A 46915-nucleotide genomic window follows, 5' to 3' on the forward strand; every position below is an offset into this window, starting at 1 on the left:
CATCCCATTCAGACGAAAAAGATACACGGGCATTTTTTTGCTCCATGCCTGCCGTTGGCGAGTCTGCAAAGGTATTTTTTGTTGAGTATTGGTAGTCTTGATAGTTAACAGCAACACGTAATGCACTAGAGTCAGTTAATTGCTGATTCCACACGCCATCGAGGCTCGTGCCATTGTTATTGGCTACTCCTAAGCTCAATGATCCATAGCTATCAAGCTCAGGCCGGTTTGAGCGAATAAGGATAGCACCACCCGTTGAATTACGACCAAATAAAGTCCCTTGTGGGCCGCGTAAAATTTCGAGTTGCTCAATATCATACAAATTCACAATTTGGTTATTGGCGGAGCCAACAGCCACACTATCAAGATACATGGCAACAGGTGACGTATTTGCGGTGTTGTAGTCAAGAAGACCCACCCCACGAATACTTACTGCGGGGGGTGTCCCCTCTGCGGCGTTTTGCGTTATTTTTACATTAGGTGAGAATAAACCAATCTCAGTTGAATCTTTAATATGTTGATTATTGAGTAATTGTCCTTTCACTTGGCTCACCGCCACGCTTACGTCTTCAATTGCTTGAGGACGCTTTTGTGCGTATACACTAATGACTTCCATGTCTTTTCTAGTCTCTGCAGCCTGCGCAACAGCGCTTGCAATGACACAGAGTACCAAGCTTGAACAAGATAGTGTCTTCAGCTTTGGATCAATAAGAAAAGGACGCTTCATTCGCATTTTGACCTTAAAAGAGGGAAACCTGTTAAATTCTTGTAATTTCCAGCTTAGTATAGACCAAAACAAAGATTAAAGTCGCATACAAATAACAAAGACTAGTTATTTGTAATCAACACCATAATTGCCATCAGCATGATCATTCTTTTTCAAACGCATGTTCACCGCTAATCGTTTTGGGTAGACCGCAAATAGAACGTGCCGTTTGCATACCAGCCATTACAGCAGCTTCAACACAGCCCGCATTAACTCCGGTTTTTATCCAATCGCCAGTGATCCGTAAATTGATAAACTGACTACCATCAGTTGCAAGGCGGTATTTACTCGAATCAACCACAGATAACACATAGCGCTCACTGGGGTCTATATTAACGCGCCAGTACTGCTGTTCTGATACTGGTAAAATACTGTGAGGATCACTATAAAAAACCTGCCAATCAAATTTGTTATCAACATACGCATCAGGCCAAAGTGCCTGCATATCTGAACTAAACAAATTATGCATGTTGCGTTTGACTTCTGCCTTCATTTGCTCTGGAAACTGATGTGCAGTTGCAGGAGGGTAACTATCACAACTAAATGCACTACAAAAATAAGCAATATTTTTTGGGCCACTGTCGCTTGGCCAATCTTCTTTATCGACTAAATTACCCATCGCAGCCCAGGTATCAAACGGCTCAACAAAACCACTTAAAATAGGCCCCTCATTGCTTGGCACTGTGTCTTTAAAACCCAGTTGCTGGTTAGTTTTATTCAACCAGACTTGGCAAGCTTGCGTAGCCACACTTTGAACTTTTGTTGCTTGCTGAGAGAGCGCATAATCAACAGCGAGTAATTCAGGGGCTACATGCTCAAGTGAAGCAACCGACACACCTAAAATAAGCGTATCAAAGTCGATACCATGACGAAGAGTGATAGATGGCAGTGCTGTATTAAAATGCTCTTGATAAACTTCTGGCCAGTTACTCCAAAAAGACTCAAGGTTTATTTGATACTCTTGCAGAAGGTGTGCTTGTTCAGAATTAATTTGTGCGTAAATTGGCTCACTAGGCCAACAAGGTAATTGTTTAACATCAATTAACGGCGCATAGTCTTCATTTTTTAGGCTCACTTGCTGACAAAGCTCTATTTCACTTACCAGCGGCTCACCTTGGTCAGTTTGCCCAGCAGATAAGTTAGTTAACTGATGGAAGAACTTAAACTTAACGCCACGCTGTTTTAATAATTCATAAATTGGCGCGAAAATAACATCGCCCATACCCGCTTGCATTTTCCACATTACACCGCCTTTGTAGCAAAGGCCAATACGTAACATAGCAAGCGCAGCCACACCGGCTTCAACATTCGGCTTATTAAAATCACCATTTGGATAAGCAAACACTAAATCATAAAAACCGCGTATCGGTGCTGAATTCACACTATAAGTTTTATTCGCTCCATTTTTTTCAAGCCACTGACGAAAATCGTAGCAATTAATGACACCAAAGCCATCTCGGTAGACTTTATCTTTTATCAGCCCTGTGAGCATAGCAATGGCTAAGTCAGCGCAGATATAAAGTCGTCTTAGTTCTGCGTTTTCATCCAGTAAGTCAATTATCTGCTCTTTGAACCAACGCTTTATCTTGCGAACGATATACCAAATAACGAGGCGATCAGCTTGTTTACTTGTGTGGGTTGTTTGCTGCGAAGTAAACTGCAATAAGTGCGTCAGTAATGAGCGAGGGCTTGATACTACTTCTGCCGCTCCCGCCTCAATATCATCGATAAATTGCCTTGCCCCACCAAGCTGGGTATCAATATCCGTTTTGATCTCTTGGTACATATACTTAAGTAAAGACTGATCTCGTGATTTTTTGGTCACCAATTTTGTTTTAGCTTGGTGCTGCTGACACACTAGCTCAATGCCTTCTGTCCATTTTTTGAGCCATGCTAATGTCATGGTGATAAAATCCCACACCGAAATATCAAGGCTGCCATCAGCAGGATTTCCAGCAACAGTTGGAAAATCAATAGGCCAAGTTTGCCATTCGTTATCAATGAATTCTTGCAAAGCAATAAAACTATGCGGTTTGAATGCCTGCTGCCAGGTTGCCAGCGAATAACTAGCAGGTCGGTTGAGTGAGTTATATACTCCTTCAAGGGTACGAAAACTATTTACATAAGCACCAAACCACACATGTAAACCATGCTCTTCAATACGCTGACCAAAATGGCTATTACGACCACTTGCGCCCTTGCCTCCTAAGCGCCAGCCCTGTTGATACACGGTTATTTCACGATGTTGCTGCCAGTCTGACTGCTCTGTCAGATAAACTGCTGCGGTCATTGCTGCTACACCGCCACCGACAATAGTAATTTTTTCTTTTTGCATGGTTATCCTTTACTCTGGTAAAACTTGAGTTGCGCCAAGTTGGTCAAAATCCATATTGACGTAAAACGGTAAGTGAACAGATTGTTTGCCAAATGCTATGCCGAACATGTCATTAAGCGGAAAACTCGCCAGAGATTTAACATTAAGCTTAAAATCATTATGTAAAAGTGTTAACTGATGGACTTTTTTGATTACAGACGGTGAATGAACCACGCTCTGATAAACTGCTTTATCACCCTCTCCATCGGGAAATTGCTTAAACAAAATTTGATCCATCTGGGGATGAATGAACCCCTCTAACAATTGTTTTAGCAGTGCTAAGTCAATACCTTTAACTTGAGGGTCAAATAAATCAGTAACGCGTTTTGAAAATCGTGAAACGTTGTCGAGCAAATTTTCAGAGATGCTCGCGTCCGTTTGCTCAATAGTTAGCAACTCATGCATTGCTAATTTAGAATCAGGTTTAAACACATCAAAGCATTCAAGGGATATAGCAAACCGACCAGCGTCATCTAACGCAGATGGCATTTGATATTCACATAAATATTTATTGTAACCCCACGCCTCTCTGCCATTAATTAAAGCATAAATGTTATTTACGCTGATAAACGCCGGATACCAATAGAGGTGATTAATATCTCCCTTGACCATTTTTGCTACGGGAAGCCAAATAATGATATCCGTTTCTTGCATCCACCCATGCTCTGAAAAGGGAGGTGTTAAAGAGGAGATTTTTTCTATGTCAGTAAAGGTGAGCAAGCAACTGCTACCTAATACATTAAAAGAGACTGAATCTGTAGCCAGTAAATTCAATGTGGTATCAACATAAGCCTGCATCTTTTGCTCACATGCTGAAACAAAAAAACCATACATTTGCGCATTCGTCATGCGACAGGGAGGTTTAGCAACAGGGTTCGATAAAAAGTGGCTGTAATTTGAATGGTCCGTCATAGTTATTACTTATAATATTGTTTAGTAATAACTATAGACTAGTCTTTATGCATTAGTCACGAGTTGTTCGCAATCATGGCTGAGCAAAAGTTGTTTTGTAAAATACTGAAAAGCGCGTTGATTAAAGTTATCTGATAAAGGGTTCATAAACCCATGGTCATGTTGTGTAATATCACATTGAACACCTGCTTTGGCTTTTAAAGCAGACACCACCGGAGCAAGCTCAAAATGCGTTTCTTTTTTAGGAAAAATAAACCTAAATGGAATAGACGCTTCAAGCTCAAGGTGATTTCTCACTTGTGATGGGTAAAAAGCAATAACCCGTTTTATCGCTGTATTTTTCAACTCTGCTTGAGCACGCCAAACAGCTGTTGCTCCAGCACTAAACGCGATAATTGTTGTAGGCTCACGCAGGGATGACATTTTCAGATGCACTTTTTCGAGATAACCGTCATGGCCACAATGAGTCAGAAAGTGTTGATATTGAAACTGTTCATTAATAGGAAGTTGAATTTGACCCGAATATGGATCACATAGGCACGTTTTGCCACGAAGCTGCTGAGCAAGCTGGGTTAAATGCGCAGTTTTCCCAAAAATATCCGTTACTAACAGGTAATTCATGGTCATACCTATTTATTGTTGTTTTTGTGCCAATTCACACTACACTTGTTTCGAAAAAATATCCAGAAATTAATTGCTGTGTTTAAAAAATAAACCTTGCACTATGAAAAATCTTAACGTAATCTAGTCCTCTGGTTTTAAAAAACCTCGCGGTTAACCCCTTACCTTGATCCAGTAATTCCCGCATATTCGTATAATCACTTGCAACCCGAGTTGCTAAATGACATTTAGATGAATTTATAAATCATCACTAAACTGTCACAAACTTAGTCAACACTGTATGCAAGACAACAAATGTCGGTCTGTATTTTTTAATGCCTTTTAAAGCTCTACAGACACAGACAAAAAGAAAGAGTGAGTTTTATTATGTCATATAAATACAATGGATCTTTGATCCAAATCGCACATCCAGTGCAATCAATTTCGGTTAACAAACAGCGTGTAATCTTTAGTGACACGCAGGGCTTGAAAAATGCCATTTTCCAAAAGGCGAGTGATGCCCGTCAATTTGTTAAGTGGTTAAAAGCCAACTAAAACCAACCGATTAACGCCAGCTACAATGCTGGCGTTATAGTCTACATACCTACTATCACAAACCTAAATCCCTGCTAAACTTAGATTTAACAATACTTAATTATAGGTAGTAACAATGCGTCGTTTCTGGTTGCTTTTGTTATTTTTTTGCAGTGCTGTTTCACAGGCAACTGAACAACCAAAAGTCATTGAGTGGATCATGGTTGATTTTGCTCCCTACTACATCATGAATGACAAGTATGAAGGTACAGGGCGAGATGAGAGCGTAATCAAACTGCTTGAACAAGCGATGCCTGATTACACTTTTAAGCGCTCCCTGTTTCCTGCAAGTCGCGCAGTGCATGAGCTATCAAATCCATATAATAATTACTGTATGCTATCTTTGTACCAAAGTGAGCATCGCCGTCAGCATATTGTTTTTTCTAAACATACATCAACAGTTGGGTTATCCCCTTCTATAGCAATTAGAAAAGAGTTAGTGGACACTCTAGATCTGAACACAGCAAAGCATGTTTCATTAAAAACATTACTTGCAGATAAGCACCTTGCTCTTGGAGTGTCTATGAGTCGCTCATTTGGCAAAGACATAGATAATGTTATAAACACCAGCCATGATGCCAATATTATCTCAAGACCCGGTCGTGACACTTTAGCAAGTTTGACATACATGCTTAATAAGAAACGAATTGATATATTGCTTGGCTACCCCAGCGAGCACTACTATTTAGCTCGTTCAATGGGATTTGAAGATGAGCTCACACAATTGACACTGTCAGAGGCGCCCGATTTAAGCCTTGGTTATATTGGCTGTACGAATAACGAACAAGGTAGTGAGCACATAAAAGAGTTAGATATTACGCTTGAAAAAATAGCCCATACTCAGGCTTTTCACGATGTGATGATAAGGTGGCTACCCGATAATTTGCAGCCTATTTTGGAAAAGAGATTAATTAAAAGAAATGAAAGTGCCGCCCATTAAGCGGCACTGATTTAAACTGTTGTTACTTACGAATACCTTCAATAAATAAACCAATATCAACATGTGTTGATGCTGGGCCAAGGTTGTAGTCGATACCATAGTCAGCTAGTTTTAGGCTAGTTTCGCCTTCAAAACCAACGCGGTAACCACCCCAAGGATCTTTACCTTCACCAATTTTATCAATTTCAAAAGTAATGGTTTTAGTAACACCATTTAAGGTAAATTCACCAGTAACATCCGCTTCATCACCGTCTTCATCAAATTTAATTGATGTACTTTTAAATGTTGCAGTTGGGTATTTATCAACATTTAAGAAGTCTTTACCACGTAAGTGCTTATCACGCTCGGCATGATTTGAGTCGATGCTTTTAGTATCAATCGTTACATTGATTTTAGAAGCATTAGGAGCTTTATCGTCATAGCTAAAATCACCTGAGAAGGTGTTAAAGCGACCATGTAACCAGCTGTAACCTAGGTGCTTAATTTTAAAAGTAACAAATGCGTGCGCACCATCTGTATCAATAACGTAGTCAGCTGCATTTGCGTTAGCTGTTGAGAAAAGTGCAGCACTTAGTGCTGTGCCTAATAGTAATTTTTTCATATTAATCATCCTTCAATGGTTTGATCATTCTAATTAAGGTTTTATCTTTATCGATAAAATGATGTTTTAGTGCCCCTAAAGCATGTAAAACAACCACAGCTATTAGCCCATACGCGGCATAAAAGTGAATTTTACCTGCAATATCTTCTTGGTTCGCGACCGACTCGGGTAATGCCGGTACAGCAAATAAATTAAATACTTCAATTGCACGGCCATCAGCCGTAGAGATTAAATAGCCCGATGTCACAATAACGATTAGAGCTAAATAAATCAGTTTATGTACTGAGTGAGCAACATGATTCATTGCCTTTGAGCTACCAGCAACAGGCTCAGGTTGAGTACCTAACAAGCGCCAACCAAAACGAAACAACAATAATGCCGCTAAGGTAATCCCCACGCTTTTATGTAAATCCAAAGAGCCTTTGTACCATGCGTCATAATAGGTTAACTCAACCATATACACGCCCAAGCCAAACAAACCAAACACCCCAAGAGCCATTAACCAGTGCACTAAGATGGCGACCCAGCCATAACTTGACTTTGAATTCTTTAACATACTCATTTCCTATGAGAATTACGAAACTAAGTACAGCTTAGCTTAGGATTTATATAATTAAAATAGCGTAAAACGAACAGCTTCTGTGCGTATATGCACACTTCAGGGTAAAGAGGAAAGTTAAAAGGCAAAGGTCATATAACTTTTAACTTTGAGTAGCTTAAGAAAATTAAGTTTTATATTTTACTTGCTGTTATTTCAATCCTGTACACTTCAACCCCCTCAGTACCAACCTCAATCGTTGCAGGTTCGTTAAGGTTTACCATTAACTTAGGTTCGTGAAATTTATTGTAAGAGCCATTTTCAAATTTATAGAGTGCTGATGTTAGTGTCACAATTTGCTCGTTCAACGTAGGGGTTACATCAAATTTAAGAATATCATCTGCAGTGACTGTTTCAGTTTTGTCTTCTTCAGTTTTAACAACGTGCGTTTTTACAAGTTGATTATTCAAATAAAGGTTAAGGTCTAATTGCAAACTTTCTGCAGCTGAGGCACCAAATGCAGCGAGAGATAACAGTACCATTCCTAACTTTTTCATTATATTTTCCTTAATAGTAGGCTTACCCCAAAATGGGAAAAACCAACTTATCAGCTACTGAGTCTTGGTGCAATTGTTTAACACTTTGTAAGTTAAGTGATTTATTAGGATACAAAGCACACTTTAGTGATTATCTTGATTGGTGATGACCTACTTGCCATGAAGAAGGCACAGATTTTGAAACTTAAATCTAACCACTTAAAGCTTTAAACAGAAAAATTTTAGCTTCCAGCTATTCGCTTTCTTCCACTAAACCAACATATATCTGGCTATTGGCATCTACCTGAAAGCAGCTGATCAGGTTTTCTTTCACCAGTTCTAACATCGCGATAAAGCTTACTACAACACCACTTCTGCCCTCTTCTACCGTAAAAAGAGTACTAAAAGGCAACTGTGATTGTGCTTCTGAGAGTTTATCTAAAATTAAGCTCATGCGCTCACGGGTCGATAAGGCTTCTGCGGTAATATGATGGTGTTCAAATGTTTTGGCTCGGGCCATAACGTCGCTTAGTGCAACTAACAAGTCTTTCATGTCAACGTCAGGTAACAGTAACTCACGCTCACCAAATTCTGGCACCATTGCTTCGGCTACAAAGATATCGCGGCCTTCGCGAGGAATTTCGTCAAGATTTTCGGCAGCTTTTTTAAATTGTTCGTATTCCTGTAAACGTCTTACAAGCTCAGCTCGTGGGTCTTCTTCCTCTTCAAGCTCTTCATGTTTTGGTAGCAATAATCTTGATTTAATTTGTGCTAATAAAGCTGCCATGACAAGGTATTCACCAGCCAGTTCAAGCTGAAACTCGCTCATCATTTCAACATAACTAACGTATTGCTCTGTAATACTAAAAATAGAGAGCTCTAGTACATCGAGTTTATGTTTTTTGATTAAATACAAAAGTAAATCGAGAGGACCTTCAAAGGTTTCTAAAATGATCTCTAATGCATCGGGTGGAATGTATAAATCTTCAGGTTTATCGACCACCGCTTTGCCATGCAAAAAAGCCAGTGGCAGCTTTTGCTGTACTGGCTCTTGTAAATTATCTGGCGCGTCAAGCTCTGGGCTAGTCAATGAAGTCTCTACTCAAATGGTTTAGTATCACCACAACCCACACGTAAGATTTCGATATCATCATCCGACAAGTCAATTACTGTGGTTGCCTGTTCAGGAAGATAACCACCATGAATAATTAAATCAACTTGCTTTTCAATGCGATCGCGAATTTCATCAGGATCAGCCTCGGTATATTGCTCACCCGGTAAAATTAAAGAACACGACATTAAAGGCTCACCTAACTCAGCCAATAAAGCACAAGTGATCGGATGTTCTATAACACGAATACCAATGGTTTTTTTCTTCTCGTTCAATAAACGCTTTGGTACTTCTTTAGTGCCTTTGAAGATAAAAGTATAAGGCCCTGGAGTGTTATTTTTAATTAATCTGAATAACTGATTATCGACGCGAGCATAGGTTGATAGCTCCGATAAGTCGCGACATACCAAAGTAAAGTTATGATGTTTTTCAACACCACGGATACGCTCAATGCGCTCTTTTGCTTGCTTATTACCAATACTACAACCAATTGCGTAGCCTGAATCGGTTGGATAAACAATCACACCACCTTGTTTAATTATATCAACCGCTTGGCTGATCAAACGTGGTTGCGGATTATCTGGATGAATATGAAAAAACTGACTCATTATACGCTCCTATTGCCCTTCCCATGCTTGCCAAACCCCTTGGCAATCTTTTGGTAAGTATAAATTTTTACCCAGCTCTAACCAACTTGTCGGAAAATGAAAATCTGAGCCTTGCGATGCAAGTAACCCGTATTCACGACTCAATTCACCTAAAAACTGGCGCTCACTCGGCGCTTGCTGTGGTTGTGCCACTTCCATAGCATCGCCACCCGCGTCTTTAAATTCAATAATTAACTTACGCAGCCACTTGTTCGACATTTGATAACGCCCAGGATGTGCAAGTACAGCAACTCCACCAGCTTGATGAATAGCAGCAATTGCTGTTTGCATATCGCACCAACTACTTGGCACATAGCCTGTTTTTCCTCGCCCTAAGTATTTTTTAAATACGCCTGGGAAGTTTTTAGCTACACCACGCTCAATCAGTGCACGGGCAAAATGCGCGCGTGTGATTTGTGCGTTTTCAGCAAATGTTTTTGCTTGGTCGTAAATGCCTTCAAAACCATTTTTAGCAAGGCGGCGACCAATCTCGGTTGCTCGCTCTTCACGTTTGGCTTGTTGCGCTTGTAATAATGACAACAGTGAGTCATTTTCATCATCAACATTTAAGCCAACAATATGAATTTCGAAGCTTTCCCATTTTGTTGATACTTCAACACCAGCAATTAATTTAAGCGGTAAATTATCATCAGCTATGACTTGGCGAGCTGGTTTTATGGCACTTAACGTGTCGTGATCGGTAATTGCAAACACATCTATGTTTTTCTCAACCGCGCGGTGTAACAATTGCTCGACTGATAGCTGACCATCAGAGTATGTGGTGTGGCTATGTAAATCGTATTTTATCAAAGGGAAAGACTGCTTTACGTAAGTTCTTGAATCAATGATGTGAGTATAACAAAAATTTACTGCGAGGGCGTGATTATCTTTTTATGTTAGACATATAGCTGTGTGTACTAGTCACATAAATGGGCAATTACGATAGGTAAATACACAACACGTATTAATATGTAAATTAATGCTTGACAGTATCGGCTCAGGTACGCTTTACTGTATGCACTTTCAGACACGTTAAATAAGAAACAACAATGAACAAAACAATTCAAATCACAATTTGGTGGTGGCACTCGTAACAAGCGGGTGACGAATTGTCGTGTCTAACGATTTCTAAACCCGCTCATGTAGCGGGTTTTTTTATATCTAAATTTTAAGGTTTTATAATGAATTACATAGCAACTCTTACACATCATTGGTGGTGGCGCCTGGCTTAGCGGGACGGTAAGGGTCTATCTAATTTATAGGCATCTTTATACGAACCCCGCCAAGCATCGCTTTGCGGGGTTTTGTTTTTTAAAGAGTTTTTGGGAATGAGGGAGAATGAGGTTTGATTTTTAGTCATATAACAACGACACCGGGTGAAGTAACCAGTATCACTCAAGTGCGCGATTACATAAGTAGCCCACTTGCGTTATACAGTTTACTCGATAAGCCTAATTCACTGCTGTTAGAGTCTGCTGAAATTGATTCTAAAGACAGTGTAAAAAGTCTAATTTTGGTTGACTCAGCGCTACGTATTGTTTGCCAAGGCAAACAGGTCACACTCACTGCACAGTCAAATAACGGCAAACAATTACTGCCTTATTTACAAACTCATGTGCAAAACTGCTCTGCAGAGCTTGTAGAAGACACATTAACCTTAACCTACAACGAGATTGCCAGCGATATTGATGAAGCCAGTAAACTAGTTGCAGATAACGCATTTAGTGCACTACGCAGCTGCATAAATAGTATTAAAAGCACCACAGACAATCCGTTTTCTGTGTTTTTAGGTGGTGTGTTTGCCTACGATATGGTTGCTAATTTCGAAACTCTTTCTGATGTGCCTGACGGCGAAAATAGCTGCCCTGATTATGTTTTCTACCTCGCCGAAACGTTAGTTGTCATCGACCATCAAGCAAAAACAACCGAGCTAATTGGCAATGTGTTTAACGGCCCACAAGTTCATGCTAATTGTTTTGAGGTTGGTCAACAGTTAGAGCGTTTAAATGCCGTATGTGACAATGCACAAAGCTATCAAGGGCAAAAGCAAGCAGGCTCAAACCCAATTTCTGTTGATGTTAGCGACGAGCAATACTGCGAACATGTCATCAAGTTGAAAAAGAACATCGTTGATGGCGATATTTTCCAAGTTGTTCCGTCACGTACTTTTTCTCTCGCCTGCCCTGACTCACTTCATGCTTACAGCCAATTAAAACTACAAAACCCAAGCCCATATATGTTTTATATGCGCGATGAAGAATTTGTGTTATTTGGCGCATCGCCCGAGTCAGCCCTCAAATATTGCCCAGAGAGTAAACAAGTTGAGGTATACCCTATTGCCGGCACTCGCCCTCGAGGCAAGTTTGCTAACGGGCAAATTAATCCAGACCTAGACAGCCGCATTGAGCTTGAACTTCGCAACGACCAAAAAGAGCGTGCTGAGCACCTTATGCTAGTTGATTTAGCGCGAAATGATGTTGCCCGTATTAGCGTACCAGGCACACGTCACGCGAAAGAATTATTAAAAGTAGACCGCTATTCACAAGTGATGCACTTAGTTTCACGTGTTGTTGGCACTTTAAAGCCTGAACTCGATGCGCTGCATGCCTACCAAGCCTGTATGAACATGGGCACCTTGGTGGGCGCGCCTAAAGTTCGCGCCGCTGAATTAGTTCGTCAAACCGAACAAAAACGCCGCGGCAGCTATGGTGGTGCTGTGGGTTATTTAACAGGTGATGGTGCCATGGATAGCTGTATTGTGATTCGCTCTGCCTTTGTTAAAAACGGCACAGCCTATGTGCAAGCAGGTGCAGGTGTGGTGTTTGATTCAGATCCACAATCAGAAGCCAATGAAACCCGTGCTAAAGCACAAGCTGTGATCACTGCGATTCAATCGACTTACGAGGCACAATAATGACGACAACATCAGCCTATAAAATCTACTTTTTAGATAACTTTGATTCATTTAGTTATAACTTAGTCGATGAACTTTCTATGTTAGGGTGCCAGTTAGTGGTATACCGTAATAACATCAGTGCACAAAGCATCTTCGACAAAATGTGCCAAGAGACAGTGCCTGTATTATTAGTGCTTTCACCTGGTCCTGGCGCGCCATCTGATGCGGGTTGTTTAATGGAGCTCATTGAACTGTGTAAAGGCCGCTTCCCGATGCTGGGTATCTGTTTAGGACAGCAAGCTCTAACACAAAGCTACGGCGGGGTTATTGGTCATGCCGGCGAAACTGTGCATGGCAAGTCATCAATTATTACGTTGACTGAGCACCCAGTATTCGCAGGTATGGGCGATAAAATGCCAGTTGCTCGTTATCATTCATTAATGGCAACTAAAGTCCCTGATGATGTTGAAGTAATTGCTTGTTATGAAAATATTCCAATGGCAATTTACCATCAACAAGATAATGCCCTTGGCTATCAGTTTCATCCTGAGTCAATTTTAACGCCAAATGGCGCATTGCTATTACAGCAAAGCATTGAATTTTTAACCGCACGCGTGCAGTAGAGGAATAACATGGAAGCAACAACTCAAACCCAGTTAAACCAATTATTAGCAAAGCAAGATTTATCGTTTTCGCAAGCAACTGCATTGTTTGATGCCATCATGAATGGCCAGCTTAATGATATTGAATTAACTGCTGCACTTATCGCCCTAAAACTAAAAGGCGAAACAAGTGATGAAATCGCCGGTGCGGCAGCATCAATGCGCGCCAATGCAGTGCCATTTAAAACCAGCAAAACCTTGCTTGCAGATAGCTGTGGTACCGGTGGCGATGGCTCAAACACCATTAATATTAGTACCACTGCTGCTATTGTAGCCGCCGCTGCGGGCATCAACATGGTCAAGCATGGTAATCGCAGTGTATCGAGTAATTCTGGCTCAGCGGATTTACTAAAAGCCTTGGGTATCAATATCGATATGAGCCCTGAGCAAGCGGCCTATTGTTTAGAAAATACGGGGTTTGCATTTTTATTTGCACCGCATTATCACAGTGGTGTACGCCATGCGATGGGCGTGCGAACAGCCCTTAAAAGCCGCACAATTTTTAATATTTTAGGGCCGCTGGCAAACCCTGCAGCCCCTGAGGTGCAATTGCTTGGTGTTTATGACCCTTCGCTGTGTTTACCAATGGCCGAAACCTTAAAAACCCTTGGCACAAAACGCGCCATGGTGGTTCACGGTGCAGGCACTGACGAAATTGCCTTGCACGGGACAACCAAAGTGGTTGAGCTAAATAACGGTGAACTGAGCGAATACACGCTAACAGCGAGCGATTTTGGTCTTGCAAACTATTCACTTGAACAACTTGCAGGCCAAGGGCCAGAATATAACGCAAAAGCAAGCTTAGCGATTTTACAAGGTCAAGGTGAGATGGCGCATAACGCAGCCATTATAGCCAACGTTGCCGCCCTTCTTTATTTAACCGATAAAGCAAGTGATTTAAAAGCAGCCGCAGATCAAGTAAGCGAATTATTAGCATCAGGTAAAGCGATGGACACATTGAACGCAATTATTGAGGTAAGTCATGGCTAACGTGTTAGACAAAATTGTTGCCGACAAACGCATTGAATTAGAACAAAGAAAAGCACAGCGCCCGCTTGAGTCATTCATTGGCGATGTTGTGCCAACCAAGCGTGACTTTGAAGCGGCGTTAGCAGCAACAGGCACACAATTTATTTTAGAGTGTAAAAAGGCCTCACCGTCAAAAGGGCTTATTCGCGAACCATTCAATTTAGACGAAATTACATCGGTTTATAAAAAATACGCAACTTGTATGAGCGTATTAACTGACGAAAAATATTTCCAAGGTAGCTATCAGTACCTCGAATACGTGCGCAGCCAAGTGGAGCAGCCGCTTATTTGTAAAGACTTCTTTATTGATGAGTACCAAGTTTACTTAGCACGCTTATCTGGTGGTGATGCCATTTTATTAATGCTCTCAGTCCTTGATGACGAGCAATATTTAGCGCTTCACAAAGTGGCTGACTCTTTAAACATGTCGGTACTAACAGAAGTCAGTAATGAGCAAGAAGTAAGTCGTGCACTTGCACTTAATGCCAGCCTAATTGGTATTAATAACCGCGACCTTCGTGATTTAAGTACTGATCTTGCAACAACAGAGCGATTACGCCAGCTTATCCCAAATGACAAAGTGGTTATTTCAGAGTCGGGCATTTATACCCATAAAGATGTAAAACGCCTTGCGCCACTGTGCGATGGCTTTTTAATTGGCAGCTCACTAATGGCTGAGCGCGACTTAGAAGCCGCATGTCGTAAAGTCATTTTAGGTGAAAACAAAGTGTGCGGTTTAACTCGTTCACAAGATGCGATGGCAGCCTATGCCAGTGGTGCGGTGTATGGTGGCTTAATTTTTTATCCTAAGTCACCGCGCTATGTTGATATCGACTGTGCCAAGCAAGTTACGCAAAGTGCCCCACTCGCGTATGTAGGTGTGTTTGTCAATGCGCCTCTTGAACAAGTGGTCGATTATGCTCAAAGCTTGAAACTAGCTGCAGTGCAATTACATGGTGACGAGAATAGCGAGTATATTCAAAGTCTCAGAAAGCAATTACCGCTTGGCTGTGAAATTTGGAAAGCCCAAGCCGTTAAAGGTGAATTACCTAAACCGCTTGAAGGGGTTGACCGCCATTTATACGATACTTACAGCAAAAGCCAAAAAGGCGGCACTGGCGAAGCATTTGATTGGTCTGTGCTAGAGACGGCAACGGTACCTTTTATGTTAGCCGGTGGTTTGAATCCAGAGAATATTCATGCAGCGCTTTATCGCGGTGCTAATGGCCTTGACCTAAATTCTGGCGTTGAAACGTCAGCGGGCAAAAAGTGCCAAACAAAATTACAAAATGCGTTTTCGCATATCAGAAATTATTGAGGTTAGAATGCAAAATCCAGCTTATTTCGGTGAATTCGGTGGTATGTTTGTACCACAGCTGCTTGTGCCGGCACTCAAGCAACTAGAAGCAGAGTTTAATAAATCACAAAACGATCCAGCTTTTCAGGCTGAGTTTGAAAAGCTATTAAATGAATACGCAGGTCGTCCTACGCCATTAACTCTGACACGTAACTTAGTTAAAAATCCTAAGGTAAAACTGTATTTAAAGCGTGAAGATTTACTCCATGGTGGTGCGCACAAAACCAACCAAGTACTTGGTCAGGCATTGCTCACCAAGCGTATGGGTAAAAAAGAAGTGATTGCAGAAACAGGTGCCGGCCAACACGGTGTTGCAACGGCCCTTGCGTGTGCCCTACTTGGCTTAAAATGCCGTGTTTACATGGGTGCAAAAGACGTTGAACGTCAGCAACCAAACGTATTTCGTATGAAACTAATGGGTGCAGAGGTTATTCCTGTCACAGCAGGCTCTGGTACTTTAAAAGACGCAGTAAACGAAGCATTGCGTGACTGGTCAGCAAATTATAAAGATGCTCACTATTTACTTGGCACTGCAGCAGGCCCTCACCCATTCCCAACCATGGTGCGTGAGTTCCAAAAAATGATTGGTGAAGAAGCAAAACAACAAGTGCTTAAAGCTGAAGGGCGCTTACCGGATGCGGTGCTGGCTTGTGTAGGTGGTGGTTCTAACGCCATTGGTATGTTCACAGACTTTATTGATGAGCCAAGCGTAAAACTAATTGGTGTAGAACCCGCTGGTAAAGGCTTAGATACCCATCAACACGGTGCTACGCTATGTAAAGGCACAAAAGGCATTTTACACGGTACCTATACTTATATTATGCAAAATGACGATGGCCAAATTGAAGAGTCTTATTCTGTATCAGCAGGTCTTGATTACCCAGCTGTAGGCCCACAGCATGCTCATTTGCATGAAACTGGCCGTGCAGAGTACGTTGGTATTAGCGATACTGAAGCGCTTGAAGCGTTCCAACTACTGGCTAAAAACGAAGGGATTATTCCAGCGCTTGAATCAAGCCATGCCCTCGCATACGCCCTTAAATATGCCGAACAACAAACCGAAGACACTATTTTAGTAGTAAACCTAAGTGGCCGAGGCGATAAAGATTTGGCTCACGTACACAGTGTTTTATCAGAAGGAGGCGCGCTATGAGCCAGACCAACCGTTACGGACAAATGTTCGCCACATTAAATGAAACGAATCAAGGTGCCTTTGTACCGTTTGTTACTATTGGTGATCCTAATAAAGCACTCAGCGTAGAAATCATTAAAAGCTTAATTGATGGCGGTGCTGATGCCCTTGAGCTTGGTATTCCGTTTTCAGATCCGATTGCAGATGGCCCGGTGATCCAAGCTGCCAACATTCGTGCGCTTGATGAAAACATTAATACCCAAGATTGCTTTGATATCATCAAACAAGTGCGCCAGTACAATGCCGATATTCCAATTGGCCTGTTATTGTATTCAAACCTTGTGTTTAAGCGTGGCCTTGAAAAGTTCTATCAAGATGCTAAAGAAGCAGGTGTTGATTCAATTTTAGTGGCTGACGTACCGCTGCATGAATCAAAGCTGTTTCGCCAAACAGCAATGAAAAATGGCATCGACCCAATTTTTATTGCTACACCGAATGCAGATGATGACACTCTTCGAGAATGTGCTTCATATGGTCGTGGTTATACATACCTTCTTTCACGCGCAGGTGTAACAGGCACAGAAACCAAGGCACAAATGCCAGCAGATTCATTAGTCAAAAAGCTAAAAGATTACCATGCTGCACCGGCATTATTAGGCTTTGGCGTATCAACACCGGAAGATGTTAAATCAGCACTCGATTCAGGGGCTGCTGGTGCGATTTCAGGCTCTGCGGTTGTTAAAATCATCGAGGCGAACCTTGATGACCAAGCAGCAATGCTAACTGGTTTAAAAGAGTTTGTAGCCAGTATGAAAGCCGCTACAAAGTAAGTTGTTTTATTACTTAAAAAGGGCCTTAAAGGCCCTTTTATGTATCTACTCATTAATTATTAATGGTGGCGGTGGATGCCGTCAATACTAATTCGCTTAATTAAGCGGGCTTTTTGAGGCAAGAAAACCTGTTCGGTAACAAGGCAAAAATTTTGTAGTTTAGTTGCTCTAAATAAAAAATTTTTAACGCAGTTAACGTAAGGTTTAATCCCTCAAAATGAGTGCGTATTAGTGCGAGTTGGTATCTATCTCTTCGATAAACTTACGATTAAAAGCCTCTAAGTCGGCTGGGCTTCGGCTTGTGACTATGCCATCATCAACACACACCTCTTGATCAACCCAATTAGCTCCTGCATTGATTAAATCAGTTTTGATACTTGGGTATGACGTCACTTTGCGGTCACGTAGTTTGTTAATTTCGGCTAGTAACCATGGGCCGTGGCAAATCGCAGCGATAGGCTTGTTTTTGCCTGCACTGAAAAAGCCATCAACAAAGGCTTTAGCTTCACTGTTTTGGCGTAAAGTATCTGGATTAAATAAACCGCCCGGTAATAATAGAGCATCATATTCACTTGAATCTGTCTCACTGACGATGCGGTCAACGCTTACACGTTTTCCCCATTGATTTTCATCCCAACCAGTAATGTCATCTCTTTCAAGCGAAACAACTTCGACTTCAGCCCCTGCTTCAAGCAACGCACTGCGCGGTGATAGCAGCTCACTCTGCTCAAAACCATTTGTTGCTAATATCGCTACTTTCTTACCGTTTAGTTGGCTATTTAGATTTGACATGCTATCTCCTTATTTGTGAAAACTCACACTAATACAGCAGACACCATGCCAAATATAACCAACTGAAAATATTGAATTTATTTAAAATTCAAAGCGACACACCCTGTAAAAGCTACAAGACCTTTGCAAATCCTGCTTATAGGGCGTCTTTTAGGGCTTTTGCAGGTTTAAAAACAGGTTTGTTGGCGCCTTCAATTTCAATTTCTTCACCAGTTTGTGGGTTGCGCCCTTTTCGGGCAGGGTAATAACTCAAGGCAAACGTACCAAAGCCATTAATTTGCACTTGGTCACCCTCAGAAAGTGACTTTTCGATAGCATTTAACATGCTCGTTAAAGCTGCTTGTGTGTCTTTTTTTGTTAATTCGCTGTGGGCAGCCATTTGAGATACTAGTGCGGCTTTATTCATAAAATGCTCCAAAATACGCCGCTTAATCATCTGAGGTTAAGCGGAAAAAGATAAGGTAAAACAACCTAAACGCAGGTTTAGGCCAGATTGGCTCGGGAGGCTAAGCTTTCAGGGCAACTAAGTCAACCTTGTATCTTGCGCAATAACTTGATACAACCCAGTATCATTTTAAATTAGAGCATTTATAAACCTATGCATGCGATTATTGAATACATCCCGCTGATTTTGTTTTTTGCGGTTTTCAAGTTAGTTGATATTTATTGGGCAACAGCCTTGCTGATGCTAACCACCTTAATTCAAGTTGCTTATTGTTATTTTAAAGATGGCAAAGTACCAACCCGTCACTGGGTGTTTTTTGCTATAGCGGTGGTATTAGGTACGCTGACCTTAGTATTCCACGACGAGCAGTTTGTAAAATGGAAAGCCACCATTGTTTATGCCATTTTCAGTGTCACTTTGTTAGTAAGCCGCTATGTGCTTGGCAAAAATCTTGTGAAAAAAGCACTTAGCTCAGTTTTAGAAAATGCCTCTGAAAGTAAACAAGAAATTGATGTACCAGAAGCACTATGGAATAAACTTAACCTGTTTTGGGTTGCAGTGACCGCAGGTATCTCTGCGCTAAATATCTATATTGCCTATAACTTCTCGCTCGATTTTTGGGTTAACTTTAAAGTGTTTGGTTTAATGGGTATTACCTTTGTTTGCGTGTTAGCAACGATCATTGCCCTTTTCAAATACTTACCTGAAGATGACGAAAAGAAAGATCCTAAGCAATCTTAATGTCATAAATCTGTCGTCTTAGCTTGTTAGCGTAAATAAAAAACACGCTGAGACGACATTGAACGCTAACCAATACCGCTGGTTTGAATTTACCCTCATATTTGTTTCTTTACCGCTATTAGGCTTTTTTCTGCGTGCCTATCTCGCGAACTGGCTTATTCCTGCCCTTATTATTTTAATGACTGTTTGCGGCATGTTGCTGTTATCAGACCCCCACTTTAAGCGTTTTCGTTTAACTAGCCTTGGGCAATTTAGTGCGGTAAAACGTCGCTTATTTAGTTTTTTCTTTTTAGGGGCGCTATTCTCAGGGATGTTTTACGGTATCATGAATCAAGAAAACTGGTTTTCACTGCCAAGAAATTCATTTAACGATTGGCTAATGTTGCTATTGCTCTACCCCATTTTATCGGTGATGCCGCAAGAGCTTATTTTTAGAACTTACTTTTTTCACCGCTATAAACGGATTATGCCAAGTAAAACCGTGCGTATCATCGTCAGTGCATCGGTGTTTGCGTTGGCTCACATTGTCTATGCGAATGTACTCGCAGTACTGCTAGCATTTTTAGGTGGGCTGCTGTTTTCTTACACCTATGCGCAAAGCCGTTCTACCTTCGTGTGTGTAATTGAACACAGTTTATGGGGGTTATGGATGTTTACGCTTGGCTTAGGTGATGTGCTTGATGCAGGGGCCTTTTAATATAAAAAGAGAGGCATAAAAAAGCCGCGCAAGTGCGCGGCTGAGTATTGAGCTGGCTTTTAAAATCCGAAAATACTAAATGCAAAAAACTTTGTTGCGACCGTATTTACAAAGATAAGTAATAAAATTGCCGGAATAAACGTTGATAGCGAAAAGTTCACATACTTCTCTGTAAAACTACCGATATACCCTTCAGAGCCTTGGCTTAACTCTTCAGAAAGGTTCGCTTTTTTCCAACGATACATAACGAATAAACACACCATTAAACCATTAAGAGGTAAAATCGTGTCGTAAAACACATCATAAACAATATCGAATAAGCTCTTATCCGCACCGCCGTAACTAACAAAATTTGTTAATGATTCAACCATACCAAACGACATCGTGCACAGCACAGTTAAAACACCGGTTGATAAAGTTAAAATAGCTAACGCTTTTTTACGGCTAATGCCTTTGCGATCACTTAATGAAGCTGTCGGTACCTCAACAATCGATACAAGCGATGTAATTGCAGCAAAAAAGACTAATAAGAAGAATACAAACGCTACAACTGATGCACCCACGTAACCAATATCAGCTTGAAGCGCTAATAAAATTTTCGGTAAGTATACAAAAATCATCGACACTGATGAGTCAGATAACGTACTTGGATCTGTATTCGGGTTAAAACTAAAAATAGCCGGTAACACCATAAGACCCGCAATAAAGGCAACAAGAGAGTCTGTTACAGCAACCATTTTAGCACTGCCAACAATATCGTCTTTCTTAGAGATATAAGATGCATAGGTCATTAAAATACCCATACCCAGTGACAATGAGAAAAACGCTTGAGCTAATGCACCATTTAAAACGCTCGCATCCATTTTACTGAAATCAGGAACGATGTAGTACTTCACACCTGCCATGGCATTATCCAGTGTTAAAACGTAAACAACCAGCGCAGTGAGTAGTACAAATAAAGCTGGCATCATAAACTTAGCCGCTTTCTCGATACCTTCTTTTACACCACCAACCAGAATCAAGTTAACAATGATTGCAACCACGGCCATATAGCCAAACACTGTGTAGCTATTGATAAAAGTGCCAAAATTATCAGGCTGTGCTAAGGCATCTAGATTACCGAATGCAGTTTGCGATAAATAACCGAAAATCCATACGGTGATCACCATGTAAAAAACGGCAATCATAAACGGCGTTAATACCGCTAAAAAGCCAGCAAAGTTCCATTTTGGATCATTACCCGCTAAGATTTTGTATGAACCAAGCGGATCTTTCTGTGCTTTTCGGCCCATCGCCATTTCGGCCATCATCACAGGCAAACAGATAAAAATCACAAACAGTGCATAAACTAAAAGAAAAGCACCACCACCGTTTTTTGTAGCTGAAACAGGAAAACCTACTAAGTTTCCGATACCTACAGCAGAACCGGCTGCCGCTAAAATAAAACCGAGGCGGGAGCTAAAGTGCTCGCGTTTTTCGCTCATTTAAAAACCTTATTATTATTTTCTCAACCCAGCGACTCTACCAGTGTTACACCGCGTATTTCAAGCTTTATAAGTGAAAGCTATAAGCAAAGCTGTAAAGATTATTTAGCGACTGAACACATATGTATGACACAATAATCTCTCGTCTATTGCTAACAATATGCTACTATTTTCTAAAAATAACATTGAGAACTCACTATGCTGTATATGATTTATTCAACTGATGTTGAAAATAGTTTAGAAGCCCGCAAATCTGCACGCCCAGCTCACTTAGCTCGCCTTCAAGAGTTAGACGATCAAAATCGTTTATTCACAGCAGGCCCTCTTCCTGCAATTGATAGCGAAGACCCAGCTGAGGCTGGTTTTACAGGCTCATTGGTGGTCGCGCAATTTGATTCATTAGAAGCAGCACGCGAATGGGCAGCAAACGACCCTTATATTGCTGCAGGTGTTTATGACAACTCAGTAGTAAAACCATTTAAAAAGGTGTTTGGTTAAAGCCTGAACTCAACTGAATCAATAATTCAGTGTTTGTTCACGGCTTATTAACTAAGATCTGGCTATCAAATTACAGAATTTAACGTAATTACTTGAATTTTAGTTAATTGGTTAATTAAACTAAATGGGTCTGGTTTAGGAGTTCCCCGTCATGCGCATATTATTAGCCTTCAGTTTTAGTCTTTTATTTGCATTATCAAGCTTTCATGCTGATGCCAATAAAAACCAAGCACCTGAGGTGACTAAAAAGCAAGCTGTGATGATTGCCAAAAAGTCTGAAGATGGCCGAACCCTAAAAATCACAGAGCAAGACAAAGTATTTACCGTAAGAATTTTAAAAACGAACGGCCATGTGGTTGACGTCCATGTGAACAAAAAGACTGGCGAAGTGAAAAAGGATTAAGAATGCGAATTTTAGTTATTGAAGATGATTTACACTTAGCAGATAACCTTCGTAATGCTCTAGAAAAAGAGCGTTATAGCGTTGACCTTTGTCACGATGGTGAAGCTGGTTTATTCCACATTACTGAGTACCCGCTTGATATGGCGGTGGTAGATTTAGGCCTTCCAAAAGTAGACGGTATCGAATTAATTACCAAAGCTCGCGCTCAAGGCATTACCATCCCTATTTTGATTTTGACGGCGCGTGACCGTTGGCAAGATAAAGTAGAAGGCCTCGATGCAGGTGCTGATGATTACCTTACAAAACCGTTTCATGTTGAAGAGCTAATTGCCCGCTGTAATGCCCTTATCCGTAGAAGTGCAGGTAAAGCAAATCCAGAAATGACAGCTGGTCCTATCAAAATTCATACTCGCTCACAGCAAGTGTGGGTTAACGATAAAGAACTTAGCTTGACTGCATACGAATACAAAGTGTTAGAGTACCTAATGGTTAACCCTCAAAAGGTAATTTCTAAATCTGAGCTAACAGAGCACATTTACGATCAAGACTTCGACCTTGATTCAAACGTAATCGAAGTATTCGTATTGCGTTTACGTAAAAAGCTTGACCCTGATGGCACCCTTAACCCAGTTGAAACATTACGCGGCCGTGGTTATAGGCTTAAAAGTCAGTGGTAGCATCGCAAATACCGCTTAAAGTAAGGCAAGGATTTATCCTTGTCTTTGTTTTATTAGTCGCCCTACCAATTCTGTTTTTCTCAATTGGTAAGGCTTATTACGCCTCTTTGGTCGAAGCGACCGAAAAAACCCTTGAAGCTCACTTATATTCATTAATCTCTGAAGTCGATTTCACCGAACGCGGCATTGTTATGCCAAGTACCATCTTAACTCCAGAGCTAAATAGATTGAACTCAGATACCTATGCGATGATTTATCGCGGCGACTTACCTGTTTGGTATTCTGAATCAGCCACCAACATCAACTTTATTCCTGATAACTTTGAAGCTCCAGCAGGCTCTGCTGACTTTCGCCGTGTTGAATACAACAATACCGTGTACTGGCAATTAACACTTACCGTTATTTTAGAAAACATTGACCAATCGGAGCATGCCCGTTTTATCTTATTAAAACGTAATGATGCTCTACTTAGGCTGATGGATGGCTTTAAACAAACACTGGTTAATTGGATGTATGTGATGGGTGTGGCCATTGCTGCGCTGATGGCAATTGGTTTTGTGTGGAGTGCAAGACCACTGCAGCGTCTCGATAAAGAAATTAAAGCCATTGAATCGGGCGATAACCAGCAAATAAAAGGTCTTTACCCGGTTGAGTTGCAAACTATTAAAGCCGACTTAAACTTATTGCTTGAATCGCAGCAGCGCCAAAAAGAGCGTTACCGCGCATCATTAAGCGATCTTGCTCATGCATTAAAAACGCCATTGGCAGTGCTTAAGTCAAGCCCATTAGCCAATGATGCTGATGCACAAGAGCAATTGGATCGTATTAATGTGATGATCGAACATCAATTAAAACGTGCCGCTACGGGTGCCTCTGATACATGGAAAAAGCAAACCCATATTAAGCCGGTTATCGAGTCAATTTTAAGTGCAATGAGTAAAGTGTATCGCGATAAAGATATTATTTTCACTTCTGAGGTCAGTGAAAAAGATTATTTTTTAGGTGATAAAACAGATTTAATGGAACTGCTTGGTAATTTAATCGATAATGCTTGTAAAGCTTGCCGTTCGCAAGTCGATATAAAGGTTAAGCAAAATAAGCAATTAACTCTCAGCATTTGTGATGATGGACCAGGTGTCCCAGAGCAAAAACGTGAATCGCTACTAACCCGCGGCACCCGACTCGATACATATGAGAGTGGGCATGGTGTTGGTATGGCCATCGTATCAGATTTAGTAAACTCATATAATGGCACATTGACTATCCGAGATGCAGAAAAACTGGGTGGTGCTGAGTTTATATTAGAGTTTAATTATCATGATAAAAAATAAACAATTCACTATAACACTCACTTTGTGCGTTGCTCTTGTAACACTGGCATCACAGGCTTCACAAGCACCACATGATTGCCAGTTAACAAGCAACAATACCGAAGAAACTAAGCGTTATATTCAATGTCTTGACCAAGTGATTAGCGATTTGCAACGCGATCAAAAAATGTGGGTAAATAAACTCACTATGGATATTGAAAAAATCAAAGAAGACACGGGAAATAGTCAATTACTGCCTATCTTTAAAAGAAGCTTAGTGAATCAAGAGCGCTATCTAGAAGACAGCTGTCGTTGGCGATACTTAAATGAAATGCCAAACGCAACCAAAGCAGCCATTACCTATAAGCTTTGTGAAATAAATATCCTTAGTAATCACTTAAATATTCTAAAACAACCTCTTAAATAAAAGGCGCGTTAGCGCCTTAATATTTAATTTTTGCTTAATCTAGCAAATTGCTATTGATCAATTGTTAACTCTTCACCGTTACCAAGTAAAGTTGCAAGCCACCGCCCTTCTTGGCTGGTTTCTAAAGCAATTTTTACTATCATGGTCAGTGGAACTGACAGCAACATACCTACTGTTCCCATCAGCCAGCCCCAAAAAATTAACGATAAAAAAACCACCAGCGTTGATAAACCTAAGCCTTTGCCCATGAACTTTGGCTCGACGATATTACCCATCACGGTATTAATCATTAAATAGCCACCAGCAATGATCCCTGCAACTAGCGGCCCTTGCGTTATCAAAGCAAGTAATACAGGAGGTACCGCTGCAATGATAGAACCAATATTAGGAATGTAGTTAAGCATAAAAGCAACAACACCCCACAATACAAAATAATCAACGTCCAGTGCCCAAAGCATAAACCCAGCTAAAAGACCTGTCGCCAAGCTAACCATGGTTTTTATTGCGAGGTAAGAGTTTATTGACCCTAGAAAGCGATCAATTTGTTGCATTTTCATTTCTGGGTCATCGAGTGCTAAATGAATTTTTTTATTCAGCATCGGCCCTTCAAACAGCATAAACACCACGGTTAATATAATTAGGAACAGGTTGGCCATTACTCCCCCTAATCCCGTTAGCATATTTGTTGCAACATCGATCATTTTGCCCGGATCGAATAAAGAAATAATCTGCTCTTTATCAATCAAAATATTATAACTTGCAGCAACATTAACCACCCAAACAAACTCTTCTTTTAGTTGTGTTTTATACTCGGGTAGTTTTTCAGAGAAATCGGTCATCGATTGCCCAACTAAACCGGCAAGGCTAATCCCAACGCCAACAATAATGAGCATTACTAACACCACTGCAACGCCCTTGGGAATTTTATACCCGGCAAAAAAACGTATAAGGGGATTACATATAATGGCAATGAAGGCAGCCAAAACAAAAGGAATAACAATCACACTTGCAGCTTTTATACCTGCTAAAACAATCACTAAAGCCGCAAATATAACTAAACTCTTATTAACACCAGTCAGGCTCGACAAAATAAAATCCTTGTAAACTTTTTCCCATCAGTGTATGTCAAATAAGTAGTAAAAGAAAATCGAAAAATATCTGGCACAATAAATGCTCATAATTCATACAATTTGTGATATTATTGGCCAGTCGTATTGTAAAAGGAGCTAAGGATGGCGCATTTAACAGAACAAGAACTCTCATTTTTTAACCAACTCTTTGAAAATGCAGATGATGGCAGTGATGAAGTCACAAACACCAAAATGTCTGTAAAACTAAACTTACCCGATAAACTCAACGGATTATTAAAGAACGCTAAATTGACCTTACTTGCTGAAGTGGGTGTTTATCAATTATGGTTCCCGCTGGAGTTTGTTAATGATGAAAATGGCCAGGTTATTCCTCTACTCAGTGCTCCTGAGGTTATAGATACGAAAGGCATTGAGCGGAGTTGGCGAGCACCTCATCTAAATCTGCAAACTGACCACTACATTATTCTGTCACTATCAAGTACGGGAGTTTTGTTAAAACCAAAACAAAATAAGCCAGACTTTTCAAAAGAGCTGTTATTAGCATTTGAGCTGCCAAAAAAAGAGCGTATTGTTCTGTCTGCTAAACCTGTTCGCGTTACCAGCAATGGTATTGCAGCAAAAATTATTACGGTACATGAGGGCGAAATTGCTCTTCGTCAATACCTTTTCGAGACTCATAAAAAGCAACATGCCCAGCTATACGAACATGCCAATATAAGCACTGACCTTATCTAGTTGCAGGTAATGCTAAGCTTCGATAAGCTTGGCATTTTGCACCTCAACACAACAAGGTATTTTTATGAGTTACCCAATCGGAACGCCTGGTAAGCCATGGACCGACGCCGACAAAAAAGCGTGGCTTGAATTACAATCAGTAAAACGCAGTTACCGTGAAGATGTTGTCTCACAACTTGATGCTCTGTCTACACTCTTTGAAATTGAGCAGTATGGTGCACTGAGCTATGACAGCGATAAGTATCCTCTTTACATTTTAAAAAGCAAACAATGGCAAGCAGACAAACCAACTGTTTTAGTCACAGGTGGTGTACATGGTTACGAAACAAGCGGTGTGCATGGTGCATTAGCGTTTGCTAAAGACAAGGCCAAAGACTATTTTGCAGAATTTAATATCTTAGTGGCACCGTGTATCAGCCCTTGGGGTTATGAAACAATTAACCGCTGGAACCCAAATGCCACGGATCCAAATCGCTCATTCTATGCAGATAGTCCAGCTGAAGAGTCTGCCGCAATCATGCAATATTTAGCCGACAACGCTATTGCACCCTATGTGCATATTGACCTTCATGAAACAACTGATACTGACAATAGTGAATTTCGCCCTGCTCTGGCAGCACGTGATGCAACGACTCACGATAACTGGAACATTCCAGACGGCTTTTATCTTGTTGCTGATAGCGAACGTCCGCATGATGCATTTCAAACAGCGATTATAAAATCAGTTGAGAAAGTAACCCACATCGCACCAAGTGATGAGAATAACCAGTTGATTGGTGTACCACAAACTCAATTTGGCGTTATTAATTACCAAGCCAAAAAGCTGGGGTTATGTATGGGCTTAACCGATGCAGAATATGTCACAACAACAGAGGTTTACCCTGACAGCCCACAAGCAAATGATAAAATTTGTATTGATGCACAAGTAGCCTCAATTACTGGTGCTTTGAACTACATTGTTAACAAATAGTTAGCTATATTTTAAATTCAGAGCGACTTATTTATTCGCTCTGAATACAATTAAACAAATAAAAACCCCAACAAAATCCAATTAAAGAAAAAAATATGTTTTTTCTTTTTTACATACTAAATAACTAGACACATACATACAATTGTATAAAATTCGCGCTCTTTTTAATTCAAAAGGGAAGCAAATTGAAATTTAAGAATCACTATGGCAGTGTCAGTATCATCACTGATGGTCCAATTATTATTGGACAATTTTCTGGTAATATTAACGCACGTTTAGTCAATGACTTTGCAGTCGATTTAAAAAAGCATATTACTGCTTTAGCTGGAAAGCCGTGGGCATATATTAGTCATTCTACCCAATTACTTGCTACCACCCCTGATGCAGAACGTGGTTTTACCCAATTATTTCGTGCCCTGCAAGGCACAAACTGTGTAGCAACCGCTTATATGTTTAGCTCATCCATTGTGCTTAACCAAATGAAACGCATCATTGCGCAAGCGCAATCTCCGATTCAAATAATGGACTGTTTATTTGATGATTTAGACAGCGCTAAAGCTTATGTGCAAAAGCAGCTCGAATTTGCAAAGATGGCTTGTTAACTACAAGCCATTTTCACTTTTAGGTCAGGGTCAATCTCGGTAAAACTTAGTTTCTTTGGTAATTGCGATATCAGCATCTTCTAATGCTTGAATGTGAAAACTGATAGGCGTTACCTTTGATTTCAATTCATAGCCATCAGCAACCACAGTAACAGGCACACGCTTCATCTGACCCGCCTCAACTGTAATATTTTCGGGCACCTGTAAGCTTGCTTCTTCAATACCACTGATACCGATTGAATAGCTCAAACTATGCTGTGTTTTGTTGATAATTGATAAGGTATATGGGTTTTCTACTAAGCCTTCAAAATTAACACGATACAGGGCATTACGATCACGAATGACAGAGGCTTCAATAGGTGTACGCATTGCCATCCATACAACCATACCAACAACAAACAACGCCGTTAAACCACCATAGCCAAGCAGTTTTAGTCTAAATGGGTTGGTCGTTTTGCCTTCCATTTGTTTTTCAGAGGCGTACTTGATCAGGCCTTTTTGATAATTGAATTTTTCCATAGTGCTATCACACGCATCGATACATAAGCCGCAGTTTATGCATTCATACTGTAAGCCATTACGAATATCGATACCGGCCGGGCATACTTCCACACATAGGTTACAGTCTACGCAGTCACCTAAACCTAACTCTTTAGGATCGGCTTTACGTTTACGCGCACCACGAGACTCCCCTCGCGCTTGATCGTAGGTAACCACTAACGTGTCTTTATCAAACATCACTGATTGAAAACGTGAATAAGGGCATGCGACAGTACACATTTTTTCGCGTAGGAAGCCCGCATTACCATAGGTACAAAAAGCGAACAGGAATACCCAAAAGCTGACGATCCCTGACATTTCTAAGGTAAATAAACTCATGTAAAGAGACTTAGCAGGGATGAAGTAAGCCATAAATGACATAGATGTAAGCAAAGAGATCACCAGCCAAGCTGTATGCTTAGTGATTTTCTTTTGCCATTTACTTACTGACCAATCAGCTTTATCAAGTTTAATGCGCTGGTTTCGGTTACCTTCGACTTTATGCTCGACCCAAGTAAACATCAGCATCCAAATTGTTTGTGGGCAAGTGTAACCACACCAAACACGCCCTAACCAATTAGTGACGAAGAACAAAGCAAACGCGCCAGTCATAAATAGCATGGCTAAGATCATAAAATCTTGTGGTAACAGCGTTAATCCAAACAGGGTAAATTTTTGGCTCGCTACATCGAGTAATACAGCTTGGCGACCATCATATGGGATCCACGGTATGGCGATAAACGTCAGCATCAGCACCCAGCCTAAGTAACGACGGATACGTTGAAAATGCCCTTTTTGCTCTCGAATATAAATTGGCCCTTCTTGGTTGTAGGGCTTGATGATTAAGTCTTGTTCTTTAATATCAAATTTCATTTTGCTACTTACTTTTGTGTCGGTAATAGCCTGACAGAGCAACTATCAGGCCAACACAAATTAAAATGTAAATTACTGATATTAAATGATTAGTTTAATTTTACCGCACCATAAATCGCGATATATCACGAAAGCGCGCGTTATTTCGCGAAACTGCGTTGTATACCTAACTTTTTCATTTTTGATCTAAGGGTACTCTCAGGAAGACCCAGCAAAGTTGCAGCGCCATTCTCACCTGATATTTGTCCGTTGCATCGCTTAAGTACCTCACAAATATGCTGCTTTTGTACAGCATCAAGGGAAACAACTTGCTCATTCGGTTGCTCGTTATTCAACGGCGCAGAGAGCTGTAATACAGTTTGCTTAGACAAAATAGCTTCACGCTCTAGGATATTTTGTAGTTCACGAATATTGCCTGGCCAATCATAATTAGCCAGTTTAGTGAGTGTAGCTTTGCTAAGCCCCTTTAACTGTTTACCTAAGCGCTTGTTAAGCTGTGTAATTATGTTTGCAGCAAGGAGCGGGATATCTTCTTTTCGCTCACGAAGCGCAGGCACACGAATAGGAAAGACATTTAAGCGATAGTACAAGTCCATTCTAAAGCTACCCTGCTCGACCATTTGCCACAAATTACGATTTGTTGCAGCCAATACTCGAATATCGACTTTTAAGGTTTGACTGCCACCCACGCGCTCAAACTCTTGTTCTTGCAGCACGCGAAGTAATTTACTTTGTGCTTCTAATGGCAATTCTGCCACTTCATCTAAAAATAATGTGCCTTTATCGGCCAGTTCAAAACGCCCTTTTCTGCGCTCATTGGCCCCTGTAAACGCCCCTTTCTCATGGCCAAATAACTCAGACTCAATTAAGTTTGCAGAAAAAGCAGCACAATTAACCCTAATAAATGGTTGCTTAGCTCGGCTACTCAAACGATGTAAGTTTCGTGCCACCAGCTCTTTGCCTGTGCCGTTTTCACCTAAAATTAGAACTGTGCTGTTAGTTTGGCTAACTAAAGTAATTTGTTCTAACATCGTTTGAAAAGAATGACTTTGCCCCACTAAACCTGAATCTTGCCAATCTTCGTTTAACTCTGAAATAAGATAAGCATTCTCAGCTTGTAGCTGTTCAGATAAGTGCTGGACTTGCGCTAAGGCATCACGCAATGCGACTTCTGTTTGCTGCTGTTTTGATACATCGCGAAAAATCGCGACTGCGCCAATTAAGGCCCCATTTTTATAAACGGGTGTAGAAGTATACTCAACAGCAAAATAGCTACCATCTTTACGCCAGAATACTTCATCGTTTACGTGGCGATGTTTACCATCGAACATAGTGCAATATATCTGACATTCATCTGCGGGATATGGTGAGCCGTCTTTACGAGTATGGTGATGATATTGATGTATTTTTTTACCAAGCAATTCTTCAGCTTTCCAGCCAGTCATGCGCTCAGCAGCAGGGTTTACAAAAACCGCATTGCCCGATAAGTCAAAGCCATAAATCCCTTCGCCAACTGCATTGAGCAATAGCGTGGGGTCGTTTAAAAATTCCTTGATCATAGCAGTCACTCAACTCGCGAAATATCACGAGTAATTATGACAAGGTTAAACTTGCTTAACAAGCAATTACAAAAAAAGCGGCTTAATGCCGCTTTAGATATTTTAATACTCTTATAAGGTAGGCACTAAGATAATTTCGCCCTGAGATACTTTCATATCTAATGGCAATTTGCTCAGTAATGCTAACTTAGGATCGTTCATATTTAACTTATAGACAGGGTTAACGGCTAAAAATCCGTTGATCACTTGCATTGCCTGATCATCTAATAAGTTTAAGCTTCCCTTAAAACCTGCTGTATCGATTGTTGTATCAACCAGTTTTACATTACGTAAAAAAACCGCTTTTTTCTCACTGTCATAAAATGGGCTACCTTCAATTTGCAGCTTCAAGCGTACTGGATATTTAAGCGCAAAGGCTTTAATAACAGCGCTTGAATCGGCTCCTAACACTACCACATCACGCTTATCTGGGCCTACATTTACACTTAGGTCATTTACCGCAAAATCAACGGGTAAGCCCATTAATTTAATTTGCTCACTCAATTTTGGTAATTGCTCAGCAAGGGCTGCTTCAATTTCTGAATTGGTAAACGAGTACACAGACATACCTTGATTTGTACTTTTACATGCACCTAAAAATAAGCAGGTAAGTAATAATAAAATTCTCATTGTTTCCCTCAAAAAACACGGAAAAAAACCGCTATAAAAAGCGGTTTTATTCGTTAAATTGCAAATATTGCTTTAAGCCTTGCTAGTGTGTCAGCAGAAACTGAACCCTCACTGACTGCAAGTAATTGCTTTAAGTAATAATAAACATCGGCTTTTTCACCACGGTGTTTATCATCTAACATCGCAACTTGTTCTGTCATACGTAACTGACTATCAGCAGACTCAACACCTGCAAGAATCTCGATACGTGTTAAGAGCTGCTCAGCAGTTAAGCTAGTCGTTAATGAAGCTTGGAATTGCGACGGAAGCTCACTGCTGTTCTCAAGAGCTGCAAACAAAGCCGTTAACTTAGACTGCTCTGCTTGCTTACTAATAACCTTCGTTTTTTCGCTAATTGCTGACTCTAACTGAGCCACTCGAGCAGACAACGCTTTTGAGTACTCAAGTCCTGCCAATTTCACAGTTAAATCTTTAAGCTGTGCAAGATGCACTACACTCTCAAGGGCAGTTTCAAGTTCAGTTAACTGCTCAGCTACAACTTCATCATTTTGCTGTTGTACTTGTTTTTGCTGTTCAAACTCAGCACTACGCTTGGCAAATGTGTCGTCGTTAACACGTCTGAATTGTTGCCATAAGGTGTTTTCAGCTTTCATTCCCGCAAAGCCAATTGTTTGCCAAGTTTGTTGCAATGCTTTGAGCTCTTGACACGCAGCAGCCAAATCATCACTTTGAGATAACAGTGTTGCTTGTTCTACAAGTGCGGCTTTTTGCTCAGCATTTGTTTTATGAAACGCAACTAATTGGCCTTGTACTTGTGATTGCGCAGCTTTGAATTGCGCTTGTAGTTCACGGTATGTTTTAGGGTCAACATTACCCGCAGAACGCCATGCTTTAACAACACGGTTAAACTTACTTTCAAACTGTTTCCAATCAAATTCACCAGATTCAGTATCAAGTTCATTTAGTTGCTGCATTTGCGCAATAATATCAACACGCTGCGCTTTAGCTTGCTCACGTTGCTGCTCTTGCTCTGCAAAATACTCGCGACATGGGGCAAACAATAGTTCAATCTGTTGATCGAATAACTCACCTTGCTGTTTCTCTGCATCCGTATCTAAACGACCTAATTCATTCCAACGACGACGTAACTGTTTAACTTGTTCAGCACGTTGTTTAGGGTCAGTACACTCGATTGCAGCAAGTTCATTGACTTCAGCAAGTAATGCATCACGCTTTGGCGCTGATGCATATTTTTGCCAATCTTTTGCTTCTGCTAATTGGGCTTCTAAATCGGCTTTTAGGCTATTTAATGGCTGTTTATAGTAATCTGTAAGTGTGTCGTATAACTCTTCAAAGCCTTTAAACACACCAAACGCCACATTGAAACGGCCTTGTTCAATCAAACGCTTCACATCACGGGCTTTGCGTTTTGCTGTTTGTTGATTCTTTTCAAACTTATTTGTCAGCGGTGCCATTGCTTGCTGCCAGCTGTTTACTGCTTCAGCTAAATTTGCTTTAAAGCGACCTTGTAAACGACTCGGAATACTTGCTAGTTTTTTGCGAGCCACTTTTTGCTGTTGTTCAAACTGCTGTTTTAAGCCATCAAAGTCATTTTCGTCTACAGTCGTGCTTATCGCTTTTAAGGCATCAAACGCAGCTTTAAACTCTGCAATCGCGGTAACAAGTTGTGGTAATTGCTCAACTTGCTTAAATAGATTTGACAAGTGCTGTTTAACATCACGGACATTTTGATTATCAACTAAGTTTGCTTCAGCCAAAGTATCTTTTGCTTCTGCCACTTTAGCCTCAAGCCAATCTTGCTGAATTTGCTCAGGCGTTTCTAAACCTAATTGCAATGCGTTTTCAATTTCTTCGCCAATAGCTTCAAGGGTTGCAAGAGCTAGTACCTGACGCTGTTGCTCAGCTAATGCTTGCTGCATTGCTTCATGCTCTTTGCTTAGTGTTGCAATGTGAGCTTCAAGCTTTTGGGTAATCGTAGAGTATTTTTTATCAAGTACGCTTACTTGCTCATCACTGAGCCATTTTAACTCGATTGCTTGCCACTGTTGTAATAGCTCAGCATGTTGCAGCGATACTAGCTGAAAATCATTTTTATCACGAAGCGCATTCAATTTCGCCAATATAACGCGAGTATCAGCTTCGACTTTTGCAGGCATTTCTACTGCTAAACGTTCATTCTCAAGATGAGCCGCAAGTTGTGTATGCGCTTCACCTTTTGCATGTTTTAGTAGTGGCTTTGCAAGTTGGTGGTTAATGACAAGCTCAACAAGTTGCAATTGTAGCTCTTCGCGGCCTTCTTTAAAGGCTTTATCAATTAGGCTTGGGTTTGCTAAACGCTTTAATAATTTAACACGAACTTGAATTTCTTTTTCTGCAAATGCTAGCTTTTCAAGGGTTTTCACTGGCGCATAACGCTCTATAAACTCGTTTTTAATACTCGCGTCAAGTTTGCTATCAGTATTCAAAACCGCTTGATTAATGTGCTGCTCTGCAATTTCTTTAAGTGCTTGGTCTTGCTTGTATACTTGCCACCATAAAACAAGATCGTTCACTTTATTCAAGGCTTTTTTACGGATCTCAGCGGAGCTATCTTCAAGGGCAATACTATTTAAGATGCTAAGATCACGTTCTGTATCAAGGCGTTCAACTGCTGCTAAACGAACCTGACTTTTAGGGTGTTTCCATTTTGGAGTAAACAGGTGTTTAAAGATCATTTTCACTAAACCTAGCTATTTCATTTTCTGATGCGAATTCTTTTTGCAATTGAGCTTTACTCTTTTGCACCATTTCACCATTTGCGCCAATGGTAAACTGCTCATTGGTTTGCGAAACTTTAGCTTGGTAAAGCATCACGAGTTGAACTGTTTGTTGTTTTTGCTCTTCTGATAATGGAGTGCCATCAGGCCATTTACCTGTAGACGCACCATACTGAAGACGTTCAAATACTTCCGGGGTGATATTTTTAACAATATGATCAATATTCATGCTACTTTTTCTTTTTTAAAACAACTAAATAGATACGGCACACTATATACCATACAAAACCTACTGCCATTGCTGTCGAATAGGCATACCACTCAATAGACTCTGTTTCTGGATGCATAAAGTAATAACAGAAAAAGCCACCTAAAAATAATATCAGTGCGAGGAAAGACTGATTCATAAACTTTTGCTGTCTACGAATACGCGTTTCTTTTTGCATTTGCTGCAACTGCTCATTGCTTAGATCGGTGACTTGGCATTCACAATGCGGGCATTGTTTATGTTTGTCAGATATTGATTTTGCACATTGCGGGCAACTAATAATCGCCATATCTTTCTCCATACTACGCATAAAAAAGGCGCCTTTAGGCGCCCTTTATTGTACTTGTTTTATGAGTCGATGTCTTATTTGAATTTCATTCATTTGTGAAGATTCGAAAACCTGTACAACTAAATTCACGACAAATACTCAAAAAGCTGATTTATTGTTTCTGTTTCGCCTTTTCAGCTAGACGCTTTTCCCAGAAAGTCGCATTTTTAATGCCTAATTTAACTGGGTCAAAGATGATTTCACCACCCGCTTTCTTTTGGTCTTCATAATCTCGTAGACAATTAAGAGCAGGTTTGGCAACAAAGAAAATAGCTAAAATACCCACGATGTTGATCCACGCCATTAAACCAACACCAATGTCACCGATATTCCAGATATAACCTGAGCTATTTACCATACCGTAAGCCACCATAAACATAATGACGAACTTCACAACAACCAGTGGAATATTACCTTTAAAATAACGGTTTAAATAAGCAACGTTAGTTTCAGCAATATAGTAATAAGCAAGAATGGTTGTAAATGCAAAGAAGAATAAAGCAATACCAACAAACGCTTCACCAAAACCGCCAAATACACTAAACAGTGCCATCTGAGTAAATGCTGCTGAGCCTACTTCAGTTGCAGCATCAACATTTTGTACAATAAATTGACCTGAAGGTAACTCACCCACAATATTGTATTGTTTAGTGATTAGAATCATTAGCGCTGTTGCTGTACAAACGAAAATAGTATCAACATAAACAGAGAATGCTTGCACTAAGCCTTGTTGAGCCGGGTGGTCTACTTCAGCTGCAGATGCTGCATGCGGACCCGTACCTTGGCCTGCTTCGTTTGAATAGATACCACGTTTAACACCCCAACCAATCGCAGCACCAAAACCTGCTTGCGCAGTGAATGCATCAGATAAGATCATTGAGAAAATGCCTGGCACTTTATCTAAGTTTAAGAACACCACGATTAAAGCTAACACGATGTAACCTAGCGCCATAAATGGCACCACAATTTGTGTGAAGTTTGCGATACGTTTAATGCCACCGAAGATGATAAACGCAAGTACAATTAAAATGATTGCAAGGGCAACTAGCTTAAAGCTACCTACTTCACCAAAGCTGGTGCTAACCAATGTGCCTTCACCGAAGACTTGTGTGAATGCATTACCCACTGCGTTTGCTTGTACGCCAGGTAAGAAAACACCACAAGCAATAATAGCGGATAGAGCAAATAACACTGCAAGCCACTTTTGTTGTAAACATCTGTCGAAGTAATAAGCAGGGCCACCTCGATACTGACCATCTTCTTCTGACTTATAAATTTGACCTAGCGTTGATTCTGCATATGCAGTACTTGCGCCTAAAAATGCGACAATCCACATCCAAAAAATCGCACCTGGACCACCAAAGCCGATCGCAGCAGCAACACCGGCAATATTACCAACACCAACACGGCCCGATAATGAAACAGCCAGAGCTTGGAATGATGAAATTCCTGTATCTGAGTTATTAGAACTTAGCAATAACTTACACATTTCTTTGAAATGTCGAACTTGCGCGAAACGGGTTAAAACGGAATAAAACAGGCCTGCACCTAGACATAAGTAAATGAGTGCACTACTCCAAATTACGTCATTGACGGCGCTTACAAAAGCTTCCATGGATATCCTCTATAATTATATTTTTTATTGATAGTTACGATGCTCTGCGTTAGCGAATGAGAATGCGCGACATAATGATCTGAGAATTAATCAAAAATAATCTTCTCTCAGCTAGATGTACTGAATATTAACTTAAACAACCTAACTTTGTTAACAGTTAATTTTCAATATGACAAATGTGCTTTGTATTAGTCAACCAAAAAAAACGGGCATCAATCTGATTGATACCCGCAAAATTTGCTTAATGTTGTTATCTTAATTTATCAACAACGTTAACAATAGCCGCTAACGTATCTTGACCAAACTGATATGAACGACGGTCAGACCAGCCGTAATCAGGGTCTGGTAAATCATCGTTATCTTTAAATGGCATCTCTACCGTATACGCTAATGCATTAAACTCATGCGCTACAGCTGAAGAACCTACCGTTAGATTAGCCTGACCTGGCTCATCTTTTGGATAACCGTGTTCGTCTTGGAACTCAGGCGTTACAGTTAAAAGCGCAGCTTTAAAGCTATCTTCTAACTCTTTCAAACGATCATCGTAACCTGGAATACCTTCGCTACCCGCAACAAAGTTATAAGGAATAGCTTCGTCACCATGAATATCTAAGTGCATATCAAGGCCCGTTTCACGCATTTTGTTAAGCACTAAAAATACTTCAGGGCTATTTTCCATGCTTGGTGTTTGCCATTCACGGTTCAAGTTAACGCCTTTAGCGTTAGTACGTAAGTGACCACGCACACTGCCATCAGGGTTCATGTTTGGCACAATATAGAATACTGCTTTAGATAATAGTGCCGCTGCATGTGGGTCTTCGTCATCAAGTAATTTATGAAGTAAACCTTCAACATACCACTCAGCCATTGTTTCACCTGGGTGCTGACGTGCCGTGATCCAGATTTTTTTCTTTTCACTGCTAGGAATACCGACACGTAATACACTCATGTCACGACCATCAAGTGTTTCACCTAAAGTTTCTAGTTCACACGCATGCTGGCTTTGTGCCCATGCTAATAAATCAAGGTGACGGTCATAGCTATATGGTGCGAAATAAGCAAAATACATGCTGCTGCACTCAGGCTCAACTTCAAATGATAATGTACCGTTTGCATATTCAGATGGAACACGGAACCAAGTTTGACGATCGTATGATGCAACCGCATGATAACCAACCCAGCCATCAGGATACGCTGAGTTTTCTAGGTTATTAATGTGTAATTTATGGTTTTGAAACGCGGTTGTTTCAAGACGAAAGTGAAACCACTGGAAAAAATCAGACTGATTGTCTTTATTAATTTCTAATTGAATATTCAGTGGATCAACGGCTTCAATAACCTTAATATTACCACTATCAAAATTGCTGGTGATTTTCATTCTATAAACCTATTGGTTAAAAATAATTCTTAGCTATTCGTTTGTAAGTTAAGAATTAAGTCAACGCCCTATCGTTAGAACGTTTCGTTAGTAATATGGTGTAGACCCTTAACAGCCTACCACATGCTGAAAATTTGCAAAAACTTTCACGACTAAAAAAGCCAGCATAATGCTGGCTTCTAGATTCTTTATAGCTTAGGTATTAGCGAGGTAAACTTGGGAAAGTTACTTCAGCCATATCACGCATACAACGTACTACCTGACAGCTATAACCAAACTCATTATCGTACCAAACATAAAGAACAACACGGTTGTCATCTACGATAGTCGCTTGTGAGTCAACAACACCAGCGTAACGGCTACCCACTAAGTCAGTAGATACGATTTCTGTAGACGCTGTGTAATCGATTTGGTCACGAAGGTCTGAGTAAAGTGCTGTTTCACGTAAGAACGCATTTAGCTCTTCAACTGTAGTGCCTTTTTCAAGGTTTAAGTTCAAGATTGCCATTGATACGTTTGGTGTAGGAACACGGATAGCGTTACCTGTAAGTTTACCTTCAAGCTCAGGTAAAGCTTTAGAAACCGCTTTTGCAGCACCCGTAGACGTGATAACCATGTTAAGTGCAGCAGCACGACCACGGCGTTCAGCTTTGTGGTAGTTATCAATTAAGTTTTGGTCATTGGTATACGAGTGAACAGTTTCAACGTGACCATTCTTGATACCGAACTTATCGTTAAGCGCTTTTAACGTTGGGGTAATAGCATTGGTTGTACAGCTTGCTGCACAGACAATTTTATCTTCAGGTTTGATATCTTGGTTATTTACACCGTAAACGATGTTCTTGATGTTGCCTTTAGCTGGTGCAGTTAATAATACTTTTGCTGCGCCTTTTGCTTCTAAGTGCTGACCAAGGCCTGCTTCGTCTTTCCAGATACCTGTGTTATCAACAACAAGTGCATTCTCGATGCCGTAAGCTGTGTAATCAACTTCACTTGGTGAGTTAGCGTAGATAACTTGAATGTAGCTACCGTTAGCTTTAATTGCATTACGCTCTTTATCAATTGTGATTGAGCCATTGAATGGACCGTGGATAGAGTCACGACGAAGTAAGCTTGCACGCTTTTCTAGGTCGCCGTCTTTACCGCCACGCACAACGATTGCACGTAAACGTAGGTCTGCATAAGGACCTGACTTTTCGATTAATAGACGCGCTAATAAACGACCAATACGACCAAAACCGTACAACACAACATCACGTGGTTCTTTACGCTCTGAGTTTGCGATTTCTGCAAGTTCGTCAGTTAAGTACTCTTCAACTGAACGACCTTTTGCAGCATCGTTAAACAAATAACCATACGCTAGTTTACCAATATCGATACGTGCAGAATTTAAATCCATTTTGCTAATTGCTTCTAAGAAAGGGAAGCTTTCACGTAAACGTAGTTTTGTACCTTCAAACTGAGCAACTGTTTTGTGCGCTTTGATGATATCGATTGTACTGGCATTAACGAGAGGACGGCCATATACAGCGATTTCGATACCACGATTACGGTAAAGTCTACCAATGATTGGTTGCATACTTTCTGCGTAATCTTGACGTTCTTGCCAGCTGCTTGTGTATTCTAACTCGTGAGATGAGGTCATTTTTTTTACCTAATTAAACAATTTTGAACGGATAGCCTTTGAAAATGTGTTGTGATTTGAGAGCAACACATCTTAGGCACGGCTATTCTAATTTAAACTCAAATGATTCTCCACTGTTACAGAACAATTCATTGCGCTAGAATAAAGTCGTAATTATTAAGTCGAGGTTAAGGAATGTTATTAAGAGCAAGCGTGTTGCTTGGTTTATTGGCGTTAACGGGGTGTGAAGATCCGCTTACACTGGCAAAGGTATGCGAAGAGACTCCTGGCTTTTGCAGTGATTTAAATAAAGACAGTCACTGTAAAGAGCAACGTGCCGAGGTCATCATTCAGCGATATGTTGAATATAAGTCACCAACAGACGAAAACAAATACCAGTTATTAAAAGATTTCGAGAAATACGATCAGTGTGTATCGCTCGCTGCCAAAATTGAGCATATAAAACTAAAAGAAAAAACGACGTCTCGTGTTGAAGGTCATTTAACCAGTATTAAAGAGATGACACGTATCTTCCAAGATACAAAAGATACAAATCATCCAGGTTTGTTGTATTACCATTGGTCACGTAATAACGACCAATCAGCGTTAACGAAACTTCTCGCCCTTGAAGAAAAACAAGATAAGCGCGTAACTGAAGATGCAGAAATGCAGTTTTTCTTAGCAAGCTACTACGTTAAGTTTGATGATGAAAAAACCATTGACTTGCTTTACAAAACGCTAGAACTGAATAAAGCAGGTGAAACACCCAACCCTGAGATCTACCCTACTCTTGTGAGCTTATTCTACAAACATGAAAAGTATAAGCATGCCTACACCTTTGCACGTGTAGCACAATTATCTGGGTATGAAGATGTCGATATTTTACCTATCGAGCATCAACTCGCTGCCGCAGGTAAAAGCCTGGACAGCTTAGATGATTTAGCGCAAAAAACCTACGATAGCATCCAAGCGGGTAGCTTCGTATCACCACGCGGGTTTTAATAAATTCGCTAGTGCAGTGCTTAGACAAATAAAAAAGGCAGCTAACGCTGCCTTTTCTTATTTTGCTTTGCTTGTGCCAACTTCTACACGAGTTTTTAGCTTTTGACCTGGTCTAAAAGTCACTACTCGGCGTGCCGAAATAGGGATGTCTTCACCTGTTTTCGGATTGCGACCTGGACGTTCTTTCTTATCTCGAAGATCAAAGTTACCAAATCCAGAGAGCTTTACTTGCTCGCCTTTTTCTAGCGCTGAGCGGATTTCTTCAAAAAACGCTTCAACTAAATCTTTGGCATCTTTTTTATTGATCCCGAGTTTTTCAAATAGGTGTTCAGCTATGTCGGCTTTAGTAAGCGCCATATCTAGTCCCTCAACGATGCGTTAAATTGTTCGGCCAATGCGGCCACCACATTATCAACTACTTGATTGATATCTTTCTCTTCGAGCGTTCTATCAACCGCTTGCAGTGTTAGAGCAATCGCCAAACTCTTATAATTTGGCTCAATACCTTTGCCCTTATACACATCGAATAAGTTTAGGTCAACCAATTGATTTCCGCCAACTTTTTCTATTACATTTAAAATATCACCAGATTTTACGTGATCTTTCACTAAAATCGCGATATCACGGCGGTTTGACGGGAATTTCGAGACCGTTACCGCTTCTGGTAATTTTCTTTTTTCAAGGGCTGACATTTCGATTTCAAATACAAAGGCTGTGTTATTGATATCTAGTAACTTTTGCACTTGTGGGTGCACAGCACCAAAAAATCCTACTTTTTTACCATCAACATAAATAACTGCTGATTGACCTGGGTGTAAGCCATCAGACTGCTCTGCTTTTATCTCAAAGCGTGCAATATCGTTGCTAATTGCTAAAAGTGCTTCAACATCGCCTTTTAAGTCATAAAAATCAACGCTACGCTTTTCTTGAACCCAATGTTCGCCGTGAGCAAGTCCAGAGATTACACCACCAATCACAGCAACTTGGTTTACGCCGTTTTCAGCATTCTCGTCACGTAAGAATTTTAAGCCATGCTCAAATAAACGTACACGTGGTTGTTGGCGGTTTTGGTTATACACTAACGATGCTAATAGACCCGGCATTAAGCTCACACGCATTGCTGACATTTCAACTGAAATTGGGTGTGGTAATACAAGCGCATCACTTTGTGGATGTAGAATTGCTTGTGCTTTTGGATCAACGAAGCTGTAGGTAATTGCTTCTTGGTAACCACGTGTTACAAGCGTATTGCGGAATTTAGTTACCGCAACATGTGACTCGTCATGGTTAGTCATTTTTAATTTAGCTGTTGGTGCAACGTTTGGAATGCTGTTATAGCCGTAAACACGTGCAACTTCTTCAATTAAGTCTTCTTCGATACGAATATCAAAGCGATAGCTAGGTACGTCAGCGCTCCATACACCATCAACAATTTTCACATCTAGACCCAAGCGCGTTAGGATGTCAGTGACTTTTGCATCATCAATATGATGACCAATTACACGGTCTAAACGCTCACGACGTAAACGCACTTCTGTCACTTTTGGTAATTTATCAGTTGCTACTGCTTCAACAACAGGGCCTGCTTCACCGCCAACAATCTCTAGAAGTAATGCTGTAGCACGTTCCATCGCATCTTTTTGTAGCGCAAAATCTACACCACGCTCGTAGCGGTGTGATGCATCCGTGTGTAAGCCGTAGCTACGTGCTTGACCAGCAATCGCTACCGGGTTAAAGAAGGCACTTTCTAATAAAATATCTGACGTTGACTCAGTCACACCTGACTTTTCACCACCAAAAATACCCGCGATAGCAAGTGCTTTATTGTGATCAGCAATAACAAGTGTAGATTCATTTAGTTTCGCAGTATTGCCATCAAGAAGAACGATTTCTTCACCAGCATTAGCGCTGCGAACTTTAATACCACCTTCAATCGCATTTAAATCAAATGCGTGCATTGGGTGACCAAGCTCTAATAACACGTAGTTTGTAACATCAACTACTGGGTCAATTGAACGAATACCACTGCGACGAAGTTTTTCTACCATCCAAAGCGGTGTTTCTGCATCAAGGTTAATACCTTTGATTACACGACCTAGATAACGAGGACAGGCATCATCATTAACAAGTTCAATGGATACTTTATCTTCAATCGTCGCCGCAACAGGGGCAATCTCAAGATTGTTAACATCAATACTGTTCAGTACACCTACCTCACGCGCTAGACCTTTAATACCTAAACAGTCACCACGGTTTGGTGTTAGGTCAACATCAATAATGTTGTCGTCTAGGCTTAAGTACTCGCGTAAGTCAGTGCCGATTGGTGCATCACTTGGTAGTTCCATGATGCCATCACCTTCTTCGCTGATACCTAACTCAACGAATGCGCACAGCATACCGTGAGATGGTTGCCCACGAAGCTTGGCTTTTTTGATTTTGAAGTCACCCGGTAATACAGCGCCAACTGTCGCAACAGCTACTTTTAAACCTTGACGACAATTAGGTGCACCACAAACGATATCAAGTAGCTCATCACCACCTACGTTTACTTTAGTTACACGTAATTTATCAGCATCAGGGTGTTGACCACACTCAACCACTTCACCAACTACAACGCCTGTGAACTCAGCCGCTGCAGGCTCAACACCGTCAACTTCAAGACCAGCCATTGATAACTGTTCCGAAAGAGCCTGTGTGTCGATTGCTGGGTTAACCCACTCTCTTAACCACTTTTCACTAAATTTCATTTTATATCTTCACTCTTAACGGAACTGGTTTAGGAATTTTAAATCGTTTTCGAAAAATGCACGTAAGTCGTTTACGCCGTAACGCAACATAGTCAAGCGCTCAACACCCATACCAAATGCGAAGCCTGTGTATTTTTCTGGATCAATACCCACTGATTTAAGAACGTTAGGGTGAACCATGCCACAGCCTAATACCTCTAACCACTTGCCGTTTTTACCCATAACATCAACCTCAGCTGATGGCTCAGTAAACGGGAAATATGAAGGACGGAAACGGATTTCCATATCTTCTTCAAAGAAGTTACGTAAGAAATCGTGCAAAATACCTTTTAACTCAGTGAAGCTTACATCTGTATCAACCATTAAGCCTTCCACTTGGTGGAACATTGGCGTGTGAGTTTGGTCATAATCGTTACGATAAACACGACCTGGAGAAATGATGCGCAATGGTGGCTGCTCAGTTTCCATAGTACGGATTTGTACACCACTGGTTTGTGTACGAAGCACAAGCTTAGGGTTGAAATAGAAAGTATCGTGATCAGCACGCGCAGGATGGTGCTCAGGAATATTTAGCGCATCAAAGTTATGAAAATCATCCTCAACTTCTGGGCCTGATTTAACCGCAAAACCTAACTCACCAAAAAAGCTTTCAATACGTTCAATTGTACGAGTTACTGGGTGTAAGCCACCTGTTGGCATAACACGACCCGGTAAAGTTACGTCGATCGTTTCTGCAGCTAGTTTCTCTTCAAGAGCCTTACTTGCTAGTAACTCACGCTTTTCGTTAATGGCTGTTTGTACTTCTTGTTTTGCTTGGTTAATCACTTGACCCGCTTCTTTACGCTCTTCAGGGGCAATCTTGCCTAGCGTTTTAAGTAAGTTGGTGATTTCACCTTTTTTACCAAGGTAATTAACCCTGATATCTTCTAACTGCGCGATTTCATTCGCACTGGCAACTGCCTCAAGTGCTTGCGCTAAAATATTTTCTAAGTTCATTGAGTACCTGGTCTTTCACAGAAGGATTTTGTAATAGCTAATGATAACTGAAAGCAAGGACTAGATTCTAGCCCTACTAAAGCTTTAACGTTGATTTTATAAAGGGAATTGTTAATTTTCTTTGTGCGGCCATCGAGGCATGGTCAAGTTTGTCTAAAACATCGAGTAAAGCGCGCATATCACGGCTTAATCGCGTTAATAAAAAGCGCGCGCATTCATCGGTCAGTTCAAGGCCACGCATGTGTGCGCGGCGTACAAGTGCCTCTGCTTTATCATCATCACTCATTGAGCGAATTTGTAATGTGGTACCCCATTTTAGTCGAGATACTAAGTCTGGTAAGTTTATATGCAACATATCAGGCAATAGATCGGCTGTTACAACAAGATATTTACCAGGCTCGTTAAAGCGATTAAAAAAGTTAAATAGCCCCTTCTCCCATGCATCATTCCCTGCCACTAAGTGCACGTCATCGATACATAAAACGTCAAGGTTTTCGAGGCCTTCGAGTACCACAGGGCCAAAATCAATCACCTCGCGCATCGACAGTAACATCGTTGATAAACCATGCTCTTGAGCGTGAATACAAGTCGCGTATAAGAGGTGGGATTTACCAGAATCGCCTAGGCCGCATAAGTAGGTATATTGAAACTTATTATTGAGCTTTGTGAACGCATCTTTAAGATGACTGACTTCAAGCGAGTTCTCACCACCAAAGTAAGATGTAAATGTTTCATCATCGGGTAATGTAACCGGTAATGCCATTTGCATAGGTTCTTGCACGTGTTTTAAAGCCCTTGCCACTTATATTCTAACTCATCACCTGTTACCACTTGATAAAAATCACGAGGATCTTGATAAGCTTTAAACGCACTGTCTAACTCGAGAGCTTTTCTGAAATCATTCATACTGCCAGTATGATTTACAGTAAACTGTACAGTATCAGGTTTTCGGATAGTGATTTCAGCTCGAGTTACAACACTTAAACTTTCTAAACGACGTTTTGCAACTTCAATATCTACAAAGTTATCAATACCTTTTAGGTAAAATGTTGCAGTTGCAAGCTGGCCAATCATGGTAGGGTCAATAGCATACTCTTGTGCTAAACCGCCCGCTAAATTATCGACCATATCTGCAACAATTTGTTGCTTATCACCAACTAATCGATTTGTTTCAAATAATTCTGCATTTGTAAAACGCCAATCAAGCACCCAAGTTTCAGAATCTTGCTGCTGATACATTCGAGCTGTGATACTACGCTCTGCACTGTAACGACTTGATGCTTGCTCTACTGGTTCAGAAAAATTTCCCCATACTTCGGGTATGCCAACTATAGAACGATCTTGCAAATCAAGTAATGGCACAACCACAGGCAAACCACGTCTGTCGGCCTTATCATAGATTAATTGCTCAAGTTGTGGGTAACTTTCTTGCGTAACGAGCTCACGTCGCCAATTATCTTCTATAGCTAACCAGATAGCTACTAGCGGGCGTCGTGTTCCCCATAAAGGCAGATTTAAATCCTTTATTAATGCATTAATTTTATTAGCTTCAAACTTAACAACCAAGTTCAAAGTACCATCTGGCTTTTCATCATATTCAAACTTAAGCATATAGTCTGAAATATCGCGGGTACGCTCTTTGGCAACAGGGTTTTGATCTGCTGATGTATCACCCGTCACTTTAACCAATACATTAAGAAGTGCTTCACGACTAGCAGCTAATCGAGCATCTCGCGATTTATCAGCAACTTTCAGAGTATCTTGGTATAGATTAGTCACCTCAACTGCAAAAGTTGGAACACTAGAAAAAAATAATAATAAACAAATAAGTAATCTAGACACAGGCCATTAATTCTTGCTTTTAAACTGGTTTGATCCTAAATCAAAGCCATAAACAAAGCAAAGTTAATTTAATGAACGGGAGATGAGTGAGTGATGAGTTAGTTAGCGAGTAGCGAGAGTAACGTTTGAAGCCAGCCCAACCTACCTGAAGAATGGATAAGTCACATTGTGTGGATAGCTTAAACGCAAAAAAAGCCCGACTCTTTCGAATCGGGCTTTCTCTAATTTGGAGCCTGGCGATGTCCTACTTTCACATGGCAAATGCCACACTATCATCGGCGCTGTTTCGTTTCACTACTG

General features: G+C 40.7%; 47 protein-coding genes (1 of these 47 running past the window's edge). 19 read left to right on the top strand and 28 right to left on the bottom strand.

Annotated features, from left to right (window positions below):
- The 4 genes from ACSFVZ_RS13615 to ACSFVZ_RS13630 form a co-directional block, all read right to left on the bottom strand.
- Positions 1-727, bottom strand: partial view of a TonB-dependent receptor gene (locus ACSFVZ_RS13615; RefSeq protein ID WP_435559072.1) — the 5' portion only. The gene continues 1538 nt to the left of window position 1, outside the view; only the first 727 of its 2265 coding nucleotides appear in the window; the start codon lies at positions 725-727; its stop codon lies beyond the left edge, outside the window.
- Positions 728-869: 142 nt separating this feature from the next.
- Complete coding sequence (locus ACSFVZ_RS13620; RefSeq protein ID WP_435559073.1) at positions 870-3101, bottom strand: NAD(P)-binding protein; 2232 nt, start codon at positions 3099-3101, stop codon at positions 870-872.
- A 9-nt stretch (positions 3102-3110) separates the two neighbouring features.
- Positions 3111-3974 (bottom strand): acetoacetate decarboxylase, encoded by an 864-nt coding sequence (locus ACSFVZ_RS13625; RefSeq protein WP_435559074.1) that lies wholly within the window; start codon positions 3972-3974, stop codon positions 3111-3113.
- A gap of 123 nt (positions 3975-4097) precedes the next feature.
- Positions 4098-4673, bottom strand: coding sequence for a dienelactone hydrolase family protein (locus tag ACSFVZ_RS13630; RefSeq protein WP_435559075.1), 576 nt, complete (start codon positions 4671-4673; stop codon positions 4098-4100).
- A 366-nt stretch (positions 4674-5039) separates the two neighbouring features.
- Here ACSFVZ_RS13630 and ACSFVZ_RS13635 point away from each other — a divergent pair, with 366 nt between their 5' ends.
- The gene (locus ACSFVZ_RS13635) at positions 5040-5207 is read left to right on the top strand and encodes a hypothetical protein (protein WP_165381452.1); all 168 of its coding nucleotides are present in this window, start codon (positions 5040-5042) and stop codon (positions 5205-5207) included.
- A 115-nt stretch (positions 5208-5322) separates the two neighbouring features.
- Entirely contained in the window at positions 5323-6186 is an 864-nt protein-coding gene (locus tag ACSFVZ_RS13640; RefSeq protein WP_435559076.1) for a TIGR02285 family protein, read from the top strand.
- A gap of 22 nt (positions 6187-6208) precedes the next feature.
- Here ACSFVZ_RS13640 and ACSFVZ_RS13645 read toward each other — a convergent pair whose 3' ends face one another.
- The 6 genes from ACSFVZ_RS13645 to rnm form a co-directional block, all read right to left on the bottom strand.
- Positions 6209-6787: a YceI family protein gene (locus ACSFVZ_RS13645; protein ID WP_135925208.1), complete on the bottom strand. Its 579-nt coding sequence runs from the start codon at positions 6785-6787 to the stop codon at positions 6209-6211.
- A 1-nt stretch (position 6788) separates the two neighbouring features.
- Complete coding sequence (locus ACSFVZ_RS13650) at positions 6789-7343, bottom strand: cytochrome b (RefSeq protein ID WP_063529650.1); 555 nt, start codon at positions 7341-7343, stop codon at positions 6789-6791.
- A gap of 176 nt (positions 7344-7519) precedes the next feature.
- Positions 7520-7882: a hypothetical protein gene (locus tag ACSFVZ_RS13655; protein ID WP_435559077.1), complete on the bottom strand. Its 363-nt coding sequence runs from the start codon at positions 7880-7882 to the stop codon at positions 7520-7522.
- Between the two features lie 232 nt (positions 7883-8114).
- Positions 8115-8951, bottom strand: a complete 837-nt coding sequence (locus tag ACSFVZ_RS13660; protein ID WP_435559078.1) for a segregation and condensation protein A — start codon at positions 8949-8951, stop codon at positions 8115-8117.
- Positions 8952-8959: 8 nt separating this feature from the next.
- Positions 8960-9580 (bottom strand): L-threonylcarbamoyladenylate synthase, encoded by a 621-nt coding sequence (locus ACSFVZ_RS13665; RefSeq protein WP_435559079.1) that lies wholly within the window; start codon positions 9578-9580, stop codon positions 8960-8962.
- Between the two features lie 9 nt (positions 9581-9589).
- Positions 9590-10429, bottom strand: a complete 840-nt coding sequence (rnm, locus tag ACSFVZ_RS13670) for an RNase RNM (RefSeq protein ID WP_135925220.1) — start codon at positions 10427-10429, stop codon at positions 9590-9592.
- 535 nt (positions 10430-10964) lie between these two features.
- On the opposite strand from rnm, the gene ACSFVZ_RS13675 reads away from it, so the two are divergent.
- The 6 genes from ACSFVZ_RS13675 to trpA are packed head-to-tail and all read left to right on the top strand — an operon-like array spanning position 10965 to position 17525.
- Positions 10965-12533, top strand: coding sequence for an anthranilate synthase component 1 (locus tag ACSFVZ_RS13675; protein WP_435559080.1), 1569 nt, complete (start codon positions 10965-10967; stop codon positions 12531-12533).
- On the top strand, positions 12533-13138 hold the full coding sequence (locus ACSFVZ_RS13680; RefSeq protein WP_062565123.1) for an aminodeoxychorismate/anthranilate synthase component II: 606 nt from the start codon (positions 12533-12535) through the stop codon (positions 13136-13138). Before ACSFVZ_RS13675 ends, ACSFVZ_RS13680 begins: the two co-directional genes overlap by 1 nt.
- A gap of 9 nt (positions 13139-13147) precedes the next feature.
- On the top strand, positions 13148-14167 hold the full coding sequence (gene trpD / locus ACSFVZ_RS13685; RefSeq protein WP_435559081.1) for an anthranilate phosphoribosyltransferase: 1020 nt from the start codon (positions 13148-13150) through the stop codon (positions 14165-14167).
- A complete protein-coding gene (gene trpCF / locus ACSFVZ_RS13690) occupies positions 14160-15524 on the top strand; it encodes a bifunctional indole-3-glycerol-phosphate synthase TrpC/phosphoribosylanthranilate isomerase TrpF (protein ID WP_138557338.1) in 1365 nt (454 codons plus the stop codon). Before trpD ends, trpCF begins: the two co-directional genes overlap by 8 nt.
- Before the next feature lie 7 nt (positions 15525-15531).
- Positions 15532-16716 (top strand): tryptophan synthase subunit beta, encoded by a 1185-nt coding sequence (trpB, locus tag ACSFVZ_RS13695; RefSeq protein WP_135925232.1) that lies wholly within the window; start codon positions 15532-15534, stop codon positions 16714-16716.
- Complete coding sequence (gene trpA / locus ACSFVZ_RS13700) at positions 16713-17525, top strand: tryptophan synthase subunit alpha (RefSeq protein ID WP_199526206.1); 813 nt, start codon at positions 16713-16715, stop codon at positions 17523-17525. The genes trpB and trpA overlap by 4 nt, the downstream gene beginning before the upstream one ends.
- Before the next feature lie 228 nt (positions 17526-17753).
- Here trpA and ACSFVZ_RS13705 read toward each other — a convergent pair whose 3' ends face one another.
- Positions 17754-18317 carry a type 1 glutamine amidotransferase domain-containing protein gene (locus tag ACSFVZ_RS13705; protein WP_421967974.1) on the bottom strand — a complete coding sequence of 188 codons (564 nt, stop codon included), beginning with the start codon at positions 18315-18317 and terminating at the stop codon, positions 17754-17756.
- A gap of 136 nt (positions 18318-18453) precedes the next feature.
- The gene (locus ACSFVZ_RS13710; protein ID WP_435559083.1) at positions 18454-18753 is read right to left on the bottom strand and encodes an HU family DNA-binding protein; all 300 of its coding nucleotides are present in this window, start codon (positions 18751-18753) and stop codon (positions 18454-18456) included.
- A 162-nt stretch (positions 18754-18915) separates the two neighbouring features.
- On the opposite strand from ACSFVZ_RS13710, the gene ACSFVZ_RS13715 reads away from it, so the two are divergent.
- Both ACSFVZ_RS13715 and ACSFVZ_RS13720 read left to right on the top strand, forming a co-directional pair.
- Positions 18916-19503 carry an inner membrane-spanning protein YciB gene (locus tag ACSFVZ_RS13715; RefSeq protein ID WP_135925239.1) on the top strand — a complete coding sequence of 196 codons (588 nt, stop codon included), beginning with the start codon at positions 18916-18918 and terminating at the stop codon, positions 19501-19503.
- A gap of 58 nt (positions 19504-19561) precedes the next feature.
- Positions 19562-20200, top strand: coding sequence for a CPBP family glutamic-type intramembrane protease (locus ACSFVZ_RS13720; protein WP_188730278.1), 639 nt, complete (start codon positions 19562-19564; stop codon positions 20198-20200).
- A gap of 59 nt (positions 20201-20259) precedes the next feature.
- Here ACSFVZ_RS13720 and ACSFVZ_RS13725 read toward each other — a convergent pair whose 3' ends face one another.
- Positions 20260-21684, bottom strand: coding sequence for a sodium-dependent transporter (locus ACSFVZ_RS13725; protein WP_199526209.1), 1425 nt, complete (start codon positions 21682-21684; stop codon positions 20260-20262).
- Positions 21685-21882: 198 nt separating this feature from the next.
- Here ACSFVZ_RS13725 and ACSFVZ_RS13730 point away from each other — a divergent pair, with 198 nt between their 5' ends.
- From ACSFVZ_RS13730 to ACSFVZ_RS13750, 5 genes are all read left to right on the top strand, one after another.
- Positions 21883-22182: a YciI family protein gene (locus tag ACSFVZ_RS13730; RefSeq protein ID WP_135925245.1), complete on the top strand. Its 300-nt coding sequence runs from the start codon at positions 21883-21885 to the stop codon at positions 22180-22182.
- 151 nt (positions 22183-22333) lie between these two features.
- Positions 22334-22585, top strand: a complete 252-nt coding sequence (locus ACSFVZ_RS13735; protein ID WP_138557333.1) for a PepSY domain-containing protein — start codon at positions 22334-22336, stop codon at positions 22583-22585.
- 2 nt (positions 22586-22587) lie between these two features.
- Positions 22588-23262 carry a response regulator transcription factor gene (locus ACSFVZ_RS13740; protein WP_054552907.1) on the top strand — a complete coding sequence of 225 codons (675 nt, stop codon included), beginning with the start codon at positions 22588-22590 and terminating at the stop codon, positions 23260-23262.
- Positions 23256-24593, top strand: a complete 1338-nt coding sequence (locus ACSFVZ_RS13745) for an ATP-binding protein (RefSeq protein ID WP_135925250.1) — start codon at positions 23256-23258, stop codon at positions 24591-24593. Before ACSFVZ_RS13740 ends, ACSFVZ_RS13745 begins: the two co-directional genes overlap by 7 nt.
- Positions 24580-24999: a hypothetical protein gene (locus ACSFVZ_RS13750; RefSeq protein WP_435559084.1), complete on the top strand. Its 420-nt coding sequence runs from the start codon at positions 24580-24582 to the stop codon at positions 24997-24999. Before ACSFVZ_RS13745 ends, ACSFVZ_RS13750 begins: the two co-directional genes overlap by 14 nt.
- A 50-nt stretch (positions 25000-25049) precedes the next feature.
- Here the strand turns inward: ACSFVZ_RS13750 and ACSFVZ_RS13755 are convergent, their stop codons facing one another.
- Positions 25050-26087 carry an AI-2E family transporter gene (locus tag ACSFVZ_RS13755; RefSeq protein WP_435559085.1) on the bottom strand — a complete coding sequence of 346 codons (1038 nt, stop codon included), beginning with the start codon at positions 26085-26087 and terminating at the stop codon, positions 25050-25052.
- A 144-nt stretch (positions 26088-26231) separates the two neighbouring features.
- On the opposite strand from ACSFVZ_RS13755, the gene ACSFVZ_RS13760 reads away from it, so the two are divergent.
- From ACSFVZ_RS13760 to ACSFVZ_RS13770, 3 genes are all read left to right on the top strand, one after another.
- Positions 26232-26825 (top strand): hypothetical protein, encoded by a 594-nt coding sequence (locus ACSFVZ_RS13760; protein ID WP_135925257.1) that lies wholly within the window; start codon positions 26232-26234, stop codon positions 26823-26825.
- A 64-nt stretch (positions 26826-26889) separates the two neighbouring features.
- Positions 26890-27795, top strand: a complete 906-nt coding sequence (locus ACSFVZ_RS13765; RefSeq protein WP_235403842.1) for a M14 family metallopeptidase — start codon at positions 26890-26892, stop codon at positions 27793-27795.
- A gap of 185 nt (positions 27796-27980) precedes the next feature.
- A complete protein-coding gene (locus tag ACSFVZ_RS13770) occupies positions 27981-28397 on the top strand; it encodes a hypothetical protein (protein ID WP_435559086.1) in 417 nt (138 codons plus the stop codon).
- 30 nt (positions 28398-28427) lie between these two features.
- Here ACSFVZ_RS13770 and ccoG read toward each other — a convergent pair whose 3' ends face one another.
- From ccoG to ACSFVZ_RS13815, 9 genes are all read right to left on the bottom strand, one after another.
- The gene (ccoG, locus tag ACSFVZ_RS13775) at positions 28428-29810 is read right to left on the bottom strand and encodes a cytochrome c oxidase accessory protein CcoG (protein ID WP_295511185.1); all 1383 of its coding nucleotides are present in this window, start codon (positions 29808-29810) and stop codon (positions 28428-28430) included.
- A 140-nt stretch (positions 29811-29950) separates the two neighbouring features.
- The gene (locus tag ACSFVZ_RS13780) at positions 29951-31369 is read right to left on the bottom strand and encodes a sigma-54 interaction domain-containing protein (protein ID WP_253039628.1); all 1419 of its coding nucleotides are present in this window, start codon (positions 31367-31369) and stop codon (positions 29951-29953) included.
- A gap of 111 nt (positions 31370-31480) precedes the next feature.
- Entirely contained in the window at positions 31481-32038 is a 558-nt protein-coding gene (locus tag ACSFVZ_RS13785) for a YceB family lipoprotein (RefSeq protein ID WP_435559087.1), read from the bottom strand.
- Between the two features lie 53 nt (positions 32039-32091).
- A complete protein-coding gene (locus ACSFVZ_RS13790; RefSeq protein ID WP_435559088.1) occupies positions 32092-34773 on the bottom strand; it encodes a DUF349 domain-containing protein in 2682 nt (893 codons plus the stop codon).
- Positions 34763-35044, bottom strand: coding sequence for a YeaC family protein (locus tag ACSFVZ_RS13795; RefSeq protein WP_135925273.1), 282 nt, complete (start codon positions 35042-35044; stop codon positions 34763-34765). The genes ACSFVZ_RS13790 and ACSFVZ_RS13795 overlap by 11 nt, the downstream gene beginning before the upstream one ends.
- Before the next feature lies 1 nt (position 35045).
- The gene (locus ACSFVZ_RS13800) at positions 35046-35372 is read right to left on the bottom strand and encodes a hypothetical protein (RefSeq protein WP_135926289.1); all 327 of its coding nucleotides are present in this window, start codon (positions 35370-35372) and stop codon (positions 35046-35048) included.
- A gap of 151 nt (positions 35373-35523) precedes the next feature.
- Entirely contained in the window at positions 35524-37026 is a 1503-nt protein-coding gene (locus ACSFVZ_RS13805) for an alanine/glycine:cation symporter family protein (protein WP_435559089.1), read from the bottom strand.
- A 250-nt stretch (positions 37027-37276) separates the two neighbouring features.
- The gene (locus ACSFVZ_RS13810; RefSeq protein ID WP_435559090.1) at positions 37277-38404 is read right to left on the bottom strand and encodes a M14 family metallopeptidase; all 1128 of its coding nucleotides are present in this window, start codon (positions 38402-38404) and stop codon (positions 37277-37279) included.
- Positions 38405-38606: 202 nt separating this feature from the next.
- On the bottom strand, positions 38607-40049 hold the full coding sequence (locus ACSFVZ_RS13815) for a glyceraldehyde-3-phosphate dehydrogenase (RefSeq protein ID WP_135925281.1): 1443 nt from the start codon (positions 40047-40049) through the stop codon (positions 38607-38609).
- 174 nt (positions 40050-40223) lie between these two features.
- On the opposite strand from ACSFVZ_RS13815, the gene ACSFVZ_RS13820 reads away from it, so the two are divergent.
- A complete protein-coding gene (locus tag ACSFVZ_RS13820; RefSeq protein WP_135925283.1) occupies positions 40224-41030 on the top strand; it encodes a DUF2989 domain-containing protein in 807 nt (268 codons plus the stop codon).
- A 57-nt stretch (positions 41031-41087) separates the two neighbouring features.
- On the opposite strand, the gene ihfA is transcribed toward ACSFVZ_RS13820, so the two are convergent.
- The 5 genes from ihfA to ACSFVZ_RS13845 form a co-directional block, all read right to left on the bottom strand.
- Positions 41088-41387 carry an integration host factor subunit alpha gene (gene ihfA, locus ACSFVZ_RS13825; protein WP_002960690.1) on the bottom strand — a complete coding sequence of 100 codons (300 nt, stop codon included), beginning with the start codon at positions 41385-41387 and terminating at the stop codon, positions 41088-41090.
- 2 nt (positions 41388-41389) lie between these two features.
- Positions 41390-43777, bottom strand: coding sequence for a phenylalanine--tRNA ligase subunit beta (pheT, locus tag ACSFVZ_RS13830; RefSeq protein ID WP_295511206.1), 2388 nt, complete (start codon positions 43775-43777; stop codon positions 41390-41392).
- A gap of 15 nt (positions 43778-43792) precedes the next feature.
- A complete protein-coding gene (pheS, locus tag ACSFVZ_RS13835) occupies positions 43793-44773 on the bottom strand; it encodes a phenylalanine--tRNA ligase subunit alpha (RefSeq protein ID WP_062568835.1) in 981 nt (326 codons plus the stop codon).
- A 76-nt stretch (positions 44774-44849) separates the two neighbouring features.
- Positions 44850-45542 carry a DnaA regulatory inactivator Hda gene (gene hda, locus ACSFVZ_RS13840; protein ID WP_213018564.1) on the bottom strand — a complete coding sequence of 231 codons (693 nt, stop codon included), beginning with the start codon at positions 45540-45542 and terminating at the stop codon, positions 44850-44852.
- A gap of 17 nt (positions 45543-45559) precedes the next feature.
- Positions 45560-46615, bottom strand: a complete 1056-nt coding sequence (locus ACSFVZ_RS13845) for a DUF2066 domain-containing protein (RefSeq protein WP_253039632.1) — start codon at positions 46613-46615, stop codon at positions 45560-45562.
- Positions 46616-46915: the final 300 nt, after the last annotated feature.

The organism is Pseudoalteromonas nanhaiensis, assembly GCF_051235485.1.
In the GTDB taxonomy this organism is placed as follows: Bacteria; Pseudomonadota; Gammaproteobacteria; order Enterobacterales; family Alteromonadaceae; genus Pseudoalteromonas; species Pseudoalteromonas lipolytica_C.

What these genes read in the sequence shown, in the direction of transcription:
- ACSFVZ_RS13620 (WP_435559073.1), bottom strand. Translation starts at nt 3,101, where the DNA reads ATGCAAAAAGAAAAAATTACTATTGTCGGTGGCGGTGTAGCAGCAATG.
- ACSFVZ_RS13625 (WP_435559074.1), bottom strand. Translation starts at nt 3,974, where the DNA reads ATGTATGGTTTTTTTGTTTCAGCATGTGAGCAAAAGATGCAGGCTTAT.
- ACSFVZ_RS13630 (WP_435559075.1), bottom strand. Translation starts at nt 4,673, where the DNA reads ATGAATTACCTGTTAGTAACGGATATTTTTGGGAAAACTGCGCATTTA.
- ACSFVZ_RS13635 (WP_165381452.1), top strand. Translation starts at nt 5,040, where the DNA reads ATGTCATATAAATACAATGGATCTTTGATCCAAATCGCACATCCAGTG.
- ACSFVZ_RS13640 (WP_435559076.1), top strand. Translation starts at nt 5,323, where the DNA reads ATGCGTCGTTTCTGGTTGCTTTTGTTATTTTTTTGCAGTGCTGTTTCA.
- ACSFVZ_RS13645 (WP_135925208.1), bottom strand. Translation starts at nt 6,787, where the DNA reads ATGAAAAAATTACTATTAGGCACAGCACTAAGTGCTGCACTTTTCTCA.
- ACSFVZ_RS13650 (WP_063529650.1), bottom strand. Translation starts at nt 7,343, where the DNA reads ATGTTAAAGAATTCAAAGTCAAGTTATGGCTGGGTCGCCATCTTAGTG.
- ACSFVZ_RS13655 (WP_435559077.1), bottom strand. Translation starts at nt 7,882, where the DNA reads ATGAAAAAGTTAGGAATGGTACTGTTATCTCTCGCTGCATTTGGTGCC.
- ACSFVZ_RS13665 (WP_435559079.1), bottom strand. Translation starts at nt 9,580, where the DNA reads ATGAGTCAGTTTTTTCATATTCATCCAGATAATCCGCAACCACGTTTG.
- ACSFVZ_RS13680 (WP_062565123.1), top strand. Translation starts at nt 12,533, where the DNA reads ATGACGACAACATCAGCCTATAAAATCTACTTTTTAGATAACTTTGAT.
- trpD (WP_435559081.1), top strand. Translation starts at nt 13,148, where the DNA reads ATGGAAGCAACAACTCAAACCCAGTTAAACCAATTATTAGCAAAGCAA.
- trpCF (WP_138557338.1), top strand. Translation starts at nt 14,160, where the DNA reads ATGGCTAACGTGTTAGACAAAATTGTTGCCGACAAACGCATTGAATTA.
- trpB (WP_135925232.1), top strand. Translation starts at nt 15,532, where the DNA reads ATGCAAAATCCAGCTTATTTCGGTGAATTCGGTGGTATGTTTGTACCA.
- trpA (WP_199526206.1), top strand. Translation starts at nt 16,713, where the DNA reads ATGAGCCAGACCAACCGTTACGGACAAATGTTCGCCACATTAAATGAA.
- ACSFVZ_RS13705 (WP_421967974.1), bottom strand. Translation starts at nt 18,317, where the DNA reads ATGTCAAATCTAAATAGCCAACTAAACGGTAAGAAAGTAGCGATATTA.
- ACSFVZ_RS13710 (WP_435559083.1), bottom strand. Translation starts at nt 18,753, where the DNA reads ATGATTAAGCGGCGTATTTTGGAGCATTTTATGAATAAAGCCGCACTA.
- ACSFVZ_RS13715 (WP_135925239.1), top strand. Translation starts at nt 18,916, where the DNA reads ATGCATGCGATTATTGAATACATCCCGCTGATTTTGTTTTTTGCGGTT.
- ACSFVZ_RS13725 (WP_199526209.1), bottom strand. Translation starts at nt 21,684, where the DNA reads ATGAGCGAAAAACGCGAGCACTTTAGCTCCCGCCTCGGTTTTATTTTA.
- ACSFVZ_RS13730 (WP_135925245.1), top strand. Translation starts at nt 21,883, where the DNA reads ATGCTGTATATGATTTATTCAACTGATGTTGAAAATAGTTTAGAAGCC.
- ACSFVZ_RS13735 (WP_138557333.1), top strand. Translation starts at nt 22,334, where the DNA reads ATGCGCATATTATTAGCCTTCAGTTTTAGTCTTTTATTTGCATTATCA.
- ACSFVZ_RS13740 (WP_054552907.1), top strand. Translation starts at nt 22,588, where the DNA reads ATGCGAATTTTAGTTATTGAAGATGATTTACACTTAGCAGATAACCTT.
- ACSFVZ_RS13750 (WP_435559084.1), top strand. Translation starts at nt 24,580, where the DNA reads ATGATAAAAAATAAACAATTCACTATAACACTCACTTTGTGCGTTGCT.
- ACSFVZ_RS13760 (WP_135925257.1), top strand. Translation starts at nt 26,232, where the DNA reads ATGGCGCATTTAACAGAACAAGAACTCTCATTTTTTAACCAACTCTTT.
- ACSFVZ_RS13765 (WP_235403842.1), top strand. Translation starts at nt 26,890, where the DNA reads ATGAGTTACCCAATCGGAACGCCTGGTAAGCCATGGACCGACGCCGAC.
- ccoG (WP_295511185.1), bottom strand. Translation starts at nt 29,810, where the DNA reads ATGAAATTTGATATTAAAGAACAAGACTTAATCATCAAGCCCTACAAC.
- ACSFVZ_RS13780 (WP_253039628.1), bottom strand. Translation starts at nt 31,369, where the DNA reads ATGATCAAGGAATTTTTAAACGACCCCACGCTATTGCTCAATGCAGTT.
- ACSFVZ_RS13785 (WP_435559087.1), bottom strand. Translation starts at nt 32,038, where the DNA reads ATGAGAATTTTATTATTACTTACCTGCTTATTTTTAGGTGCATGTAAA.
- ACSFVZ_RS13790 (WP_435559088.1), bottom strand. Translation starts at nt 34,773, where the DNA reads ATGATCTTTAAACACCTGTTTACTCCAAAATGGAAACACCCTAAAAGT.
- ACSFVZ_RS13795 (WP_135925273.1), bottom strand. Translation starts at nt 35,044, where the DNA reads ATGAATATTGATCATATTGTTAAAAATATCACCCCGGAAGTATTTGAA.
- ACSFVZ_RS13800 (WP_135926289.1), bottom strand. Translation starts at nt 35,372, where the DNA reads ATGGCGATTATTAGTTGCCCGCAATGTGCAAAATCAATATCTGACAAA.
- ACSFVZ_RS13805 (WP_435559089.1), bottom strand. Translation starts at nt 37,026, where the DNA reads ATGGAAGCTTTTGTAAGCGCCGTCAATGACGTAATTTGGAGTAGTGCA.
- ACSFVZ_RS13810 (WP_435559090.1), bottom strand. Translation starts at nt 38,404, where the DNA reads ATGAAAATCACCAGCAATTTTGATAGTGGTAATATTAAGGTTATTGAA.
- ACSFVZ_RS13815 (WP_135925281.1), bottom strand. Translation starts at nt 40,049, where the DNA reads ATGACCTCATCTCACGAGTTAGAATACACAAGCAGCTGGCAAGAACGT.
- ACSFVZ_RS13820 (WP_135925283.1), top strand. Translation starts at nt 40,224, where the DNA reads ATGTTATTAAGAGCAAGCGTGTTGCTTGGTTTATTGGCGTTAACGGGG.
- ihfA (WP_002960690.1), bottom strand. Translation starts at nt 41,387, where the DNA reads ATGGCGCTTACTAAAGCCGACATAGCTGAACACCTATTTGAAAAACTC.
- pheT (WP_295511206.1), bottom strand. Translation starts at nt 43,777, where the DNA reads ATGAAATTTAGTGAAAAGTGGTTAAGAGAGTGGGTTAACCCAGCAATC.
- pheS (WP_062568835.1), bottom strand. Translation starts at nt 44,773, where the DNA reads ATGAACTTAGAAAATATTTTAGCGCAAGCACTTGAGGCAGTTGCCAGT.
- hda (WP_213018564.1), bottom strand. Translation starts at nt 45,542, where the DNA reads ATGCAAATGGCATTACCGGTTACATTACCCGATGATGAAACATTTACA.